The 54,738-nt window shown below is 69.9% G+C and carries 58 protein-coding genes (2 of these 58 running past the window's edge); 38 read left to right on the top strand and 20 right to left on the bottom strand.

The window, feature by feature from the left end; translation table 11 throughout:
• Positions 1 to 217, top strand: partial view of a helix-turn-helix domain-containing protein gene (locus IE160_RS09155; protein ID WP_179872305.1) — the 3' portion only. 380 nt of this gene lie to the left of the window's left edge; the window shows 217 of its 597 coding nt (coding positions 381–597); its start codon lies off the left edge, out of view; its stop codon occupies positions 215 to 217.
• On the opposite strand, the gene IE160_RS09150 is transcribed toward IE160_RS09155, so the two are convergent.
• Complete coding sequence (locus tag IE160_RS09150; RefSeq protein ID WP_191150887.1) at positions 214 to 876, bottom strand: DUF1028 domain-containing protein; 663 nt, start codon at positions 874 to 876, stop codon at positions 214 to 216. The two genes, IE160_RS09155 and IE160_RS09150, sit on opposite strands and share 4 nt — an antisense overlap.
• 159 nt (positions 877 to 1,035) lie before the next feature.
• Between IE160_RS09150 and IE160_RS09145 the strand changes: the two genes are divergently transcribed.
• Genes IE160_RS09145 through IE160_RS09125 form a run of 5 tightly spaced genes read left to right on the top strand, consistent with a single transcriptional unit; the run spans position 1,036 to position 6,501 of the window.
• Positions 1,036 to 2,577, top strand: a complete 1,542-nt coding sequence (locus IE160_RS09145) for an ABC transporter substrate-binding protein (RefSeq protein WP_191150886.1) — start codon at positions 1,036 to 1,038, stop codon at positions 2,575 to 2,577.
• A gap of 42 nt (positions 2,578 to 2,619) precedes the next feature.
• Complete coding sequence (locus IE160_RS09140) at positions 2,620 to 3,561, top strand: ABC transporter permease (protein ID WP_179872302.1); 942 nt, start codon at positions 2,620 to 2,622, stop codon at positions 3,559 to 3,561.
• Positions 3,558 to 4,469 carry an ABC transporter permease gene (locus tag IE160_RS09135; RefSeq protein WP_179872301.1) on the top strand — a complete coding sequence of 304 codons (912 nt, stop codon included), beginning with the start codon at positions 3,558 to 3,560 and terminating at the stop codon, positions 4,467 to 4,469. The genes IE160_RS09140 and IE160_RS09135 overlap by 4 nt, the downstream gene beginning before the upstream one ends.
• Positions 4,466 to 5,470 carry an ABC transporter ATP-binding protein gene (locus tag IE160_RS09130; protein WP_179872300.1) on the top strand — a complete coding sequence of 335 codons (1,005 nt, stop codon included), beginning with the start codon at positions 4,466 to 4,468 and terminating at the stop codon, positions 5,468 to 5,470. The genes IE160_RS09135 and IE160_RS09130 overlap by 4 nt, the downstream gene beginning before the upstream one ends.
• Positions 5,467 to 6,501, top strand: coding sequence for an ABC transporter ATP-binding protein (locus IE160_RS09125; RefSeq protein WP_179871837.1), 1,035 nt, complete (start codon positions 5,467 to 5,469; stop codon positions 6,499 to 6,501). Before IE160_RS09130 ends, IE160_RS09125 begins: the two co-directional genes overlap by 4 nt.
• Before the next feature lie 9 nt (positions 6,502 to 6,510).
• On the opposite strand, the gene ybaK is transcribed toward IE160_RS09125, so the two are convergent.
• The gene (ybaK, locus tag IE160_RS09120) at positions 6,511 to 7,014 is read right to left on the bottom strand and encodes a Cys-tRNA(Pro) deacylase (protein WP_179872299.1); all 504 of its coding nucleotides are present in this window, start codon (positions 7,012 to 7,014) and stop codon (positions 6,511 to 6,513) included.
• Positions 7,015 to 7,040: 26 nt separating this feature from the next.
• Positions 7,041 to 9,098 carry a glycogen debranching protein GlgX gene (gene glgX, locus IE160_RS09115; protein WP_179872298.1) on the bottom strand — a complete coding sequence of 686 codons (2,058 nt, stop codon included), beginning with the start codon at positions 9,096 to 9,098 and terminating at the stop codon, positions 7,041 to 7,043.
• 19 nt (positions 9,099 to 9,117) lie between these two features.
• On the opposite strand from glgX, the gene IE160_RS09110 reads away from it, so the two are divergent.
• The 7 genes from IE160_RS09110 (at position 9,118) to gatA (ending at position 18,319) form a co-directional block, all read left to right on the top strand.
• Complete coding sequence (locus IE160_RS09110) at positions 9,118 to 10,311, top strand: cysteine desulfurase family protein (protein ID WP_179872297.1); 1,194 nt, start codon at positions 9,118 to 9,120, stop codon at positions 10,309 to 10,311.
• Between the two features lie 141 nt (positions 10,312 to 10,452).
• Complete coding sequence (gene mnmA, locus IE160_RS09105; RefSeq protein ID WP_224744432.1) at positions 10,453 to 11,613, top strand: tRNA 2-thiouridine(34) synthase MnmA; 1,161 nt, start codon at positions 10,453 to 10,455, stop codon at positions 11,611 to 11,613.
• A gap of 183 nt (positions 11,614 to 11,796) precedes the next feature.
• Entirely contained in the window at positions 11,797 to 14,139 is a 2,343-nt protein-coding gene (ligA, locus tag IE160_RS09100; protein ID WP_191150885.1) for an NAD-dependent DNA ligase LigA, read from the top strand.
• A 161-nt stretch (positions 14,140 to 14,300) separates the two neighbouring features.
• Entirely contained in the window at positions 14,301 to 15,821 is a 1,521-nt protein-coding gene (locus IE160_RS09095; protein WP_191150884.1) for an alpha/beta hydrolase, read from the top strand.
• A gap of 99 nt (positions 15,822 to 15,920) precedes the next feature.
• Positions 15,921 to 16,373, top strand: coding sequence for a hypothetical protein (locus IE160_RS09090; RefSeq protein ID WP_152583204.1), 453 nt, complete (start codon positions 15,921 to 15,923; stop codon positions 16,371 to 16,373).
• Positions 16,374 to 16,505: 132 nt separating this feature from the next.
• Positions 16,506 to 16,805, top strand: coding sequence for an Asp-tRNA(Asn)/Glu-tRNA(Gln) amidotransferase subunit GatC (gene gatC / locus IE160_RS09085; RefSeq protein WP_152583205.1), 300 nt, complete (start codon positions 16,506 to 16,508; stop codon positions 16,803 to 16,805).
• A gap of 11 nt (positions 16,806 to 16,816) precedes the next feature.
• Positions 16,817 to 18,319, top strand: a complete 1,503-nt coding sequence (gatA, locus tag IE160_RS09080; protein ID WP_191150883.1) for an Asp-tRNA(Asn)/Glu-tRNA(Gln) amidotransferase subunit GatA — start codon at positions 16,817 to 16,819, stop codon at positions 18,317 to 18,319.
• 111 nt (positions 18,320 to 18,430) lie between these two features.
• Here gatA and IE160_RS09075 read toward each other — a convergent pair whose 3' ends face one another.
• On the bottom strand, positions 18,431 to 19,954 hold the full coding sequence (locus tag IE160_RS09075) for an HNH endonuclease signature motif containing protein (protein WP_191150882.1): 1,524 nt from the start codon (positions 19,952 to 19,954) through the stop codon (positions 18,431 to 18,433).
• 174 nt (positions 19,955 to 20,128) lie between these two features.
• On the opposite strand from IE160_RS09075, the gene IE160_RS09070 reads away from it, so the two are divergent.
• The 4 genes from IE160_RS09070 to IE160_RS09055 all read left to right on the top strand — a co-directional run bounded on the left by IE160_RS09070 (position 20,129) and on the right by IE160_RS09055 (position 24,225).
• Positions 20,129 to 20,848: a DUF6498-containing protein gene (locus tag IE160_RS09070; protein WP_191150881.1), complete on the top strand. Its 720-nt coding sequence runs from the start codon at positions 20,129 to 20,131 to the stop codon at positions 20,846 to 20,848.
• A gap of 98 nt (positions 20,849 to 20,946) precedes the next feature.
• Positions 20,947 to 22,467, top strand: coding sequence for an Asp-tRNA(Asn)/Glu-tRNA(Gln) amidotransferase subunit GatB (gatB, locus tag IE160_RS09065; RefSeq protein ID WP_191150880.1), 1,521 nt, complete (start codon positions 20,947 to 20,949; stop codon positions 22,465 to 22,467).
• A gap of 288 nt (positions 22,468 to 22,755) precedes the next feature.
• Positions 22,756 to 23,493: a BglII/BstYI family type II restriction endonuclease gene (locus IE160_RS09060; RefSeq protein WP_191150879.1), complete on the top strand. Its 738-nt coding sequence runs from the start codon at positions 22,756 to 22,758 to the stop codon at positions 23,491 to 23,493.
• Between the two features lie 69 nt (positions 23,494 to 23,562).
• Complete coding sequence (locus IE160_RS09055) at positions 23,563 to 24,225, top strand: MT-A70 family methyltransferase (protein ID WP_191150878.1); 663 nt, start codon at positions 23,563 to 23,565, stop codon at positions 24,223 to 24,225.
• 434 nt (positions 24,226 to 24,659) lie between these two features.
• Here IE160_RS09055 and IE160_RS09050 read toward each other — a convergent pair whose 3' ends face one another.
• The 3 genes from IE160_RS09050 to IE160_RS09040 form a co-directional block, all read right to left on the bottom strand.
• A complete protein-coding gene (locus IE160_RS09050) occupies positions 24,660 to 25,688 on the bottom strand; it encodes a hypothetical protein (RefSeq protein WP_191150877.1) in 1,029 nt (342 codons plus the stop codon).
• 255 nt (positions 25,689 to 25,943) lie between these two features.
• Positions 25,944 to 28,028, bottom strand: a complete 2,085-nt coding sequence (locus IE160_RS09045) for a nuclease-related domain-containing DEAD/DEAH box helicase (RefSeq protein WP_191150876.1) — start codon at positions 28,026 to 28,028, stop codon at positions 25,944 to 25,946.
• Positions 28,029 to 28,130: 102 nt separating this feature from the next.
• Positions 28,131 to 28,778: a hypothetical protein gene (locus IE160_RS09040; RefSeq protein WP_191150875.1), complete on the bottom strand. Its 648-nt coding sequence runs from the start codon at positions 28,776 to 28,778 to the stop codon at positions 28,131 to 28,133.
• Between the two features lie 63 nt (positions 28,779 to 28,841).
• Here IE160_RS09040 and IE160_RS09035 point away from each other — a divergent pair, with 63 nt between their 5' ends.
• The 5 genes from IE160_RS09035 to IE160_RS09015 all read left to right on the top strand — a co-directional run bounded on the left by IE160_RS09035 (position 28,842) and on the right by IE160_RS09015 (position 31,496).
• A complete protein-coding gene (locus IE160_RS09035) occupies positions 28,842 to 29,144 on the top strand; it encodes a hypothetical protein (RefSeq protein ID WP_179872286.1) in 303 nt (100 codons plus the stop codon).
• A 110-nt stretch (positions 29,145 to 29,254) separates the two neighbouring features.
• The gene (locus IE160_RS09030) at positions 29,255 to 30,010 is read left to right on the top strand and encodes a YidC/Oxa1 family membrane protein insertase (protein ID WP_191150874.1); all 756 of its coding nucleotides are present in this window, start codon (positions 29,255 to 29,257) and stop codon (positions 30,008 to 30,010) included.
• Between the two features lie 25 nt (positions 30,011 to 30,035).
• Positions 30,036 to 30,344, top strand: a complete 309-nt coding sequence (locus tag IE160_RS09025; RefSeq protein WP_191150873.1) for a DUF1905 domain-containing protein — start codon at positions 30,036 to 30,038, stop codon at positions 30,342 to 30,344.
• A gap of 50 nt (positions 30,345 to 30,394) precedes the next feature.
• A complete protein-coding gene (locus tag IE160_RS09020) occupies positions 30,395 to 30,901 on the top strand; it encodes a hypothetical protein (RefSeq protein ID WP_191150872.1) in 507 nt (168 codons plus the stop codon).
• Positions 30,902 to 30,962: 61 nt separating this feature from the next.
• Complete coding sequence (locus IE160_RS09015; protein ID WP_224744431.1) at positions 30,963 to 31,496, top strand: DUF1697 domain-containing protein; 534 nt, start codon at positions 30,963 to 30,965, stop codon at positions 31,494 to 31,496.
• A 10-nt stretch (positions 31,497 to 31,506) separates the two neighbouring features.
• Here the strand turns inward: IE160_RS09015 and IE160_RS09010 are convergent, their stop codons facing one another.
• A complete protein-coding gene (locus IE160_RS09010) occupies positions 31,507 to 32,646 on the bottom strand; it encodes an AI-2E family transporter (RefSeq protein ID WP_191150871.1) in 1,140 nt (379 codons plus the stop codon).
• A 145-nt stretch (positions 32,647 to 32,791) separates the two neighbouring features.
• On the bottom strand, positions 32,792 to 33,358 hold the full coding sequence (locus tag IE160_RS09005) for a type 1 glutamine amidotransferase domain-containing protein (protein WP_191150870.1): 567 nt from the start codon (positions 33,356 to 33,358) through the stop codon (positions 32,792 to 32,794).
• A gap of 153 nt (positions 33,359 to 33,511) precedes the next feature.
• Here IE160_RS09005 and IE160_RS09000 point away from each other — a divergent pair, with 153 nt between their 5' ends.
• Genes IE160_RS09000 through IE160_RS08990 form a run of 3 tightly spaced genes read left to right on the top strand, consistent with a single transcriptional unit; the run spans position 33,512 to position 35,444 of the window.
• Positions 33,512 to 34,090, top strand: a complete 579-nt coding sequence (locus tag IE160_RS09000; RefSeq protein WP_191150869.1) for a cysteine hydrolase family protein — start codon at positions 33,512 to 33,514, stop codon at positions 34,088 to 34,090.
• A gap of 36 nt (positions 34,091 to 34,126) precedes the next feature.
• The gene (locus tag IE160_RS08995; RefSeq protein ID WP_191150868.1) at positions 34,127 to 34,714 is read left to right on the top strand and encodes an RNA polymerase sigma factor; all 588 of its coding nucleotides are present in this window, start codon (positions 34,127 to 34,129) and stop codon (positions 34,712 to 34,714) included.
• 1 nt (position 34,715) lies between these two features.
• Positions 34,716 to 35,444 (top strand): hypothetical protein, encoded by a 729-nt coding sequence (locus tag IE160_RS08990; protein ID WP_191150867.1) that lies wholly within the window; start codon positions 34,716 to 34,718, stop codon positions 35,442 to 35,444.
• Between the two features lie 101 nt (positions 35,445 to 35,545).
• Here IE160_RS08990 and IE160_RS08985 read toward each other — a convergent pair whose 3' ends face one another.
• Positions 35,546 to 35,692 carry an OST-HTH/LOTUS domain-containing protein gene (locus IE160_RS08985; RefSeq protein ID WP_246299200.1) on the bottom strand — a complete coding sequence of 49 codons (147 nt, stop codon included), beginning with the start codon at positions 35,690 to 35,692 and terminating at the stop codon, positions 35,546 to 35,548.
• A gap of 44 nt (positions 35,693 to 35,736) precedes the next feature.
• Here IE160_RS08985 and IE160_RS08980 point away from each other — a divergent pair, with 44 nt between their 5' ends.
• The 9 genes from IE160_RS08980 to IE160_RS08940 all read left to right on the top strand — a co-directional run bounded on the left by IE160_RS08980 (position 35,737) and on the right by IE160_RS08940 (position 43,742).
• Positions 35,737 to 36,906, top strand: a complete 1,170-nt coding sequence (locus IE160_RS08980; RefSeq protein WP_179872277.1) for an ROK family transcriptional regulator — start codon at positions 35,737 to 35,739, stop codon at positions 36,904 to 36,906.
• Between the two features lie 74 nt (positions 36,907 to 36,980).
• Complete coding sequence (locus tag IE160_RS08975) at positions 36,981 to 37,808, top strand: ABC transporter permease (protein WP_179872276.1); 828 nt, start codon at positions 36,981 to 36,983, stop codon at positions 37,806 to 37,808.
• Positions 37,805 to 38,566 (top strand): ABC transporter ATP-binding protein, encoded by a 762-nt coding sequence (locus IE160_RS08970; RefSeq protein ID WP_218925598.1) that lies wholly within the window; start codon positions 37,805 to 37,807, stop codon positions 38,564 to 38,566. Before IE160_RS08975 ends, IE160_RS08970 begins: the two co-directional genes overlap by 4 nt.
• 31 nt (positions 38,567 to 38,597) lie before the next feature.
• Positions 38,598 to 39,632, top strand: coding sequence for an aliphatic sulfonate ABC transporter substrate-binding protein (locus IE160_RS08965; protein WP_179872275.1), 1,035 nt, complete (start codon positions 38,598 to 38,600; stop codon positions 39,630 to 39,632).
• Positions 39,629 to 40,708: a Gfo/Idh/MocA family protein gene (locus IE160_RS08960; protein ID WP_179872274.1), complete on the top strand. Its 1,080-nt coding sequence runs from the start codon at positions 39,629 to 39,631 to the stop codon at positions 40,706 to 40,708. Before IE160_RS08965 ends, IE160_RS08960 begins: the two co-directional genes overlap by 4 nt.
• Positions 40,709 to 40,734: 26 nt before the next feature.
• Entirely contained in the window at positions 40,735 to 42,165 is a 1,431-nt protein-coding gene (locus tag IE160_RS08955; protein WP_179872273.1) for a sulfatase family protein, read from the top strand.
• 97 nt (positions 42,166 to 42,262) lie between these two features.
• Complete coding sequence (locus IE160_RS08950; protein WP_349815714.1) at positions 42,263 to 42,529, top strand: DUF202 domain-containing protein; 267 nt, start codon at positions 42,263 to 42,265, stop codon at positions 42,527 to 42,529.
• Positions 42,526 to 42,867, top strand: a complete 342-nt coding sequence (locus IE160_RS08945; protein WP_179872271.1) for a DUF202 domain-containing protein — start codon at positions 42,526 to 42,528, stop codon at positions 42,865 to 42,867. The genes IE160_RS08950 and IE160_RS08945 overlap by 4 nt, the downstream gene beginning before the upstream one ends.
• A 38-nt stretch (positions 42,868 to 42,905) precedes the next feature.
• Positions 42,906 to 43,742: a formylglycine-generating enzyme family protein gene (locus IE160_RS08940; protein WP_255508222.1), complete on the top strand. Its 837-nt coding sequence runs from the start codon at positions 42,906 to 42,908 to the stop codon at positions 43,740 to 43,742.
• Positions 43,743 to 43,745: 3 nt separating this feature from the next.
• Here IE160_RS08940 and IE160_RS08935 read toward each other — a convergent pair whose 3' ends face one another.
• The 3 genes from IE160_RS08935 to IE160_RS08925 form a co-directional block, all read right to left on the bottom strand.
• Positions 43,746 to 44,705 carry an NYN domain-containing protein gene (locus IE160_RS08935; RefSeq protein ID WP_191150864.1) on the bottom strand — a complete coding sequence of 320 codons (960 nt, stop codon included), beginning with the start codon at positions 44,703 to 44,705 and terminating at the stop codon, positions 43,746 to 43,748.
• Between the two features lie 33 nt (positions 44,706 to 44,738).
• The gene (locus IE160_RS08930) at positions 44,739 to 45,680 is read right to left on the bottom strand and encodes an SDR family oxidoreductase (protein WP_191150863.1); all 942 of its coding nucleotides are present in this window, start codon (positions 45,678 to 45,680) and stop codon (positions 44,739 to 44,741) included.
• A gap of 132 nt (positions 45,681 to 45,812) precedes the next feature.
• A complete protein-coding gene (locus IE160_RS08925; RefSeq protein ID WP_179872268.1) occupies positions 45,813 to 46,841 on the bottom strand; it encodes an NAD-dependent epimerase/dehydratase family protein in 1,029 nt (342 codons plus the stop codon).
• Positions 46,842 to 46,905: 64 nt separating this feature from the next.
• Between IE160_RS08925 and IE160_RS08920 the strand changes: the two genes are divergently transcribed.
• Complete coding sequence (locus IE160_RS08920; protein ID WP_191150862.1) at positions 46,906 to 47,544, top strand: hypothetical protein; 639 nt, start codon at positions 46,906 to 46,908, stop codon at positions 47,542 to 47,544.
• A gap of 38 nt (positions 47,545 to 47,582) precedes the next feature.
• Positions 47,583 to 47,756, top strand: a complete 174-nt coding sequence (locus IE160_RS08915; RefSeq protein WP_191150861.1) for a hypothetical protein — start codon at positions 47,583 to 47,585, stop codon at positions 47,754 to 47,756.
• A 6-nt stretch (positions 47,757 to 47,762) separates the two neighbouring features.
• Here IE160_RS08915 and IE160_RS08910 read toward each other — a convergent pair whose 3' ends face one another.
• Complete coding sequence (locus IE160_RS08910) at positions 47,763 to 48,545, bottom strand: alpha/beta hydrolase (protein ID WP_191150860.1); 783 nt, start codon at positions 48,543 to 48,545, stop codon at positions 47,763 to 47,765.
• A gap of 34 nt (positions 48,546 to 48,579) precedes the next feature.
• Positions 48,580 to 49,074 (bottom strand): FBP domain-containing protein, encoded by a 495-nt coding sequence (locus tag IE160_RS08905; protein ID WP_191150859.1) that lies wholly within the window; start codon positions 49,072 to 49,074, stop codon positions 48,580 to 48,582.
• 223 nt (positions 49,075 to 49,297) lie between these two features.
• Between IE160_RS08905 and IE160_RS08900 the strand changes: the two genes are divergently transcribed.
• Complete coding sequence (locus IE160_RS08900; RefSeq protein WP_191150858.1) at positions 49,298 to 49,696, top strand: fasciclin domain-containing protein; 399 nt, start codon at positions 49,298 to 49,300, stop codon at positions 49,694 to 49,696.
• Positions 49,697 to 49,807: 111 nt separating this feature from the next.
• On the opposite strand, the gene IE160_RS08895 is transcribed toward IE160_RS08900, so the two are convergent.
• On the bottom strand, positions 49,808 to 50,368 hold the full coding sequence (locus tag IE160_RS08895) for a YceI family protein (protein WP_191150857.1): 561 nt from the start codon (positions 50,366 to 50,368) through the stop codon (positions 49,808 to 49,810).
• A gap of 169 nt (positions 50,369 to 50,537) precedes the next feature.
• On the opposite strand from IE160_RS08895, the gene IE160_RS08890 reads away from it, so the two are divergent.
• Positions 50,538 to 52,043, top strand: coding sequence for a DUF7059 domain-containing protein (locus IE160_RS08890; protein ID WP_224744429.1), 1,506 nt, complete (start codon positions 50,538 to 50,540; stop codon positions 52,041 to 52,043).
• 10 nt (positions 52,044 to 52,053) lie between these two features.
• On the opposite strand, the gene IE160_RS08885 is transcribed toward IE160_RS08890, so the two are convergent.
• From IE160_RS08885 to IE160_RS08870, 4 genes are all read right to left on the bottom strand, one after another.
• Positions 52,054 to 52,806 (bottom strand): ABC transporter permease, encoded by a 753-nt coding sequence (locus IE160_RS08885; protein ID WP_191150855.1) that lies wholly within the window; start codon positions 52,804 to 52,806, stop codon positions 52,054 to 52,056.
• A complete protein-coding gene (locus tag IE160_RS08880) occupies positions 52,803 to 53,729 on the bottom strand; it encodes an ABC transporter ATP-binding protein (protein WP_191150854.1) in 927 nt (308 codons plus the stop codon). Before IE160_RS08880 ends, IE160_RS08885 begins: the two co-directional genes overlap by 4 nt.
• On the bottom strand, positions 53,726 to 54,082 hold the full coding sequence (locus tag IE160_RS08875) for a GntR family transcriptional regulator (protein WP_191150853.1): 357 nt from the start codon (positions 54,080 to 54,082) through the stop codon (positions 53,726 to 53,728). The genes IE160_RS08880 and IE160_RS08875 overlap by 4 nt, the downstream gene beginning before the upstream one ends.
• Before the next feature lie 206 nt (positions 54,083 to 54,288).
• On the bottom strand, positions 54,289 to 54,738 hold the 3' portion of the coding sequence (locus tag IE160_RS08870; protein ID WP_191150852.1) for a hypothetical protein. The gene runs 324 nt beyond the window's last position; 450 of the gene's 774 nt are visible here — the last part of the coding sequence; the start codon falls outside the window, past its right edge; its stop codon occupies positions 54,289 to 54,291.

Genomic DNA, 54,738 nt, shown 5'->3' with positions numbered 1-54,738 from the left:
GCCTGGCTTCAGCAATGAGTCGCGGCCGTTCCGGCACCTCGGGATGGAGTGCGTCGTCGTGCTCGAGGGGCGGCTGCTCGTCCACTACGGCGGCGAGGAAGTCATCCTCGAGCCCGGAGACGCGATGACCTACCACTGCGCCACGGCGCACTGGTGGGCGAACGCCGGCGACGTCGACGTCGTCGTGCTCGGGGCGGTCACGCCCCAGGCCCCTTAGGCGGTCGGCAGATCGCCGATCGAGCGGTGCAGCTGGACCGTGAGCGCGCCGAGCGGCCGCTCGTCGTCGTCGACACGCAGGTCGAGCAGGGTGCCGTCCTCCTCCTCCACCCTGCTCGGGCCGGTCAGAGCGGTGAGCAGGAGGCTCGCGCTCTGCTGACCGCGCCGGTCGCCGCCGACGTCCTGGGCGGCGTGCATGGCGCTCAGCGCGATCGTCGCGAGGCCCCCCGGTCCGCTCTCCGCATCGTGCAGGGCGTCGATCGCCACCGAGTCGAGCAGCGCGTCGATGACCTCGGGTCCGGTCAGGTAGTTGCCGATGGCGAGGACGCCCGCCCTGCTGCGCGCACCGCACCAGGGCGTGACCTCGGTGCCGGTGTGGCTCGCAGCTCGGCCTCGAGCGTCGAGCAGGCCCACTTGGCGCAGTTCCGCTCGTGCGTCGGTCGCGATGGTCCGCTCGAGGGCGGTCGCGGGGTCGAGCCCTTCCGCGAGGAGTGCGAGCGCGGAAGCCCGCAGCGCCGAGTTGGTGTGGGCCTGCGACACGACGCCGCCCGCACCGATGCGCGCGGCGGGGACGGCGGCCCCGACGGCGGGCGTGCAGGTGGCGCTCGCGACGACGATCCAGCGATGCGCGGGATCGGTGAGCAGCAGCGAGAACGTCATGGGCTCCGTAGATCTCTCGGGGTCCGGGACGACGATGCATGTTGCGGTCGTGTAAACATCCCGATGCTGACTAGCGGTTCTCTAGAATCTACAGCAGAATGATGAAATCTTCACCATACTGATGAAGTCCTGATTGGCACGCTGAAGGAGATACAACCGATGCGACCCACCACAGCAGCACCCTCACGAACCCGTCTCGGGCTGGCCGTGGCCGCCGCCTCGGTACTCGTGCTCGCCGGATGTTCCGCGGGCGAGAGTGTCGACGTCGATGGCGGCACCGGCTCCACCGAGTTCATCGCCGCGATCGGCGGCGAGCCCGACCAGTTCGATCCACAGTCGACCTCCTCGTACTTCTCGTTCCAGGTGCTCGAGAACATCTTCGACACGCTTGTCGAGCCTGACGAGAACCTCTCGATGCAGCCAGCGCTCGCCGAATCGTGGACGGTCAGCGACGACCAGCTCACCTGGACGTTCACGCTCCGCGAAGGCGTGACGTTCCACGACGGATCCGAGTTCACGTCCGAGGACGTCCTCTACTCGTACAACCGCATTATCGACGACGAGCTCGCGAACGCCTGGCGCTTCGCGGCGATCACCGACATCACGGCACCGGACGATCTGACGGTCGTCATCGAGGTCGCCTCGCCCACGCCCAACCTGCTCGCCAACCTCGGCGGCTTCAAGGGCATGGCGATCGTCAACGAGGAGAACGTCGAGTCGGGCGACATCCAGTCGGCCCCCGTGGGCACCGGACCCTTCGTCTTCGAGAGCTACGCCGCAGGAGACTCGATCGAGCTCAGTAGCAACCCTGACTACTGGGACGGCGCGCCGGCCATCGACGGCGTGACGTTCCGCTTCCTCTCCGAGGGGACGACCGCTCTCACGGCGCTCGAGGTCGGTGAGATCCAGTGGACCGACTCGATCCCCGCGCAGAACATCGCATCGCTCGGCGACACCGAGGGGATCACGCTCGGCCAGACCGGCTCGAACGACTATTGGTACCTCGCCCTCAACCAGGCCCGCGCGCCCTTCGACGACGTCCGCGTTCGCCAGGCCATCGCCTACGCGATCGATCGCGACGCGATCGCCCAGGCCGCGTGGCAGGGCGCCGCGACGGTCAACCAGCTCGCGATCCCCGAATCGAGCAGCTGGTACGTGGAGTACGACGGCTACTCGACTGACCCCGAGCGGGCACAGGAGCTGCTCGCCGAGGCAGGCGTGAGCGACTTGAGCCTCGAGATCATGGTCGCGAGCGACTACCCGGAGACCGTGACCGCCGCGCAGGTCATGGAATCCCAGCTCGCCGAGGCCGGAATCGGCCTGGAGATCCGCACGCTCGACTTCGGCACGTGGCTCGACGAGCAGAACTCGGGCAACTTCGACATGCTCCTCATGGGCTGGCTCGGCAACCTCGATCCTGACGACTTCTACTACGCGCAGCACTACAGCTCGGGCGGCTTCAACGTGCAGGGCTACAGCAACGCCGAGGTCGACAGCCTGCTCGACGCCGGCCGCGTCGAGACCGACGAGGCGACCCGGTACGACATCTACGCCGAGGCGGCGACGATCATCGCCGACGAAGCGAGCTACATCTACCTCTACAACCCCGACGTCGTGCAGGCCTGGTCCGACACGGTGAGCGGGTACGAGGTGCGTGGCGACGCGGCCATCCGGTTCCGGGATGTCACGCTGAACGAGTAGCTCGCCAGCGCGAGACGACGATCGAGACGAAGGGCAGACGCGGTGCTGTACATCCTCCGCCGACTCGGCCACACGGCCGTGGTGCTGCTCGGCGTCTCGATCGTCGTCTTCGCGCTCATTCAACTCGTGCCCGGCGACCCCGTGCGGCTCGCCCTCGGCACGCGCTTCAGTCAGGAGTCCTACGACGCGCTCCGGGCCGCCTCGGGGCTCGACCAGCCACTCATCGTCCAATTCTTCAGCTATCTCGGCGGCGCCGTGACGGGAGACCTCGGCGTGAGCTTCCGCTCGGGGCGGCCGGTCACGCTCATCCTGCTCGAGCGGCTGCCCGCGACGCTCTCCCTAGCGGGTGCGGGCATGGTCGTGGCCATCCTCATCTCGTTCCCGCTCGGCATCTACGCCGCGCTGCGCTCGGGCAAGGCGAGCGACGCGATCGTGCGCATGATCAGCCAGGCGGGCGTCTCCGTTCCCGACTTCTGGATGGCCCTCCTGCTCATTCTCGGGTTCTCCGCGAGCCTGCGGCTTCTCCCGTCCTCCGGCTACGTCGCCTTCGGAGAAGACCCGATCGAGTGGCTGCGGCACGTCACGATCCCCGCCGTCACCGTGGGGCTCATCGCGGGCTCGATCATGACCCGCTACGTGAGGTCCTCGGTGCTCGAGGTCCTCGGCTCCGACCACGTCCGCACGGCCCGCTCGAAGGGTCTGCGCGAGCGCATCGTCATCGGGCGGCACGTCGTGCGCAACGCCCTCGTGCCCATCATCACCGTCGGTGGCGTCCAGCTCGCGACGATGCTCGGCGGCGTCATCGTCGTGGAGGTCGTCGTCGCCTGGCCCGGCCTCGGTCGACTCGTGTACGACGCGGTCGCGGCGCGCGACTACCCCGTCATCCAGGGGGCCGTCCTGCTCGTCGCCGTCATGTTCCTGCTCATCAACCTCGCGGTCGATCTCCTCTACGCCCGCATCGACCCGCGCATCCGGCTGTCATGACGAACGCCGCCCCGCTCCGGCCCGCCGTCCCCGAGGGAGGCGCCCCTCCACCTGCGCCCGCGAGCGGCTGGCGGCAGAGCCTCGGCGACATCGCGCGACGCCCCGTCGCCCTCGCGAGCGCCGTCGTGCTGCTGCTCGTCGTCCTCGCCGCCGCGGCCGGGCCGTGGATCGTGCCCTACGCAGCGAACGACATCGACCTCGGCCGCGCGCTGCAGGCGCCCTCCTGGGCCCACGTCTTCGGCACCGACGATCTCGGGCGCGACATCTACAGCCGCGTCGTTCTCGCGGCGGGCGTCTCGGTGCAGGTGAGCGTCGTCTCCGTGTCGATCGCCTTCGCGGCGGGCGTGCTCCTCGGTCTCATCGCAGGATACTTCGGCGGCTGGATCGACACGATCGTCATGCGCATCGTCGACGTCATGTTCGCTTTTCCCGTCCTGCTCCTCGCCCTCGCGATCGTCGCGATCCTCGGGCCGGGCCTCACGACGGCCATGATCGCGATCGGAGTCGTCTACGTGCCGATCTTCGCCCGTGTCGCTCGGGCCTCGACGCTTTCGGTGCGCGAGGAGCCGTTCGTGCGCGCGGCCCAGGGCATGGGCGCGGGCTCCCGGTGGATCATCCTCCGCCACATCCTGCCGAACGTCGCCGCACCGCTCATCGTGCAGACGTCTCTCTCGCTCGCGTTCGCGATCCTCTCCGAAGCGGCGCTCTCCTTCCTCGGTCTCGGCGTCCAGCCGCCGAACCCCTCGTGGGGCCGCATGCTGTTCGACGCGCGCGGCTACCTCGACCAGGCGTGGTGGATGGCAGTCTTCCCCGGCCTCGCCGTCTTCGTGACCGTCCTCGCCTTCAACCTGCTCGGGGACACCCTGCGCGATGTGCTCGACCCCTCACGACGGGAGGTGCGCCCGTGACCGGAGTGTTCGGCGTCGACTCGCTCGGCCTGCGGTTCGGGGCGGCCCAGATCCTCGATGATGTGACGTGGTCCGTCGAGCGCGGCGAGACGCTCGGCGTGGTCGGGGAGTCCGGCTCGGGCAAGAGCATGACGGTGCTCGCCGCCACGGGGCTGCTCCCCGCCTCCGCCGCGATGCGGCTCAGCGGACGCTCCTGGCTCGGCGGCGATGCGCCGTTCGACAACCTGCTGGCGCTGTCGGCCGAGCGCCTGCGCCGCCTCCGCGGGCCGCGCATCGGCTACGTCTTCCAGGATCCGGCGACGTCGCTCAACCCCCTGCTGACCGTCGAGCGGCAGATCACGGAGGGCCTCGAAGAGCACCTCGGGATGACCCGCCGCGCGGCGGCGCGGCGCGCCGTCGAACTGCTCGAGCTCGTCGGCGTTCCCGACCCTGGGCGTCGCGTGCGCTCCTACCCCCACCAGCTCTCCGGCGGCATGCGCCAGCGGGTCATGATCGCCATCGCCCTCTCGTGCGAGCCCGAGGTGCTCATCGCCGACGAGCCGACGACGGCCCTCGACGTGACCATCCAGGCCCAGATCATCGACGTCGTCGCCGACATGCAGGAGCGCTCGGGCACGGCCGTCGTCTGGATCAGCCACGACCTCGGCGTCGTCGGCGGCATCGCCGACCGCATCGTCGTGCTCTACGGCGGGCAGGTGGTTGAGACCGGCACGGTGCGCGACATCTTCGCCGATCATCGTCACCCGTACACGGCGGGACTCCTCGCCTCGCGCCCGCGCATTGGCGACCGCGGGGAAGAGCTCGCGATGATTCCCGGGTCGCCGCCCGACCCGCGGCACCTTCCGCCCGGATGCGTGTTCTACGACCGCTGCACGGTACGGGCGGACGTGCGCTGCGCCACCGAGCGGCCGCCGCTCGCCGCTGTCTCCGGCGCAGCCGAGGGGCATCTGGCGCGATCGTTCTGCGCGCAGGCTCCCGCGGGGGCGGTGAGGGCATCATGACGCGCCCGCTCCTCGACGTGGATTCGCTCTCCGTCGTCTTTCGCGTCCCCGTGCCGGCCGTCGCGGGTGAGCGGCGCACCCTGCGAACCCGGCACGCCGAGGTGCGCGCCGTCGATTCGGTGAGCTTCACGATCGCCCCGGGCGAGACGCTCGGGCTCGTCGGCGAATCCGGCAGCGGCAAGTCGACCATCGCGGGCGCCGTCATGCGCCTCGTCGAGTCGTCGAGCGGTAGCATCACGCTCGACGGCGAGAGCCTCTCCGCGGCGCGCGGCGCGGCGCTCACGGCGCTGCGCCGCCGCATCGCCATGGTCCACCAGGACCCGATGGCCTCCCTCAACCCGCGGCGGACCATCGCGGAGAGCGTGCGCGAGCCCCTCGACGTGCACGGTCTGCACCGCGGTCGCCGCCGCGAGCGCGTGCTCGAGCTTCTCGAACTCGTCGGCCTCGATGCACGCTTCGCCGACCGGTACCCGCGGCACCTCTCGGGTGGGCAGCGGCAGCGCGTGTGCATCGCGCGCGCTCTTGCGAGCGATCCCGAGCTCATCATCCTCGACGAGGCGACGGCCTCGCTCGACGTCTCCGTGCAGGCGCAGATCCTCAACCTCCTGCAGCGGCTCCAGCGCGAGCACAACCTCGCCTACCTGTTCATCGCCCACGATCTCGCCGTCGTCGAGCACATGAGTTCGCGCGTCATGGTGCTGTACCTCGGCCGCGTCATGGAGCTCGCCGATCGCGACGCGCTCTTCCCGAAGGACGGCGAGGGCGTCGACGGCGCGGGTGCAGGCCATCCGTACACCCAGGCGCTGCTCTCCGCCATCCCTCCCGCCGATCCTCTCGCGGAGTCGGGGCGCGAGCGGGTGATCCTCTCGGGGGACGTACCCTCGCCGCTCAACCCGCCGAGCGGCTGCGTGTTCCGCACGCGGTGCCCTCTCGCGATCGACCAGTGTGGCGAGGTGGTGCCGCCGCCCCTCCCCGTGGCCCCCGGCCACGAGGTGCACTGCATCCGCGTCGGCGCGGCGACGACCCTCTGAGTCGCGCGCTCAGCGGGCGAGCGGGGCGAGCCGCCCGCCGGTGAGGCGCAGCAGGTCGTCGGGCGCGAGTTCGAGGTCGACGCCTCGACGCCCGCCGGAGACGAAGACCGTCGGCCAACCCGTCGCGGACTCGTCGAGGAAGGTCGGGCTCGCGGTGCGCTGCCCGAGCGGTGAGATTCCGCCGACGACGTATCCGGTTTTGCGCTCGGCGAGAGCCGGCTCGGCCATCAGGGCGCGTTTGGCGCCCGCGGCGGCGGCGAGGGACCCGAGGTGGAGCATCCGCGATACCGGCACGATGCCGACGACGAGGCGACCGTCGGCGACGGCGAGGAGCGTCTTGAACACGCGATCAGGGTCGACCCCGAGCGCCGCTGCCGCCTCGAGCCCGTAGTTCGCTGTCGACGGGTCGTGCGCGTAGCTGTGCGCGGTGTACGGGATGCCCGCCGCCGTGAGCGCGACCGTCGCGGGAGTACCGGGGCCGGCCTGCGATCCCGCCCGCGTCTTCTTCGCCATGCTCGGTGCTCCGGTCGCTCGCGCGGTCAGTCGTGCGCCCGGAACAGCAGCATCGACGTCGGGCCCACCTCGAGCGCGGTGCCTGGGGTGTGCTCGCTGTCGAGCTCGCTGATGTCGTCGTGAGCGCTGTCCCACAGCAGGGAGTAACCGGCGACGCCCTCGTGCTCGGGCAGGGTCACGTGCACGGGGTCTTCGAGGCCGTGCACGACGAGCAGGATGCGGTTGAACTCCTCGCGTTCTGGCGTCGACGCGGCCAGGTACTGCAGGGTGCGCTCAGCGGGGGAGTCCCAGTCCTCCATCGTCATGGAGGCGCCCTCCTTGTTGTACCAGTCCATCTGGGTGGCGCTCGGCACGGTCTCGCCCCAGCGGCCGTAGCGGCTGGGCCGCAGCGCGGGGTTCTCGCGGCGCAGCTGCGTGAGCCGCGCGACGACGCGGCGCAGGTCCTGCTGCCAGCCCTCGTGCGCCCAGTCGAGCCACGTGAGCTCGCTGTCGTGGCAGTAGGCGTTATTGTTGCCGCGCTGGCTGCGGCCGACCTCGTCGCCCGCGGTGATCATGGGCGTGCCGGCGCTGAGCAGCAGGGTGCCGAGCAGGTTGCGCATGGCCTTGCGCCGCGCGGTCGTGATGCCGGTCTCGTCGGTGGGGCCTTCCACTCCGAAGTTGTAGGAGCGGTTGTGGTCGTTCCCGTCGCGGTTCTCCTCCGCGTTGGCGAGGTTGTGCTTGTGGTTGTGGCTCACGAGGTCGGCGAGCGTGAAGCCGTCGTGGGCGGTCACGAAGTTGACGCTCGCGAGCGGCCCGCGCTCGGCGGCGAAGACGTGCGCACTGCCGGTGATGCGGCGGGCGAGCGAGCCGATGCCGTCGGGAGCGTGCCCGTGCTCCCGCGCCGACGCGATGTCGGTCAGCCAGAAGTGCCGCGCGCGGTCGCGGTAGCCGTCGTTCCACTCGCCGTACCCGTCGGGGAAGTTGCCGACCTGCCAGCCGCCCATGCCGACGTCCCAGGGCTCGGCGACCATCGTCGTGTCCTGCAGCGAGGCATCGTCGAGGATCGCCCGCAAGAGAGGATGCTCGGGGTCGAAGCTCGCCCCCGCGTCGCGCCCGAGCGTGGCCATGAGGTCGAAGCGGAACCCGTCGATCTGCACCTCGCGCGCCCAGTAGCGCAGCGAGTCGAGGATGAGCCGCTGCACGACGGGCCGCGAGGCGTCGAGCGTGTTTCCGCAGCCGGTGACGTCGAGGTACTCGCCGCCGCCGTCCCCGCCGACGTGCCGGTAGTAGCTCGCGTTGTCGATGCCGCGGAAGCTCGACGTGGGCCCGTCGAGGCCCTCCTCCGCCGTGTGGTTGTAGACGACGTCGAGCATGACCTCGAGGCCCGCCTCGTGCAGCAGGCGCACCATGCCCTTGACCTCGCGCAGCACCGCCTCGGGCCCGCCCTGCTGGGCGCGGCGGGTCGCGTAGGCGGCGTGCGGTGCGAAGAAGTTCAGCGTGTTGTAGCCCCAGTAGTTGGTGAGCCCGAGAGCCTGCAGCCGCTGCTCGCTCACGAACTGGTGGATCGGCAGCAGCTCGATCGTCGTGACGCCGAGGTCTTTGAGGTACGCGATCGTGCTCGGGTGGGCGAGCCCCGCATAGGTGCCGCGCAGCTCGTCGGGCAGATCGGGTGCGAGCTTCGTGAGGCCCTTGACGTGCGCTTCGTAGATGACCCGCCGGTCGCCCGGGATGCGCGGCTTGCGCACGCCGCCCCAGTCGAACGCGTCCCCGAGCACCCGGGCTCGCCACTCGCCGCGCGGGCTGCGCTCGAGGCCGCGCGCGTACGGGTCGAGCAGGCGGCGCTCGCCGTCGAAGGCGTGCCCGGCCCCCGCCGGCCCGTCGATGCGCAGCGCGTAGAGCGCGCCGGGGGAGAGGTCGCGCGTCGTCACGTGCCAGGTTCCCGTGCGCATGCGGTGCAGGTCGTGCTCGGCGATCACCCGATCGGCGTCGTCGTGGTCGAACACCTCCACGGTCAGGCGCGAGGCGTGCGCGCTCCACACGCGCAGCTCGCCGCCCTGCGGCGTCTGCAGCACGCCGAGGCGCGACAAGGAGGCGGTAGAGGGCATGGGTCTTAGGGTAAAGCCGATGACCATCTACCTGGACCACGCGGCGACCTCGCCCATGCCGCTCGCCGTGCGGGAGCGGTATGTGGAGGCGCTCGCCGTCGTCGGCAACCCGTCGTCGATCCACTCGGCCGGCCAGTCGGCGCGCGCCCTACTCGATTCCTCGCGCGCCCGCATCGCCGCGACGATCGGCGTCGACCCGATCGAGGTCACCCTCACGGGCGGGGGCACCGAGGCGGTCAACCTCGCCATCAAGGGGCTGTACTGGTCGCGGCGAGCCGCGGGTCTCGGCACGCGCATCCTCGCCCCCGCGGCGGAGCACCACGCGACCCTCGATGCGGTGCAGTGGCTCGTCGATCACGAGGGTGCGAGCGTCGAGTGGCTGCCCGTCGACGCGAACGGCCGGCTGCGGCTCGACGCGCTCGAGGAGGCCCTCACCCCTCGCTCCGTCTCCTCTGACGGCGCAGCCCTGCTCACGATGCTGTGGGCCAACAACGAGGTCGGCACGCTGCAGCCCGTCGCCGAGGCGGCGGCGCTCGCGGCGGCCGCCGGCGTGCCCGTGCACGTCGACGCGATCGCCGCCTACGGCCAGGTACCGCTCGACCCCCTGCCCGCGGGTGTGAGCGCCGTCTCGATCTCTGCCCACAAGGTCGGCGGGCCCGTCGGCGTCGGCGCGCTCGTCCTGCGGCGCGGCACAGAGGTCGAGCCGCTCCTCCACGGCGGGGCGCAGCAGCGCGGGCGCTCCGGCACGATGGATGCCGCGGGGGCGGCCGGGTTCGCCGCCGCCGCCGAAGACGCCTGCGCCGCGCTTGCAGACCGCGCCGACCGCAAGCGGGGGCTGCGTGATCGGCTTGCGGCGGGCATCCGTGATCGCGTGCCGGAGGTGCGCCTGTCGACCGATCTCGCCGACTCCCTGCCCGGCACGCTGCACGTGCGCGTGCCCGGCGCCGAGGGCGACTCGCTGCTGTTCCTGCTCGACCAGGCCGGCTTCGCCGTCTCGACCGGGTCGGCGTGCCAGGCCGGAGTGCCCGAGCCCTCGCATGTGCTCCTCGCGATGGGGGTGTCGCCGACCGAGGCGCGCGGCTCGCTGCGCGTGTCGCTCGGGCCTGCGACGACGGCCGACGAGATCGACGCGTTCCTGGATGCTCTCGCTCACGCCGCCCGTCAGGCCGTCGGCGCGGGGCTCGCGGCGCGGCAGCCCCGCCTCGGTCGCTAGCCGCCCGCCCCGCAACCCCCTGCCCTCGCCCCGATTATGTCGGCACTTTGCGGGCGACACGCCGACGGTGAACGCCCGACCGCCTTCATTCGGTGCCACCAATGCGGGCGGGTGGGCCGCAACCCCGCGTACCCTGGTGGGGTGAAGGTTCTCGCGGCGATGAGCGGCGGCGTCGACAGCGCCGTGGCCGCCGCGCGCGCGGTCGACGCAGGCCACGACGTCGTCGGCGTGCACCTCGCGCTGAGCCGCATGCCGGGCACGCTGCGCTCGGGCGCGCGCGGCTGCTGCACGATCGAGGACTCGCTGGATGCGCGTCGCGCGGCCGAGAGGCTGGGCATCCCGTTCTATGTGTGGGATTTCAGCGAGCGGTTCCGCGACGACGTCATCGACGACTTCATTGCCGAGTACGCGGCCGGCCGCACGCCCAACCCGTGCATGCGCTGCAACGAGCGCATCAAGTTCGCGGCCGTGCTCGAGAAGGCGCTCGCGCTCGGCTTCGACGCCGTCGCGACCGGGCACTACGCGCACATCGTGACGGACGACTCCGGCCACCGGGAGCTGCACCGGGCCTCGGACGAGGCGAAGGACCAGTCGTACGTGCTCGGCGTGCTCACGAGCGAGCAGCTCGCGCACGCGATGTTCCCGCTCGGGCGCACGCCGAACAAGGCCGCCGTGCGCGCGGAGGCGGAGGAGCGCGGGCTCACGGTCGCGCAGAAGCCCGACAGTCACGACATCTGCTTCATCCCCGATGGCGACACGCGCGGCTGGCTGGCCGACCGCATCGCGCCGGCCGAGGGCGCGATCGTCGACCGTGACGGTGCGCAGGTCGGCTCGCACGAGGGTGCGACGAGCTTCACCGTCGGCCAGCGCCGCGGCCTCAACCTGGGTGTGCCGGCCCCCGACGGCCGCCCGCGCTTCGTGCTCGAGGTGCGACCGAGCTCGAACGAGGTCGTCGTCGGGCCGCGCGAGGCGCTCGCGGTGCGCGAGCTCGCTGGGGCGCGGTTCACGTGGGCGGGCCTCGACCCGGTCGCATCCGGCATCGCGGTCGCCGATTCCACCGCACCGGATGCCGTGGCCGAGTTCGCGTGCGAGGTGCAGGTGCGCGCGCATGCCGACCCGGTGCCCGCGCGCGCTCGCGTGGTGCCGAGCGCGGAGGGCGTGCTCGAGCTCGCGGTCACCGTCGAGGAGCCGTTGCACGGCGTCGCCCCCGGCCAGACCGCGGTGCTCTACGTCGGCACGCGCGTGCTCGGCCAGTGCACGATCGACCGTACCGTGAGCGCGGTCCCGGCCACCGCATCCTGACGCCAGACTCGCTCTTCGACCAAACGACGGAGAATGCGCCGGGAACACACTCGGTGCTTGAGTGACAGGCGTGGAACGGGCACCATCTCCGTCGTTCGGTCGAGCCGGGGGCGGGGCCGGGGCCGCGGTCGGGGCCGTGCAGGGGCTGAGTGCGGGGTCGGCGGCCGCTCCTAGACTGAGCGCGTGGCTGACAGCGCTTCTGACGACCCCGGCACGACGACCGCCGCGACACCCGTCGGCGAGCTGAGCCGCGACGCGGCCCGCGCCGAGGTCGAGGCGCTCACGAGCCGCATCCTCGAGCTGCGCGACGCCTACTACGGCCGCGACACGGTGCTCGAGGACGACGCCTCGTACGACGAGAAGTTGCAGCGGCTGGCGGAGATCGAGCGCGAGTTCCCCGAGTTGCAGAGTCAGGACAGCCCGACGCAGACGGTCGGCGGCCGTGCCGAGTCCACGCTCTTCGACCCGGTGACGCACGCCGAGCGCATGCTGAGCCTCGACAACGTGTTCACGCCGGAGGAGTTCGCGGCGTGGGCGGCGAAGGTCGAGCGCGACGCGAACCGCGCGGTGCACTGGCTGTGCGAGCTGAAGATCGACGGGCTCGCCCTCAACCTGCGCTACGAGCGCGGGGTGCTCGTCAGCGCGGCGACGCGTGGCGACGGGGTCGTCGGCGAGGACGTGACCGAGAACGTGCGGCTCGTGCCGGGCATCCCGAACCACATCGACGACGACAGCGTGCCCGACCTCGTGGAGGTGCGCGGCGAGGTGTTCATTCCGAAAGCGGCATTCGATGCCCTCAACGGCCTGCAGCGCGAGGCGGGCGAGCGCGAGTTCGCCAACCCGCGCAACGCGGCGAGCGGCTCGCTGCGGCAGAAGGCGGAGGGCAAGAATGCGGCGCAGCTGGCGCGCATGCACGATCGGCTGAGCCGATTGCGGATGCTCGTCCATGGCATCGGCGCGTGGCAGAACCCGCCCGTGGCGGCACAGAGCGAGATCTACGAGCTGCTGTCGCGCTGGGGGCTGCCGACGAGCGACCACGCGAGCGTGCGCGACTCGGCGGAGGGTGCCGCCGAGTTCATCACCCACTTCGGCGAGCACCGCGACAGCGTCGAGCACGAGATCGACGGCGTCGTCGTCAAGGTCGACGAGCTGGCCCTGCACGACGAGCTCGGGGCGACGAGCCGAGCCCCGCGCTGGGCGATCGCCTACAAGTACCCGCCCGAGCAGGTCAACACGAAGCTGCTCGACATCGTCGTGAGCGTCGGCCGCACGGGCCGCGCGACGCCCTTCGCGGTCATGCAGAAGGTGCGCGTCGCCGGCAGCGAGGTGCGGCAGGCGACCTTGCACAATCAGGACGTCGTCAAGCTCAAGGGCGTGCTCATCGGCGACACCGTGGTGCTGCGCAAGGCCGGCGATGTGATTCCCGAAGTGCTCGGGCCGGTCGTCGAGCTGCGCGACGGCACCGAGCGCGAGTTCGTCATGCCCACCCACTGCCCGGAGTGCGGCACCGAGCTGAGGCCCGCGAAGGAGGGCGACGTCGACCTGCGCTGCCCGAACGCGCGCAGCTGCCCGGCGCAGGTGCGCGGCCGTGTCGAGCACATCGGCAGCCGTGGTGCACTCGACATCGAGGGCCTGGGCGAGATCGGCGCCGCGGCGCTCACCCAGCCGGAGGTGCCCGAGACGCCGCCTCTCGTGACCGAGGCCGGGTTGTTCGCGCTGACGCTCGAGCAGCTGCTGCCGATCGAGGTCATCGTCACCGACAGCGAGACGGGGCTGCCGAAGCTCGAGGAGGACGGCGAGGCGAAACGGCGCAGTCCGTTCCGACGGCTGAGGAGAGCCCCGCTGCCCGGCCAGGAGCCGACGAAGTCGAAGCCCGACCCGCCCTACGACCCGGCGGGGCCGTTCGACGGCGACGAGCAGTTCATCGTCTCCTCCGCCGCGACGAATCTGCTCGACGAGCTCGAGAAGGCCAAGAAGAAGCCTCTGTGGCGAAAGCTCGTGTCGCTGTCGATCCGGCACGTGGGCCCCGTCGCCGCGCGGGCGCTCGCCGACCACTTCGGGTCGCTTCAGCACATCAGGGAGGCGACGAAGGAGGAGCTCGCCGCTGTCGACGGCGTGGGCCCGATCATCGCAGAGGCGCTCGTCGACTGGTTCGCCGTCGACTGGCACGTCGAGATCGTCGAGTCGTGGCAGAGGGCGGGTCTCGAGTGGCACACAGAGGGCCACCCCGGCCCCGGAGCGGCGGCCGCCGCCGGGGGAGTGCTCGCGGGCGTCACCGTCGTGGCGACCGGCAGCCTCGAGGGCTTCACGCGCGAGGGTGCTCAGGAGGCGATCATCGCCGCGGGGGGCAAAGCGGCGAGCAGTGTGAGCAAGAAGACCGACTTCGTGGCCGCTGGCCCGGGCGCCGGCTCGAAGCTCGCCAAAGCGGAGCAGCTGGGCCTGCGCATCATCGATGCGGCGCAGTTCGCCGAGCTCGTCACGCAGGGGCCCGAGGCGCTCGACGAACCAGCGGCCGCGGGGGAGTAGCGCGCGGCAGACTCTTGATGTCGTCCGTGTAACGACTCCGTGAATGATGAAGGTCTTTGCGGCGATACCCCCCGTTGGGGTCACTTTTCCCCTACCATGAAACCGCGCTGTCTACCCGTGTCTCGGGGACAAGGGGTCTGGCAGCGCGCGAGGGGATCGCAGTGCTCTTCGATGCGACGGCTGTACTTATTGCCTCGCTGACTGTCGCGACGGTCGGCGGGCCCGTCGTGCTGCCCGAGAACTTGGGCGTCTCCTCGAGCTTCTCCTCCGCTCACGCCGGCTACGCGTTCACGACCCCCGACGCTCACGCCGTCACCTCCCCGGCACCGCACACTCTCGCAAGCCTCACCTCCCCGGCACCGCACACCCTCGCGAGCCTCACCTCCGCACCGCTCGCCCCGATGACCCCCGCCCCTGGGCGGGCCATCGACCTGCCCACCAGTCTGGATCAGCGGTCGGCCCCGACCGTCGTCGCTCCCGCGCTCCCCCTCGCGGCCGAGCAGTTGGCGACGTTCTCGGGCTCTTCGCTTCTGCATGGCCTCTCGGCGCTGCCCCCGGCTGCCGCGGCCGACTTCGTGACCACGCATCCCCATGCGGTTCACGAACTCCTGAGTTCGCCGCCTGCGGCGCACCAGGTGACCAGCTGGTGGGCAGGCCTCGATGCCACCGCGCAGCGTTCGCTCATCGCCGCGACCCCCGAGGTCGTCGGCAATCTGGACGGCGTGCCGTTCGCGGTGCGCAACCAGGCGAACCGGGCGCTGCTGCGCTCCACGATCCGCGAGCTGGAGCTGGAGGCCGATGCCGCGGTGGGGCGCGCGGTCGCCACGCAGAACCTGCACCGACTCGAGATGCTCTACGAGGTCGTGGATGCTCTGGGCCCGGCCATCGCGAACCCGCCGCGCTCGCTGCTGAACCTCGACACGCACGGGCAGGGCAAGGCCGCGGTCGTGCTCGGCGATCTCGAGACGGCCGACTACGTGAGCTACATGATCCCGGGCATGCTCGTCACGGTCGCGGGCGACATCGTGGGCTGGACGGGCTTCGGCGCGCGCTTGTACGACGACCAGACGTCGTGGCTCGCCCTGCTGGCAGAGGCGGGTGCGGCGACGCAGGAGCAGACGGTCGCGACGGTCGCGTGGATCGGCTACCAGACGCCGAGTCTCATGAACGTCGGCAGCATGGAACTGGCCTATGAGGGTCGGGATGCGATCGCTGCCGCGATCGAGGGCCTGCAGACTCTCCGGGCGGATGACCCGCCCTTCGTCTCCCTCCTGACCCACTCGTACGGCTCCACGGCGGCACTGCTGGCGCTCGAGGACGACACGACGGTCGACGCGCTCGCGATGGTCGGCTCGCCCGGCTCGCCCGCGCAGAGCGTCGACGAGCTCAACGTGCGCGGTGACGTGTTCGTGGGCGAGGCGGCGTGGGATCCGATTCCGAACAGCGCCTTCTTCGGCTCCGACCCGGGCGCCCCGTCGTACGGCGCGCGTGTCATGAGCGTGCTCGGGTCGGTCGACGTCATCACGAACGAGGTGCTCGCCGGGTCGGCCGGGCACAACGAGTACTGGGTGCCGGGCACCGAGTCGATGCGCAACCTGGCGCTCATCGCGATCGACCGGGGCGAGCTCGTGACCGACGGTTCGGCGCTCGACGCGGGTCGCACGCTCGCGATGCTGCACTGAGCAGCCTCGCGCTGGCTTCCACCCGACCGCCACCCACGCAGACCTGACAGTCTGCTGTTCCTGCGGCGCATGCCGGTGTTAGGTTGACCGCGGAGGGCCATGATCAGGCGCAGCAGGTTCGGCATCGTCGCCGTGGCGGCGGTCATCGGTGTCGCCGCTCTCAGCGGATGCACGCTGCAGGCTCCGTCGGCGGTGGAGGACGAGGAGGCGCGTGAGCGCTTCGTCGCGCTGCTCGACGACACCCAGGCGGCGGCGGGCGGCTCCTGGTCGGTGCAGGACGATCCGACGCCGCGCGAGTGCACGATTCCGCTGTGGGTGACGGGGGAGCGCTTCCCGGCGCTGCGCCTGGCCGAGGCGCCGGCGTCGCCGTCTCGCGCTGCCGATCGGGTGGAGGAGGCGTGGCGAGCCCATGATCTCGAGGTGACGCTCACCGAGGTGTCTGACGTCATCGAGCTGAAGGGCGAGAGCGCGCAGGGCGAGCTGCTGCTGTTCCGCGCGAGCGACAGCGCGATGACGCTTACGGGCGAGAGCGAGTGCCGCCCCGTCGCGTGAGCGCTGAGCCGTGAGCGCTGTCCCGTGAGCGCTGTCGCGTGGGACCCCTCGCGTGAGCCCGTCGGGGCCGAGCATCCGTCTCAGTAGGATGGGAGCATCCCGCTTGCCTGCAATTTTTCGTTTCGGAGTCCCATGTCTGAGATCACGCCCGAGCGCGTCGCGCACCTGGCGTCGCTTGCCCGCATCGCTTTGACCGACGACGAGATCGAGCAGCTCACGGGCGAGCTCGGCGCGATCGTCGACGCGGTGGCGACCGTGCAGCGCGTCGCGACGCCGGATGTGCCGGCGACGAGCCACCCGATTCCGCTGACGGGCGGCATGCGCCCCGACGAGGTGGGGCAGACGCTCACGACGGAGCAGGCTCTCGCGGGCGCGCCCGACCACGACGGCAGCCGCTTCCGCGTGACCGCCATCCTGGGCGAAGAGCAGTAGGGGCCACGATCATGACCGATCTCACTCGCCTTTCTGCTGCCGACCTGTCGTCTCGTCTGACGTCGGGCGACGTCTCGAGCGTCGAGGTGACGCAGGCGCACCTGGACCGCATCGCGGCCGTCGACGGGGATGTTCACGCGTTCTTGCACGTGAGCGCCGACGCCCTCGACTCGGCCGCGAAGGTCGACGCCGACCGTGCTGCGGGCAAGCCTCTGGGCGAGCTGGCCGGTGTGCCGATCGCCATCAAGGACGTGCTGTGCACGCTGGATATGCCGAGCACCTCGGGTTCGCGCATCCTCGAGGGGTGGGTGCCGCCGTACGACGCGACGGTGGTCGCCCGCCTGCGTGAGGCGCGCCTGATTCCGCTCGGCAAGACGAACATGGACGAGTTCGCGATGGGCTCGTCGACGGAGCACTCGGCGTACGGGCCGACGAAGAACCCGTGGGCACTGGACCGGATTCCCGGCGGTTCGGGCGGCGGTTCGGCGGCGGCGGTGTCGGCGTTCGAGGCGCCGATCGCACTCGGTAGCGACACGGGCGGCTCGATCCGCCAGCCGGCCGCGGTCACCGGGTCGGTGGGCGTGAAGCCGACGTACGGCGGGGTGAGCCGCTACGGCGCGATCGCGCTCGCGAGCAGCCTCGACCAGGTGGGCCCGGTGTCGCGCTCGGTTCTGGATGCGGCTCTCGTGCACGACGTGATCGGCGGGCACGATCCGCGCGATGCGACGTCGATTCCGGATGCGTGGCCCTCGATGGCCGCGGCCGCTCGCGCTGGCCAGTCGGGTGACGCTCTCAAGGGCGTGCGCGTCGGCGTGGTGGAGGAGCTCGAGGGCGAGGGCTTCCAGGCGGGCGTGAAGCAGCGCTACCACGAGACGCTCGACCTGATGGCGGCGGCGGGTGCCGAGATCGTCGAGGTCAGCGCTCCGAACTTCGAGTACGCGATCGCGGCGTACTACCTGATTCTGCCGGCGGAGGCGTCGAGCAACCTGGCGAAGTTCGACTCGGTGCGGTTCGGTCTGCGCCGCGAGGTCGCGGGCGGAACGGTCGAGGATGTCATGGCGGCGACGCGCGAGGCCGGTTTCGGCCCCGAGGTGAAGCGCCGCATCATCCTGGGCACGTACGCGCTGTCGGCCGGATACTACGACGCCTACTACGGGAGTGCGCAGAAGGTGCGCACGCTCATCCAGCGGGACTTCGCGGCGGCGTTCGAGCAGGCGGATGTTCTCGTGTCGCCGTCCGCGCCGACGACGGCGTTCAAGTTCGGCGAGAAGATGTCTGACCCGCTCGCCATGTACTTGAACGACGCGACGACGATTCCGGCGAACCTGGCGGGAGTGCCCGGCATGGGCCTGCCGATGGGTCTCGCGCCGGAGGACGGCCTGCCGGTGGGTCTGCAGATCATGGCGCCCGCACGCGAGGATGCTCGCCTGTACACGGTGGGCGCGGCGGTCGAGCAGCTGCTCGAGGCGCAGTGGGGCGGCCCGCTGTGGACCCAGGCGCCCGAGCTGGCCTAGTCGCGCCAACCCCGCGCTACCCTGCGCGTTCCCGCACAGCCAGCCCCGCCCTAGACAGTCCGGTCCTGCCGTGCCAGCAGGCTCGGCATGTCTGCGTTCCACGCGGCGCCGCTACCCGGCCTGGGCGCCGAGGGCGCGCTCGAGCACGCGACTCTTGCGGGGTGCGGGGACGGGACGTTGTTCGGGGTCGAGAGACCGGGGTGGCACGACCGCGAGCTCGCCGTCGACCCGGGTGATGCCCCAGTCGTTGTTGTGCAACAGCAGGTGGTGATGTCGGCAGAGCAGCACCCCGTTGTCGACGTCGGTCGGCCCGCCCTGCTGCCAGGGGATGATGTGGTGCGCTTCTGACCAGGAGGGCGGCCGGTCACAGCCGGGGAAGCGGCAGCCGCCGTCGCGCGCGGCGAGGACCAGGCGCTGGCGGCCTGTGAACAAGCGGGTGCGACGCCCGAGCGACAGCACTTCGCCGGCATCGGTGACGACGATGGGCGTGACGCCCGCCTCGCACACATGCCTCTCGGCGGTGGTCATGCTGATCGGCTCGGTCTGACCTTCGATGCGGGCGATGCCGCGGCCCTCGCGGAGGTCCCGCTCGGCGACGATGAGCTGAACGGCGGGCGGGCGGGCTCCGAGCAGGTCGGTGGGCGCGACGCCTCCGCCCAGTCGAAGCAACTCAACGAGCGTGTCGGCGGCGATCTGCTCAGTCGTGCGGGTGTCATCGACGAGCCGCTCAGCTCGTTCCACGTCGGCGGTGCTCGCGAAGCGCGGCCCGCCCCGCCGCGGTGAGGTCGCGGCGTCGATCGCGGAGGTGACGAGTGCCGCGGACTCCGGGTCGAGCAGCCCGGAGAGTCGGGTCATGCCGTCGGGCTGCAGTGAGAGGTAGAGGTACCGCCGGTCGCGCAAGGCCTGTTCGCGCTCGGCGACGCGACTCGCGTCTGCCTCGGCATCGAGCTCGGCGCGGGCGTATCGTGCTCGGGCGGCGAGCTGCTCGACCGTGCAGGTCGGAGCTTCGGCCACGAGCCGCTCAGCGGCCTCCGCGAGCTGTTCCGCGGTCACGCCGCCGCTGTCGCCCTTGTCAGGGCTCTCGTCGGCGCGCGACTGCACCGAGCCGTCGCCCGGGGCGTCGCGCGGGGCGTCGGGCGCGCTCGGCTCGCCGAGCCCGGCGCGGATCGCGTCGGCAGCCCCGAGCGACAACCGCGCTGCGGCGACGGCTGCTGAGACCGACGCGAGCCAGGGCCTGCCCAGACGTGCATCACCTGGGTCGGCATTGCTGGTGTCGTCGGGGGAGGGGAGCGGGGAATCCGGATCGGAGGCGGGCGGCGGCGTCGCCATGAGGGTACCGACGCGCACCATGGCGGACGCGTCGCGGGAGGTCGCGCCAGTGAGGCGCTGGACGAGGCGTTCGGGGGTGCGGACTCCGAGGCGTTGGGCGAGGCCCTCGCCGCCCAGGTCGCGGCGGGAGCGGTGGGCGATCTCGGCGGCGACCGTGGCGGCGGCGGTATCGACGCGGCGCCCGATCTCGGCGAGTGTGCGCTGCTGCGCGATGAGGTCGTCATCGGTCAGATCTGACACCTTCGGGGGCGCAAACGCGCGCGACACATCGACGAGCGATGTGTGCAGTGCGTTCGAATCTGACATGGCCCCATTCTCCCGCAGACTCGAACACCAGTCCAGAGGGCGAGCAATACTCGTGGATAAGCTCTCGCAAGCGGCGCCTGTGGAGGAGCGGCGGAGCGGTACGAATCGGAACGGGGCCGAGGCCGAGGAGAGGACACCCGTCTCGCCTCCGCCCACCCCTGCGAGAATCACCCCATGGCCCCGACCTCCGCGCCGACACACACCCGCGCGCGCCTCCTCGCGATCGCCGCGTACACGCTCCTGCCCCTCGCCGGCGTGCTCGCGCTCGGCTGGGACTGGCGCGAGGTGATCATCCTCTACTGGCTGGAGAACCTGACGCTCGGCGCCGCGATGGTGATCCGCCTGCTGCGCACGCGCAGCGACCCCGGACCCGAGCCGATGATCATCAACGACCGCCGCGTCGCCCAGACCCCGAAGACGATCGGCTGGCTCGCGCGCTTCTTCGTCCTCCACTACGGCCTGTTCACCCTCGTCCACGGCGTCTTCGTGTTCCTCATCGCCGCGGGCGTCTTCAGCGGCTTTTCGACGACGACCAGCACCACCAACACGGCAGCCGCCGTGGCCGCCGAGACCGGCCTCGCCGGGGTCGATGGGCCGGGCATCCTCATCATCTGGATCATCGCCGGCATCGCCCAGCTCCTGATCGCCGCCCGCGGCCCCCTGCCCGCCCAGCGCGGCACCGCCCTCATGATGAGCGCCTACCCGCGCATCATCGTGCTGCATCTGGGAGTCATCGGCGGCGCGATTCTCATCGCCGAATCCGGCTGGCCGCCCATCGCGGCCGTCCTCCTGATCGCGCTGCACGGCATGGTCGACGCATTCGGGTGGATGCTCAGCGCACGCCGCGCGAACCGCCCCGGCTCGAGGCCCACCATGTCGGTGCGCCTCGGCTGAGGTTCGCGCGCACCGTCGCGCACCCCGCACCGCACTCCGCACCGCAGCGAACCCTGTCCCGCACCCGACGCCCACCGACCCCGAATAGGATTGACCGCATGGCGCGCGCAGAACTCATGGACTTCGACAAGGCACTCGAGATGTTCGAGCCGGTGCTCGGCTTCGAGGTGCACGTCGAGCTTTCCACCCGCACGAAGATGTTCTCCGACGCCCCCAACCCGGCCCTGAGCGACAACAACATCACCGACCCCAACACGGCGATCACCCCCGTGTGCCTGGGCCTCCCCGGCAGCCTCCCGGTCGTCAATGAGCAGGCCGTGCAGTTCGCGATCTCGCTCGGCCTCGCGCTCGGCTGCCAGATCGCCCCGAGCAGCACGTTCAGCCGCAAGAACTACTTCTACCCGGATCTGGCGAAGAACTACCAGATCAGCCAGTACGACGAGCCGATCGCCTTCGAGGGCGAGGTCGAGGTGGAGCTGGAGGACGGCACGCTGGTCGCCATCCCGATCGAGCGCGCCCACATGGAGGAGGATGCCGGCAAGCTCACGCACGTGGGCGGCTCGACCGGCCGCATCCAGGGTGCAGAGTCTTCGCTCGTCGACTACAACCGCGCCGGCGTGCCGCTCGTGGAGATCGTGACGAAGCCGATCTACGGCGCCGAGCACCGCGCTCCGGAGATCGCGAAGGCGTACGTCAGCACGATCCGCGACATGGTGCGCGCGCTGGGCATCAGCGAGGCGCGCATGGAGCGGGGCAACCTGCGCTGCGATGCGAACGTGTCGCTGCGGCCGCGCGGGCAGGCCGAGCTGGGCATCCGCACGGAGACCAAGAATGTGAACTCGTTCCGCTCTGTGGAGCGGGCGGTGCGCTACGAGATTCAGCGCCAGGCGGCGATTCTGGCGAAGGGCGGCTCGATTCAGCAGGAGACCCGCCACTGGCACGAGGATACGGGCGTGACGTCGGCGGGCCGCGTGAAGAGCGACGCCGACGACTACCGCTACTTCCCTGAGCCGGACCTGCTGCCGGTCGTGCCGACGCAGGCCCTGATCGATTCTTTGCGGGATGCCCTGCCGGAGCCCCCCGCGGCCCGACGCCGCCGCCTGAAGGAGGAGTGGGGTTTCACCGATCTGGAGTTCCGCGACGTCGTGAACAGCGGCCTGCTCGTGGAGGTCACCGACACGGTCGCGGCGGGCGCGTCACCGCAGCAGGCCCGCAAGTGGTGGACGGGCGAGATCGCCCGCATCGCGAACGCTCGGGATGCTGAACCGGCGTCGCTCATCACCGCAGCCCACGTGGCCGAGATCGTGCAGCTCGTCGAGTCGGGTGCGCTCACCGACCGACTGGCGCGGCAGGCGCTGGAGGGTGTCATCGAGGGGGAGGGCACTCCCGCCGAGGTGGTGGAGTCGCGCGGTCTGGAGGTCGTCTCGGACGACGGTGCTCTCATCGCCGCGGTCGATGCGGCGCTCGCGCAGCAGCCCGACGTGCTGGAGAAGATCCGCGACAGCAAGGTGCAGGCCGCCGGAGCCGTCATCGGCGCCGTCATGAAGTCGATGGGCGGCAAGGCTGATGCGGCTCGCGTGCGCGAGTTGGTGCTGGAGCGGGCGCATGCTTCGAGCTAACTCAGCCCATGTTCTTGCAATGGCCGCAGCGAGGGTAGCCACCAGTCCCGGAGAGCCTGTTGCTGGCTGGGATCTGCTGGCCGCTTGGACAGTTGCTGTGGTCGTGGTAAACGTCCGGGTCGGACGGGTGGCTTGAGTGATAGGCCGTGGTCTTCATGGATTCTCCTTCTGTTGGTGATCGAGCGCTCTGCCCGACATTAGGAGCGTGCCTCGGAGCACCGACATTGAGAGAGTGACAAGTCAGGTACTTGCACTGCTCCCTGAGCAGAACTCGATACGGTTACCCACATGGATCTGACTCACTCCTACATGAACGCGTTTTCTGAGCAGCTTCTCGGGAAGTACACCTGGCTCGAAACACGCAATGCGGCGGCGATTATGGGTGCGAGCAACCCAGCCCTGCTTACGGACCTCTCGGATGTGTTGTCAGAGTTCTTCCTCTACGACACGGACATCCTGGTTGCAGGGGGCAATCGTGGGCCGATCGCGATTCGACTCGACACTGCTTTCTTCGAACGAGGCTGGAGTGCAGTTCGCGTCAACACCGAGTTCAGGCTTGTGGGGCAGAAGAAGAAGGCCTTGACCAGCCGGGCCTACGAGGAGAATTTTCTCGCGACCACCGTGAGTAACGACGGCTTCGAGGTAGACAACATGAAGGGCCGGGTGGCCATTGATGTTGAGTGGAACGCTAAAGACGGGAATCTTGACCGTGACCTCGCTGCTTATCGGGCACTCTACGACTTGGGCCTGATTGATCTGGGCGTGATCATCACGAGGGATCACCAAGGAATACGCGATCTGGCTGGTCAGGAGCTCGGCAGTGAGGACGCCTTTAGGCGGCTAGGCACCACAACCACCACCAACATGATCAAGCTTGAGCCGCGAATCACTCGTGGAGACGCTGGTGGGTGCCCAATCTTGGCAATCGGGATCACGAAATCAACCTGGGCGGGACTTGGAGTTGTTGCACCGCCGGTCGATGCCGCGGTCGAACTGGCCGACATGGGCCACGACGTACCCGACTGAGCAGAAGGTTCAACGTGGATCGGCGATGCGGCGATACGCAGTCGGGGGCCTGAACTAGAGTCAAGCATCATGGCCACGCCGCTCCGAGCAGACACACTTTCTGCGCTCCCTGACCCACTGCCCGTCGTCGAAGGCGGCTTTCAGACCGTACTGGCTGACCCGCCTTGGAGGTTCGCCAACCGCACTGGGAAGGTCGCCCCTGAGCACCGGCGGCTAGACCGTTACGACACGATGGACTTGGAAGGGATCAAGCAGATCCCCGTCGATTCCCACGCGGCGACGAATTCACACCTCTACCTTTGGGTTCCCAATGCTCTACTTCCTGAAGGTCTTGCAGTGATGGAATCGTGGGGTTATCGATACGTCTCGAACATCGTCTGGGCAAAGCGGCGCGCTGACGGCGGCCCGGACGGCAGGGGCGTCGGTTTCTACTTCCGTAATGTGACCGAACTGATTCTGTTCGGAGTCAAGGGGCGCATGCGAACACTTCCTCCGGGCCGTTCTCAGGTGAACATGTTGGAGACGCGGAAACGAGAACATTCGCGAAAACCAGACGAACAGTATGACCTCATCGAGGCATGTTCTCCCGGACCGTACTTGGAGTTGTTCGCCCGACACCCTAGGCCCGGGTGGCATGCGTGGGGAGACGAAGCGTCAACCGATGAAGTTCGCGGTCAAGCTCACAAGGGCTACCAGGGTGGACCAATCGCACGAAAAGTGGTCACAGCGTAGGACGATCCTGCGGCCTCATTGGCTGGCGTCGCCGCCTCACGATTGATTGAAGTTTCGCCGAAGTCAGGTTCTGCGTTCCCGAATCTGCGGCGTGACGAGTGCGCGTCGCTCATCAGACTCGCCGCCGTGGCTGCGCTCGCGGGACTCATCGGGTCGGGATCAATCAACGACGGACTCTCCAATTAGAAGTTTGCGGGCGTCAATGCGCGGGAGGGCAGGCCAGCCGAGACGCGAACCTCATCGCTGCTGTCGATGTGGCAGTCGTGCAGAGATCCAACGTGCTGGAGAAGATCTGCCGCGGAAAGGTGCACATCGCCGGCGTCGTGATCCGCCCCGCCATGATGTCAATGGGTGGCGAGGCTGATGCGGCGCGTGCGGGACCTGGTGCTGGAGCGGACGCAGGGTGGGTCGACTCGCGTGCCTGCCTCAGCGGTCTACGTGCCCTCGATGTCGGGCAACGGTTCGAGGTGGTTCGCTAGATGTGTCAGTCTGAGTTTATCGACTGCGTATCGCTGGAGGCTCAGCGGGTAGAACGAATTCGCTGGGTCAAGCAACTCAGTCGGTTTCCCGAGCCTCTCGACTGGCGTCAACGACATGATGGCGTTCAACAAAGACACGCTGTCCCGTAGGCCGCATGCAAACAAGTTCGAAGGGCGCATGAAGAGGAAGTCTTCGGTACGGATCACACCACCGATTTCCACTCGTCGCGCTTCACGAAGCGACTCGGGGTGTCGACTCGGTTCGAAGACAAACTTCGACCAACCCGCGGCGTCGAGAGCGTCGAGCAGCTCGTCGTGAGCGCCTCGCTCGAAGATAAGCAAAACATCATCATTCCCGCCATCATCCCTGGTCGTACCAGCTTGAGCTGGATCGGGCATCTGCTTGTGGATTGTGTTTCGCACTCGACTGATGGCGTCAAGAGATCGATCGCTGATCGTTCCGTCAGCGAACAATTCGGCGAGTTCAGGGGCGAGGCCTGCAATAGAGTTCAAGAAAGGCGGCTTGTTCCAGCCAATGGCCTGTCCCCTGAGCTTCACGCCGGTGACGGCGGCTGTCACTTGAGCGAGAGCGTCGAACGCCCCCATCAAGTGAACGAAGGCGAGCGTAACCAGCTCAAGCAATTCATCGCCCACCTCGGTTTCAGGCGGTCCCAGAGTGGTTTTTCTAGCACGCTCACTGAGCAGGAGCGCGCGAGAAAGTCGACGAAGTGCCGACGACGCGAGGCTCGCCGGGCTACCCGGCTTTTGCCCGTGCGGAACAACATGTGACCAGTAGCGATTCCACTCGGGCAGTAGCCCGAGAGAGGCGGCGTGCACGATTTCGTTCTCCGGTACAAACATCACGCGAGTGCCGTATAGCGGGTTGTGGCGATTTACATCAGCGAACGGGGGCTTGCCAAAGGTTGGATAAACCCCGCCGAGCATGGGCACCGACGCGTCGACGACTCCATAGCGGCGCTTCATGCAACTTCCGATCTGTAAAACGCGGACCGCGTCGATTCACCTGTCACAGACATTGACAAACCAACGCCCTGATTCTAGTTTCCGGCTAGGCGTCGCAACGACTCGGCCTTCAGCCACCCGGCTCGACATCGCGGGACGGGGTTCGGCTGGCGACCTCGATGCGGGGGTCGAGGGAAACGGCACGAGCAGCACCTACTCCACGGAGCACGCGTCCAGTTACTCGCGGGTGTGCCGATCTACGCATACTCATGTGCCCTAGGGTTCTCGTACACCGCACCACAACCCATCGCGGGCCCGGGTCATGCCGACGTACAACTCCCGACGCTCGATCTCGCGGCGTTCGCGGGCCCCGTCGTCGAGCCCCTCGGCCGCGGGCGCGAGCAACTCCCCGGCCACGCGCCCGAGCAGCACGTGCTTGAACTCGAGACCCTTCGCCCGCTTGATCGTGCCGACCTTCACCAGCGACGCAGTCGACCCCGAGTAGGTCTTCAGCTCGACCACGCCGAACCCGGCTGCGCGCAGCGCGATGGCGAGAGCCTGGGCATCCCGATTCGTTGCCGTCAGCACGCCGATGTCGCCAGCATCCACCCCGTCAATCACGAGCGACCGCACCCGCGCGACGAGGGCGCGATCGTGCTCGGCCACCGAGGTGAACGACTCGAGCACGGGGGAGGGGCCGGTGCGGGGGACGGCGAGCGCGGCATCCGCTCGGCCCGGCCCGCCCTCGATGTCGACGAACTCGTCGCCCTCGACGATCGAAGAAGCGAACGACGCGATCTCGCGGGTGTTGCGGTAGTTGGTCGACATGACGACTCCGCGACCGGCGACCGAGATGCCCGCTTCAGAGAGCGAATAGCCGCCCGTGTAGATGGTCTGCTGGCCGTCGCCGATGAGCGTCAGGCCGTCGGGACGGTCGCCGACGAGGGCGTGCAGCATACGCAGCATGACGCACGACAGGTCTTGCGCCTCGTCGATCACGACGGCGCTGATGCCCTCGAGTGGGCGCTCGCGCAGGGACGCCTCGGTGTGCAGGATCACATCCTCGAAGTCGACGACTCCCGCCGCGCGCAGGTTCTGCTCGTACTGCAGGTACAACCGCCACACTTCGCGACGCTGGTCGACGCCCAGCCGTCGGCGCCGGCCGCTGCGCGCCAGGTCGGCGTACTGCTCGAAGCTGGTGAGCCCCCGACCCTTGATGACTTTGAGCAGCTCGTCCTGCCAGTACTTGCTGTTGGCGTCGACCGACCCGAGCGGACCGGTGCGGCCGACGACAGCCCACGCCCGGTTGAACGCCTGCGTCGCCTCGGGCAGCTTGAGCTCGACCCGGTGCCCGCGCTCGCGCAGCACCCGCAGGGCGAACTGGTGGATGCCCGTGAACTCGACCCGGTCGGCGACCTCCGGCGCGAGCCGCTGCAGCAGCGTCGAGAGCACGTCGGGCAGCGTGCGCACATACGTCGTCACGATGACGCGCCCCGTCGTACCGCGCGCCAGGTACGCCGCCCGGTGCAGCCCGACGACGGTCTTGCCCGTGCCGGCGGCCCCGCGAATCCTCGCCGGGCCCGAGAAGCTGCGTCGCACGAGCTTCGCCTGATCGGGGTGCAGAAAGGCCATCCACTCCTCGATCGGGGCGGCGAGCATCCCCGCCAGGAATGTGTCGGCCACCTCGTCGACCGTCAGCAGCGCCGGCTCGTCGATCACCGGGTCGGGCACGCTCAGGTCGAGTGGCGCTGGCTCCTCGCCGAGCGGCGGGAAGTGCGCCATGACCGAGCCCAGCACGGCATGCTGCTGGCGCTCCGTCAGGCGGCGCCCGAACCCGTTGATGAACGCGGATGCTCGCCTCTCGCCGACCACCACCAGGCCGCCCAGGCTCGAGAGCGCTACCGCATCCATCGCGGAACCGGCGAGCACCACGACCACGCGCACCTCACCCGGAGCGAGCCCCAGCTCGGCCAGCACCGCCTCGGTGCCCACCCCCACGTCGGCGAGCCCTGCCAAGTCGTCAGTGACGTCGGCCTGGCCGCGGAAGAGCCGCCCGCCCGCGACGGTCGCGCCCCTCCAGCCCTTCGTGTCGACGACGAAGACGCCGCCCGGCCCGACGAGCACGTGGTCGATCTGGCTGCGGCTGCCGCGCCGGGCGCCGGGCCAGCCGCGGTCGTGCAAGAACGTGAAGCCGCACGCGCTCAACGGCGCGAGCGTGCCCGCCACCTGCCGCTCGGTGCGGTGGGCGATCATCCAGCGTTGGGCGGCCTCGCGGGCCGCAGCCGCGCGCTCGTCATGGGCGTCGGCGAGCGCGACCAGTCGGTGGGCCTCGACGCCCGCCGACCTGCCTGCCTCGCTCATGCTGCCCCCAGTTGCCGGTCGGGACGCCACCGCGCTGAACCCGAGCCTCGCTCTAGTCTGTCGCCTCAAGCTCGGCAGCGGCACCCCCTGAGGTGGGGGCGCCTAGTACTCTCGCGGCACTCCGAGCAATTCCCGCGCCCGCGCGAGCGCGCCCTCGCGCTCCTCACCGCTCATGACGGCGAGCGGGTGCCGCAGGAGGCCGAGCGGTACGCCGACGGGCCCCGACGCGGAGTCGACCGCGAGGTTCAGGGTGGGCACGCGCAGCATGCCGTCGGTGATGGCGCCGAGCGCGGCATCCTCGATCTCGGAGGCGGCGAAGAAGCGCGCCTCGTCCTGGTGCTGCGGGTGGCTGTGCACGTGCACGCCGTGCGGCGTGACCTCGACGAGCTTCCAGCCCCAGAGTCCGCGCGGCGAGGCCTGCGCGCCGTCGACCGCCATGAGCCGTATGCCGGTCGTGCCGAAGCCGAACGTGGGGAAGAGCATCCGGTCAGGGCCCTCCGGCGGCACGGTCGACTCGAGGGCACGCAGGGTGCGCACCGCGTGCGCCGTGAAGGCGAGTACCACGAGCAGAATGACGACCGCCCCGATGCCCGCCATGTACACGAAGGCCGTGACGCCGTCGTTCGACAGCGTGCGGCCCAGCCGGTTCAGCACCGAGAGGACCGCGTAGACGATGCCCGCGGCAGCCAGAAGGCGCAGCCACGGCCACTGCGGCGCGTTGATCTTCGGGTCGGAGAGCGCGGGGTGCACGCTTCAGGATGGCACGCCTCGCGCGCACGGCGAGGCCATAGGGGTGCGCAGTAGCATGACCGCATGATCGAGCAGCTGCAGCGTCTCGCCCTCGCGGGCGGTGGCGCGCTGCTCGTCGCCCTCGCGCTCGGGCACGCCTCGCCGCTCGACACGGCCTCGGCGCTCGCCACGGGCGTGCTGCTCGCCGCGAGCCTCACCCTCCTCGCCCGCGCGGCTGTGCGGCCCGCCGCACACGTCGAGCTCGCCGTGGGCAGCCGCGCGCGGGCCCACCGCGAGTCGCTCGGCGAGCAGGCGCAGCCTGCGCATCCTCTGACGGCGGGGCGGCCCCTCGCGCGCGCTCCCGGCGCGGCCCTCCCGGCCGCCTGAGCGCAGACCCGCACCTGCCCTCACCACGCACCCCCGCTCGAGCTCTCTGAGCGCGAGGGATGCGGCGGCCCCACGCCCCCGCACACCCTCGACCGTTTCGGAGACCCCTCATGGACATCACCACCTGGCCCCTCATCGGGCCCCTCGTGCAGCTCGGCGCCGCCGGCCTGCACGAGCTCGTCGACCTGCTCGAGCCCCTCGCCGGGGCGGGCGCCGCGGCCCTCGCCGTCGTGCTCATCACCCTCGTCGTGCGTGCGCTGCTCATCCCGTTGGATGTGCGCATGGTGCGCGCCGAGGGTGCCCGTCGCCGGCTCGCCCCCGCCCTCGCCGCCCTGCGCACCCGATGGAAGAAGAAGCCGGAGGAGCTGCAGCGCCGCACCATGGAGCTGTACCGCGACGCGGGCGTCTCGCCCGTCGCCGGATTCGGGTCGATGCTCGCGCAAGCGCCGATCGTCTCGCTGCTCTACCTCGTGCTCGCCAGCCCGGCGATCGCGGGGGAGCCCAACCCGCTGCGCGTCGAAGAGCTGCTCGGTGTCGGCTTCGGTGAGGCTCTCGGTCTCGCCGTCGTCACGGGCGGGGCGGGCGCGATCGTTCTCACGGCATCGGCCATCGTGCTGCTGACCCTGTCGGGGCTGCTGCAACGGCGTGCCATGCGGATGCTCCAGCAGGGTCTGCCCACCCCCGAGATTCCCGCCGCCGTCGCGCCGATGCTCGGCATCCTGCCGTTCATCGCCATCATCCCGGCCCTCATCGTGCCGTTCGGCGCCGCGATCTACCTCGCGATCAGCAGCCTGTGGAGCGCGCTCGAGCGGCCCGTGCTGCGCCGCGTGCTGTGGGGCGAGGGGGAGTGGACGCCCGACGCGTGACGGTGCCGGAGGGCAGACTGGTCGCATGGCCATCGCGTACGACTTCACCGCCGAGCTCTGGGAGTGGGAGGGCAAGGCCGCCTGGCACTTCGTGACCGTGCCGGTCGACGTGAGCGACGAGATCGCCGCCCGCATGGAGGGCTTCACGCGCGGCTTCGGCAGCGTGCGCGTGCGCGTGCGGGTCGGCGGCAGTCAGTGGGCGACGAGCGTCTTTCCCGACTCGAGCCTTGAGGCCTACATCCTGCCGATGAAGAAGGCCGTGCGCGAGGCCGAGAACCTCAGCGTGGGATCCGTGGCCCGCGTGCACCTCGAGCTCGTCGACGTGCGCCCATGAAGCCGCCGAGAACCGCCGCCGCGCGCCGCTGACCTCAGCAGAATGGCCTCATGAGCGAACCCGACACCGCTTCACCTGTCCGCCCGCGCGTGCTCCCGACCCGCTGGGTGCCCGACCTCTCCCGCCTCCTGCCCGCCGACCCCGCTACCTTCCACGGCCCGCGCCTCGCCACGTGGCTGCTCGCCGCCTACCTGCTGCTCGTCGCCGTGCGCTCGGTCATCCACCTCTTCGCGCCCGACGGCGGGGCGGGCTCGATCGCCTCCGTCGACCTGAGCGTGGAAGGCGCCGACAACATCGTCGCCATGTTCGGCCAGTGGGGCGCCATCCAGCTGCTGCTCGCCATCGTCATGATCGTGCTCGTCGCGCGCTACCGGGGGCTCGTGCCCTTCATGGCTCTCACGCTCGCCGTCGAGCCGGTGCTGCGCTTCGTCTCCGCGACCCTCAAGCCCCTCGAAACCCTCGGCACCGCGCCGGGCGCCGTGCTCAACGAGTACGCGGGGCTCATCATGCTCGCGGTGCTGTACCTCGCGCTGTGCCCCGCGCGGCGCGCGCACTGATCCGGTCGCGCTGATCTGGTCGCGCTGATCTGGTCGCACTGACGCTGGCAGACTGGGCGGCGTGACCGACGTCTACCTCTTTCGAGCCGTCAACGTCGGCGGTACTGCGAAGCTGCCGATGGCTGATCTGCGCGCTCTCGCGAGCGAGCTGGGTGCCACCGACGTGCGCACCTACATCGCCTCCGGCAACCTGCTGAGCACGCCGCCGGGCGACCCTGGCGCCTTCGCCGACGAGCTGCGCGCCGCCGTGCGGCTCAGGTACGGCTTCGACCGGGAGGTTCTGCACCGTACGCCCGCCCAGCTGCGGGATGCTCTGCTCGAGCATCCCCTCGACGTCGACGACCCCGCCCGCTCGTACGTGACGTTCCTCGACGCGGTGCCCGCCGCCGCGGCCGTCGACGCGGCGCAGGCCGTCGAGTCCGGTGACGACGAGTGGGCGGTCGTCGGCGACCACCTGCACGTGCGGTTCGCGCAGGGTGCAGGCAAGGCCACGCTCAGCACCGACCGGCTGCTGCGCGCCCTCGACGTCGTGGGCACGGCGCGCAACCTGCGCACCGTCGCGCAGCTGGAGACCCGGGCGGGCGAGGCGCCCTAGCTCGGCGCCGCTAGCCCTTCGCGGCCTTGCGGCGGGGCGCGGGCTGCTCGAGCTGCCAGTCGGGCTTGTCCCACGTCTTGACGATCGCCCACGCGGTCGCCGCGATCGGCACCGAGAGGACGGCGCCGACGATGCCGCCGAGAATCGTCCCAGCGCTCAACGCGAGCAGGATCACGAGCGGGTGCAGCTTGAGCGACTGCGCCATGACGACCGGCTGCAGCAGGTTGCCCTCGAGCTGATTGATGGCGATGACGACGATGACGACGACGAGCGCGACGAACGGGCTCACCGCGACGAGGGCGACGAGAGCCGCGAGAGCTCCCGCGACGGTCGCGCCGACGATGGGGATGAACGCGGCGATGAAGACGATGACCGCGAGGGGGAGCGCGAGCGGCACGCCCAGGATCCAGAGGGCCACGCCGATGCCGACCGCGTCGACGAGGGCGACGATCGAGGTGCCGCGGACGTAGCCGCCGAGCGTCGTGACCGCGGTGCGGCCGACGCGCTGACCGCGAGCCTGCTGCTTCGCCTTGAGCGGCTGCAGGAAGAACGCCCAGATCTTGTCGCCGTCCTTGAGGAAGAAGAACAGGATGACGAGGAAGAGCAGGAAGCCGGTGACGAACTCGCCGACCGCGACGGCGCCGGAGAGGGCGCCGGAGCCGAACTGGGCGCTCGTGACGAAGTCGATCGCCTGGTCGCTCAGCTCGTCGAAGTCGATCGTGTCGAGCGGCAGCGGCAGGCCCTGCACGAACTCGATGAGCTGATCGAAGCCCGTCTGCGCCTGCTCCCACAGCTCGGCCCACTGGCTGCGCACGGCGAAGACGATCGCGGTGACGATGCCGCCGAGGCTGAGCAGGGAGCCCAGCAGCGTGATCCACGCTGCGGCGAGGGCGGGCAGCCCGCGGGCGCGCATCCAGCGGATGACGGGGCTGAACGCCGCCGCGATGATGATCGCCAGCAGGAGCGGGATGACGGCGATGCGCAACTGCACCATCGCGTACACGATGAGCGCCGTGAGCGTGATGACGAGGAGGATCTGAAGGCTGCGCGTACTGAGAGCGCCCAGACGGTCGGTCCACATCTCGCGCAGCGACGTGCGGGGAGTCTCCTCTTCGGCGGTGGCGGTCTCGAGCTTGCGGCGGAAGATCATGCGGTGCGGTCCTTCCCTTGGGCGTCTCGCAGAGGCTTCACGCCCCCGGCGAGCGGAGCTGCTCGCCCAGCCTAGGGGGCGGTCGCCGAGGGCGCCTCAGACAGTCGTCAGGCTCGCAGGCGCCTGCATCGCTGTCGTCAGGGCGTCACGCCGTCTGGCCGGCGTGCTCGCCCTCGTCGATCTCCTCGACGAGCTTGGCGCAGAACGCGGGCAGGTCGTCGGGGGTGCGGCTCGAGACGAGCCCAGCGTCGACGACGACCTCCTCGTCGAGCCACTCGGCGCCGGCGTTGAGGAGGTCGGTGCGCAGGCTCGGGTAGCTGGTCAGCTCGCGGCCCTTGACGACGTCGGCCTCGATGAGAATCCACGCGCCGTGGCAGATGACGCCCACGGGCTTGTGCTGCTCGAAGAAGGCGCGCGTGAACGCGACCGCGTCGGCGTCCATGCGCAGGTGGTCGGCGTTGACGACGCCGCCGGGCAGCATGAGCGCGTCGAAGCTGTCGGCGTCGGCCTGGGCGACGGGCCGGTCGACCGACTGGCTGTGGCCCTTCTTGCCCTCGACGGAGGCGCCGGCGGGCGAGACGAGCACGGCGGTGCCTCCGGCCTCGGTGACGGCCTTCCACGGCTCGGTCAGCTCGCTGTCCTCATAGCCGTCGGTGAGCAGGAAGGCGACGGTCTTGCCGGTGATGTCATGAGCGCTGATGTCATGAGCCATGGTGGTTCCCCCTTGTAATCGGTGTCGTCGTGGTGGTGCGGTCGGACGCCTCCACGTTAGGCAGGGCAGCGCGCGCGTGGGGCGTGCGCTCAGCCCGCGTCCAGCCCCACGGTCGGCGGATGCTCAGGAACCGGGCCGCACTAGGCTCACCCCATGCCCTCCGCCCCCGCCCCTGCGCCCGCGACCGCCCGGCCCGCCCTCATCGTCGTCGACGTGCAGGCCGGCTTCGACGACCCGCGCTGGGGCGCGCGCGACAACCCCGACTGCGAGGCGAACATCCTGGCCCTGCTGCGGTCGTGGCGGGACGCGGGCGACCCGGTCGTGCTCGTACGCCACGACTCGGTGAGCGAGGGCTCGCCGCTGCGCCCGGGGCAGCCGGGCAACGTCCTCAAGCCCGGTGTGGACGGCGCGCACGACCTGCTCGTGAGCAAGAACGTCAACTCGGCCTTCTACGGCGACCCCGACCTGCACGCCTGGCTGCAGGCGCAGGGCATCGGCAGTGTCGTGGTGTGCGGCATCCAGACCAACAAGTGCTGCGAGACGACGGCGCGCATGGCGGGCAACCTCGGCTACGACACGACGTTCGTGCTCGACGCCACCCACACCTTCGACGCGCCCGACCTTGACGGTACGACGATCACCGCCGCCGAGCTCGCGCGCGTCACGGCGGCGAACCTGCACGGCGAGTTCGCGACCGTGCGGATGACCGACGAGGTGCTCGGCGCGCGCTGATCGGCGGATGCCCACCCGCTCGCTAGGGTGACGCGCGTGCCCCAGACTCCGGCCGACTCGAGTTTCGACGCCGTGCTCGCCGCGGCGCGGGCCGGAGCGCCCTGGGCCTGCCGCGAGCTGTGGGAGGGGCACGCGCCCGCCGTCGCCGCGTTCCTCACGGCTCGCGGCTCGCGCGAGCCCGACGACCTCACGAGCGACGTCTTCCTGACCGTATTCGACCGGCTAGGCGCCTTCCGTGGAGACGCGGCCGCGTTCCGCTCCTTCGTCTTCTCCGTCGCCTACCGTCGCCTCGTCGACGAGCTGAGGATGCGGTCTCGCCGAGGCGAGACCGAGCAGTTGAGCGTGTCGAGCGACCCGCGCCGGGCATCCAGTGCGGAGGACGAGGCGACCGCCCGCCTGGGCGACGCCGCCGCGCTGCGCCTCCTCGACGGGCTGCCCGCCGATCAGCGCGACGTCATGGTGCTGCGCATCGTCGCCGACCTCACCGTCGAGCAGGTGGCGGGAGTGCTCGGCAAGCGAACGGGCGCCGTGAAGGCGCTGCAGCGCCGCGCGCTCGCGAGGCTGGCGAAGAATCTCGGCGAGACCCGTACCCCTGCGGCGGGCCCAGACGATAGCGAGCAGTGAGATGACACGACGACGGATCACCCACGACGAGGCGCAGCGAGTGCTGGCCGGGCAGAGCCTTCCGGGCCGGCCCGACCTCGACGCGCTCGCGCGCGCCGTCGATGAGATGCGCGTCGTGGCCCACTCCCGCGCCCCGCAGCCGACCGCTGCGCTGCGGGAGCGACTCGCAGCACCGCAGGCCGTGGGGGTTTCTGCGGAGGACACATCACCAGGGGGAATCAAGAGGATGCTGACAGCACTCGCAGGATGGGGGATCGCGGCGAAGCTCGCGACAGGAACAGGGGCTCTCGCCCTCGGAGTGGTCGGAGTGAGCGCTGCTGGCGCCGCCGGCGCACTGCCCGGGCCGCTTCAGGAGTCGTTCGACTCGGTCGTGTCGACCGTCGAGACCGTGGAGGAGTTCGTCGACGAGGCGCCGCTCGAGGAGGAGGCGCCGCTCGAGGACGAGGCGCCGGAGGACGGCACGACGGAGGAGCCCGCCGAGGATCTGCCGGTCGGCAGCGACGAGTTCGGCTCCTGGGTGTCGGAGAACGCGCAGGACCCCGACAAGGTCGGCGCCGAGTTCGGTCAGAAGGTCTCCGAGCAGGCGCGCGAGCTGCGCGACGAGAACCGCAGCGCTCGTGAGGGCGCTGGTGACGCCGAGGACGGCGATGACGAGTCGTCGGGGGACGACGACGTCCAGCAGTCCTCGGGCCCCGGGGGGCCGGGCAACGGGAAGGGCGGCCGCCCGTAGCGGCGTCGCTCTCCACGAGCGTCCCGTGACCTGGTCCGGGACGTGCGCAACGGGTCCCTCGCTTTCGGGTAGCGAGGGGCCCGTTGTCGTCTCGGTCGCCCCTAGTCGCGCAGGCGCACTCGGCGGTTCTGCGAGCTCTCGTCGAGCTCGGCGACCTCCTCGCGCGACTTGACGAACGCGCTGAACGACGAGAAGCCGAGCACCTTCTCGTTGAAGGCGGGGTCGAGGCGCACCATCTGCTTCTTCACCTCCGTACTTGACAACGCGCCCTCTCGTCATTTATTTTCTCCATGTGAGCAATGAAGCCCCGGCACGAACCGACGAGACGCGCACCCAGCGCGGCGATGTCCTCGCCCTCCTGCGCGACGCCGGGCCGCTCCCTCGCATCGAGATCGCGCGCCGCACCGGTGTGTCGCCGACGACGATCACGCGCACGGTCAACCAGCTCATCGACGAGAACGTGCTCGTCGAGGGCAACCCCGTCTCGCCGAGCAAGCTCGGCCGGCCCGCCACCGAGGTCTCGATCAACGCCGAGTCGTACTACGTCGTCGGCGTCCAGATCGGCATCGGCTCGGTGCAGCTCGGCCTCGTCGATGTGCTCGGCAGCACCCACGACCAGCACGCGTTCGCCTACGACATCGCCACGCCCGTCCACGAGGTCATCACCACCACGGCGGAGGCGGTGAGCACGCTCATCGAGGCCTCGCAGATCGATTCGAGGCTCGTCATCGGCGTGGGCATCGCCGTACCGGGGCCTGTCGACGCCGCCGGCCGGCGCATCCTCCTACCCATCAACCTCGACTGGCGCGACGTGCCCGTCGCCGACATCATGGAGCCGCTCATCGGGCTGCCCGTGCGCGTCGACCACAACGTGCGCTCGATGGCGCTCGCCGAGCACCGTTTCGGGGTGGCTCAGGACTGCGAGAGCGTCGCCTTCGTCTACCTGCGCACCGGCCTCGGAGCCGGCCTCGTCGTGCACGGCCAGCCCTTCTCCGGCGGCGTCCACGGCGCCATCGAGCTCGGCCACCTGCAAGGTGTCGCCGACGGCGCATCGTGCATCTGCGGCAGCACCGGCTGTCTCGAGACGGTGCTCTCGGAGCGCGCGCTCCGCGAGCAGGCGACGGCCCTAGGCCTCGACGAGTCCGACGGCAACCCGCTCACCGCGATGTGGCACGCCGCGGAGACCGACAAGAGTGCCCGCGAGGCCATCGACCGGATCGTCGCGATGCTCTCCCACGGCCTGGCCGCCTTCGTCAACCTGCTCAACCCGGAGCTCATCCTGCTCGGAGGTGCACTCGCTGCCGTGCCCGACGCGTTCTTCGAGCGCGTGACCGCCACGACCAATCGCGCGGTGTTCCCCCTCCTGCGCCCCTCGGTGCGCATCGAGCCCTCAAGCCTCGGCATGGACGCCGGCGTCCTCGGGGGAGCGACCTCGGCACTCGAGCGGTACTTCTATGTCTGACCACCCCCGTCGAAAAGGACACAAACGATGACGACCACAGCACCTCCTGCCGAGTACAAGAAGGAACCGAGCTGATGACCGTGCAGTCGCAAGAGCTCATCGGCTCGGATGACGCGAAGACCGCCAAGTCACGGCCGAGCCGCGAAGGACGCGAGCGCTCCCTGCTCGGGCTCTACCTGCTCACGCTGGTACTCGGCATCGCGCTCTGGTACGCCGGGGCAGCCTGGGGCGGCAACCCGTTGATCCCGACACCGCTCGATGTCGTCATCGAAGGGTGGAGCGCGATCCTCGACGGCTCGCTGTGGGCCAACACCTCGGCGAGTCTCGCGCGCGTGCTGCTCGGCTTCAGCCTGGGCGTCGCCGTCGCGATCCCCGCCGGCTTCCTCATGGGTTGGTACTGGCTCGCCCGGGGACTCGTCGAGCCGTGGGTGCAGTTCTTCCGGACCGTACCGCCGCTCGCCCTCATCCCGCTCGTCATCGTCATCCTCGGAATCGGCGAGGATGCGAAGATCTTCGTCATCTTCCTCGCGGCGTTCCTCGCGTGCGTACTGGCGACATTCCAGGGAGTCCGGAACGTCGACATCACGATGATCAATGCGGCTCGCGTGCTCGGCGCGAAGGATCTCACGATCTTTGCCCGCGTCGTGGTCCCCGCCTCGACGCCCTTCATCTTCGTCGGCATGCGCGTCGCCCTCGGCTCGGCCTGGGCCACCCTCGTCGCCTCCGAGCTCATTGCGGCCCCGACCGGGCTCGGGCGCATGATGCAGAGCGCGGCGCAGTTCCTGCAGACCGACCGCATCGTCGTCGGCATCGTCATGATCGGGCTCCTCGGCTTCGTCATGGACCGAGCGCTCCTGCTCCTCGAACGCCGACTCACCGCCTGGCAGGAGGTCCGCGCATGAGCGCCATGATCGAAGTCGACTCCGTCACGAAGGTCTTCTCGAGCTCGCGAGGGAGGGTCGTCAGCCTCGACAACATCAGCCTCCACGTCGCCGAGGGCGAGTTCATCACCCTCGTCGGGCCGAGCGGCTGCGGCAAGAGCACCATGCTCAACCTCATCGGCGGGCTCCTCGAGCCCACGAGCGGCGATGTCGTCGTGCACGGGGCGCCCGTCAAGGGGCCGAGCCCCGACCGCGGCGTGATCTTCCAGCAGTACGCCCTGTTCCCCTGGCTCACCGCGATCCAGAACGTCGAGTTCGGCCTGCGCCTGCAGGGGCTCGGTCGCAAGGAGCGCCGAGAGAAGGCGCTGCACTACCTCGACCTCGTCGGCATCGCCGACTTCGCCAATGCCCTACCCAAGGAGCTCTCGGGAGGGATGAAGCAACGCTGCGCGATCGCGCGCGCGTACGCCGTGAACCCCTCTGTACTCCTCATGGACGAGCCGTTCGGCGCGCTCGACGCCCTCACGCGCGTGCAGATGCAGGACGAGCTGCTAGCGACGTGGCAGAAGGACCGCCGCACGATCGTCTTCATCACCCACGACGTCGACGAGGCCGTGTACCTCGCCGGTCGTGTCGTCGTGATGAGCCCCAGACCCGGTCGGATCAGCGAGATCGTCGACGTCCCGCTGCCCTACCCCCGAACGGAGGAGCTCCGACTGTCGCCGGAGTTCGCCGACATTCGCGCCCGAGTGTGGCGCGGAGTGCACCACCGCGACTGAACCCATCACCAGATCGAAAGGCAAGGAAGCCATGAGAATCACCACACGACAGACGGCGGCCAGCGCGCTCGCCGTTGCCGCGGCGATCACGCTCGCCGCGTGCTCGGCGCCCGCCGAGGAAGCCCCTAGCACCGACGGTGACGACCGTGAGCGCGTCTCGCTCACGGTCGGCTACATCGACACGAGCATCAACGGCGTAGGCGTCATCGTCACGGCGAACGAGCTCGGACTGTGGGAGGAGGCCGGCATCGACGTCGAGCTCATCCCGTTCACCAACGGCCCCACCCAGATCCAGGCCATGGCGGCCGGGTCCCTCGACATCGGCTACATCGGCGGCGGCGCCATGTGGCTGCCGATGTCCGGCCAGGCGACGGTCATCGTCCCCAACGAGAGCACGTACGGCGACTCGCTCATCGCGTCGCCCGCATCGGGCGCGACGAGTCCCGAGGACCTCGCGGGCCTGCGCGTCGGTGTACCCGACGGCGGCTCCGGAGAGATGATCCTGACGCTCGCGCTCGAGTCGGCGGGCCTCACGATGGACGACATCGAGCGCGTTCCGCTCGACCCGCCGAACGTCGTGTCCGCCTTCGTGGCCGGGCAGATCGACGTCGCTGCGATCTTCTCGCCCCTGAGCGACCAGATCTTCGAGAACGTCCCAGACGCCGAGGTCATCGCCAACAACCGCGACTTCCCCGAGACCGCCTTCGTCGGTGGCTGGGTGGCGTCGAACCAGGCCGTCGACGACAACCCCGAGGCGGTCTCCCGCTTCCTCGAGGTGTGGGCGCAGGTCAACGACTACCGCATCGAGAACACCGAGCAGGTCGTCGAGTGGGCGTCCGCCGAGTCGGGCACTCCCGTCGAGGGTTTGCAGGGTCAGGCGGACAACCTCGAGTGGTGGAGCTCGGAGCAGATCCTCGCCGACAACGAGTCGGGCCTGACGGTGGAGCGCTTCGTCGCTCTGCAGGACCTCTTCCTCGAGCTCGGCCGCCTCGACGCGCCCGGCGACCCCGACCGGTTCGTCAACACGCAGCTCTTCGGCGATGCCATGGAGGCTCTGAACCGATGAGCGCGGCACGGATCCCCTCGCCGGTGCGGATCGGTGTGCTCGGCGCGGGATTCGTGGCCGACTTCTACCTGAGAGCGCTGCGCCACGTGCGCGGTCATGAGGTCAGCGCTCTCGCGGCACGGAACGCGGAGAAGGGGCGGGTCGTCGCGGAGCGCTACGGCATCCCGACGGTCGTCCCTTCTCTGCGGGACCTCCTCGAGGGCGACCTCGTCGACCTCGTCGTCGTGGCGCTCCCGCACGATCTCCATGTGGCGGCCGTGCGGGAGATCGCCGCGGCGGGCAAGGCCCTGGTGGTCACCAAACCGCTCGGGCGAAACTCTCGCGAGGCGGTCGCGTGCCTGGACGCCGTGCGGTCTGCCGGGGTGTGGCACGGATACGCGGAGACCGAGGTCTTCGCCCCGGGGCTCGTGAAGGCCAAGGAACTCGTCGACGCCGGGGCCATCGGCCGCGTGACGAGCGTGCGAGCGCGCGAGGCGCACGGGCACCCGCACGAGCACGCGCGGAATGCCGAGCGCATGGGCGGCGGGCCGCTGCGCGGCCTCGGCTGCCACTGCGTCGCGATCGGGCGCTGGTTCATCGGCTACGACACCCTCCCCGTTGAAGTGATGGCGTGGGCCGATCGACTCACCCGCGACGACGTCACGACAGAGGACCACGGCATCGCGATCGTGCGATTCGCCGACGGTCGCATCGCCCAGGTCGAGGCGGGCTGGAACCACCAGGCCGGCCTCGACGTGCGCAACGAGATCCAGGGCACGCACGGCTGGATCAGCACCGACGAGACCGGCTCGACGGGCGTCCGAGCGTTCGCAGGCAATTCGGCCGGTTACGTTCTCGAGAAGGCCGGTCAGGACACCGGGTGGATGACACCAGTCGCCGAAGAGCCCTTCACCTACGGCTACCACGCCGAGATGGCGCACTTCGTCGAATGCTTCACGGCCGGCGTCGAACCGCGCCAGACTCTCGTTGACGGATACATCGACAACGCGGTCATCGATGCCGCCTACGCATCCGTGGAGTCCCGGCAGTGGGAGCCCATCGATCTCTCCGCACTGCGACCGGATGACGGCCGTTGACCACCGAACAGGAAAGCACCCCGGGAATGCCCAGCAGCGCACCACGACCCAACATCGTCATGATCCTCACCGACGATCACGCCTCGCACGCGATCAGCTCCTACGGCTCGGTCATCAACCGCACGCCCCGCATCGACGAGATCGCCGAGGCGGGCACGCGCTTCGAGCACTGCTTCGCGACCAATGCGCTGTGCACGCCGAGCCGAGCATCCATCCTCACCGGTACGTACTCGCACGTGAACGGCGTCAAGACGCTGCTCACCCACATCGACGCGAGCCAGCCCACCTTCATCTCGCAGCTGCGCGATTCCGGCTACCGCACGGCGATCGTCGGCAAGTGGCACATGGGTGACGGTGACGGCCACAACCCCGAGAACTTCGACTACTGGGATGTGCTCATCGACCAGGGTGAGTACCACGACCCCCAGTTCCTGTCGAAGGACGGCGTGCGCATCGTCGAAGGCTACGCGACCGACATCATCACCGACCTCGCCACCGCGTGGGTCGAGGGACTCGAAGGCGACGACCCCTGGTGCGTGCTCGTCTACCACAAGGCGCCCCACCGGCCGTGGGAACCCGACGAAGCGCACGCGGGCATGTACACCGACCCGGTCCCCGTGCCGACCACGTTCTGGGACGACCTCGAAGGGCGCTCCTCGGCGACGCGTCGCGCGACCATGCGCATCGCCGAGTACCTGTCGACCGAGGACCTCAAGGTGCCCGTACCGGAGGGCCTCAGCTACGAGGAGGAGTGCCTCTGGAAGTACCAGCGCTATCTCGAGGACTACCTCGCGTGCGTCGCATCGATCGACGACAACGTCGGCCGCCTCACCGACTGGCTGCGTGAGCGCGGCGAGTTCGAGGACACGCTCATGATGTACACAAGCGATCAGGGCTTCTTCCTCGGCGAGCACGGCTGGTTCGACAAGCGCTTCATGTACGAGGAGGCGCTGCGCATGCCTCTCGTCCTCAGCTACCCCCGTGTGGTGCCCCCCGGGGGAGTGCACTCCGGCATCGTGACGAACGTCGACTTCGCGCAGACAATCCTCGACGCGGCGGGCGTTGAGCACCACCCGCGCATGCAGGGCAGAAGCTTCTGGGGCGACCTGACGGGCGTCGACGCCCTGCCGCCGGCCGAGGGCATGTACTACCGGTACTGGGAGAACGACGACATCAATCACCGCGCGCCCGCCCACTACGGCTACCGCGACGACCGGTACAAGCTCATCTACTTCTACAACGACGGCCTCGACATCCCCGGCACCGGCAGGTTCAGCTACCCGCCCGAGTGGGAGATGTACGACCTGGAGACGGACCCCGACGAGGTGCGCAACGTCGCCCACGACCCGGCCTACCGCGAGATCCGCGAGCGCCTCGAAGTAGCCATGTGGAACGCCCAGCGTCAACTGGGCGACGAGCCGCACCCGAGCCAGCCCGTACCCGCCCGCCTTGCCTGAGCCGACGCCGAGGCGGTTTCCCCGCCGAGTGTTCTCGGTTGGCGGTGAACCCGATCCGCGTTTTTCGCTCGCGAACGAGCGCACGTTCCTCTCCTGGGTGCGCACCGCGCTGGCACTCATGCTCGCGGGCGTCGCACTCGAAGTACTTGACGCGCCGATCCAAGGCGGGTGGCGACTGGCGGCGGCGCTCATTTTCGTTGCCCTTGGGCTCGTGGGCAGCGTGCACGCCTGGGTATCGTGGGCCTCTACAGAGAAGGCCATACGCGTGTCGCGCCCGTTGCCCGGTATGTCGATCGGGGGAGTCATCGCGATCGGGTCCTCCCTCGCCATCATCGCGATCATCATCGGGAGCGTTCTCACGTGACTGCCGTCGTCGACACGGGCCTTCAGGCGGAGCGCACGTTGCTCGCGTGGCGGCGAACATGTCTCACGCTCGCCGTTGGGCTGGCGCTCGCAATCAGGTACAGCGAGATTCTCGACCCCGCCGTTGCGCTGTGGATCGGGCTGCCCGCACTCGCGCTCACCGTCGCGGCGTATGCCGCCACGTCCGTCCGGTACCGAACGGCCGCGCGTGCGCTCGTTTCCGGCGCTCCTGCCGTGTACGCAAGCGGCCGCGCGGTGGCGGCGGTAAGCCTTGTCACGCTCCTTCTCGGTGTCGCCGCCCTCGGATTCGTCCTCGTCGGCCAGGGAGCCCCGTGGTGAGTGCCGACCTGGTCGCGATAGAGGGGGGATGGTTCCGCATGGGATCGGCATCGTTCTATCCCGAAGAGAGCCCAGTCGTGGAGCGCGAGGTCGCGGGCTTCCGCATCGGTCGAACCCCGGTCACGAATGCCCAGTTCGCAGAGTTCGTCGATGCGAGCGGGTACGTGACGACGGCGGAGAGGACGCTTGATCCCGCAGATTTCCCTGACGCTCCCGGTCTGGACACCTCGCCTGGCTCCCTCGTGTTCACGCCGCCGGCGGGCCCCGTCGACCTCAGGGACTGGCGCCTATGGTGGCGATGGGTTCCTGGAGCGTGCTGGCGGAGTCCCTTCGGGCCGGGCTCTGACGTCGAGGGCAAAGGCAGCCATCCGGTTGTCCAGGTTTCCGCGGACGATGCCGATGCGTACTGCGCATGGTCCAACACTCGACTGCCGACCGAGGAGGAGTGGGAATTTGCTGCTCGCGGGGGTCTCGACGGTGCGACGTTTGCGTGGGGAGAGGAGCCGCAACACGTCGGGTCTCTGAAGGCGAACACGTGGCAGGGAAACTTCCCGTGGCGCAACACCGGCGCGCTCGGGTGGCGGGGAACGTCTCCCGTGGGCACGTTTCCCGCCAACGGGTTCGGGCTCGTCGACATGACCGGCAACGTGTGGGAGTGGACGTCGACCGCGTGGACGGATGCCCACCACGCCTCCACGTGCGAGTGCTCGCCGCAGGTGTCGGTCGACGCTACCGCCCGCTCGCGCGTCGCCAAGGGAGGCTCGCACCTGTGCGCACCGGAGTACTGCCTGCGATACCGCCCCGCCGCCCGCACGCGGCAGAGCCGTGATTCCTCGACAACCCACATGGGCTTTCGAGTCGCGTGCGATGCCTGAGCCCTAGTCGCGCAGGCGCACTCGGCGGTTCTGCGAGCTCTCGTCGAGCTCGGCGACCTCCTCGCGCGACTTGACGAACGCGCTGAACGACGAGAAGCCGAGCACCTTCTCGTTGAAGGCGGGGTCGAGGCGCACCATCTGCTTCTTCACCTCAGAGTTGTGCAGCCAGTCGCTGTCGTCCTTCTCATGGGCGAGGCGCAGCGCGCGCACGAGCAGACCGGTCGCCTCGTCCTGCGTCGTGCGCGCTGAGGTGGTGGCGGGCTTCGTCGCGCGGCGACGGCGGGGCTTGGTGTCGGCAGAATCGTCGGTGCCGGCGGCTTCGGCCGCATCCTTCGCGCCGTCCTCCGCCTCGACCGCGCTGCTGAGGTCGGCGGCGATGCGCGACGCAGGGCGGATGCCCGGCAGACCGTCGTAGTCGGCGAACTCGTTGCACGCCGCCTTGAGGCTCTTGCTCGTGCCGCCCGCCACGCCGATACCGACCACGTAGCGGCCGAGGCGCTTGGAGCGCTGCGCGAGCGCGATGTAGTCGCTGTCGCCCGCGGCGATGACGACGTGCGTGATGTCGGGCAGGCGAAAGAGGTCTTCGACGACGTCGACCGAGAGGCGGATGTCGGCGCCGTTCTTCATCTGCTGCGTCGCGGGGAAGAGCTGCGTGAGGTCGACGGCGCGCTCCATGAGCTGGCCCTGGTAGGCGGCGTTGACGCCGATCGACCAGTCCGCATAGGCGCGCGAGAGCACGATCGTGCCGAAGCTCGACGCGAAGTCGAGAATGGCGCTGATGTCGACCTCGGCGTGCCGCAGCTTGTCCTTGATCTCGTCGGTCGCGCCCGTGAGGCCCGCCGGGAGCCGGTAGACGTTGTCTTTGCGCCATGCGCCGCGACCGTGCACCTGGTCGTAGCGGGAGATCACGATGTTGTCGAAGTCGATGTAGACCGCGACACGACCTTCGAACGGTTCAGCCATGGGGCCAGTCTGTCAGGCCCGCGGCGCGCACGGTCAGACTGCGGGCACCTGCTCCACGAAGCGCACACCGGTGAGGCTCTCCGAGATCGCCCAGAGGCGGGCCTCGGCCGCGCGATCGCGGGCGGCGCGGGGGATGCGCGCTCGTGCCGGCTCGCCGCGCACCTCGAGGAAGCCCTTCGGGCCGTAGTAGCCGCCCGGCTCGGCGTCGGGGCTCGTCGCCGCGTACAGGGACGGCAGCATGCCGACATCGACCGTCTGCATGATGCGGGCGGCCAGGCGCTGGCGGCGCTTGCTCGGCGCGACCCCGCGCCGCGGGCCCGTCGTCTGCAGGTTCGTGAGGGTGCCGCCCGGGTGCGCGGCGGTGCTCACGAGCCCCCACCCGTGGGCGTCGCTGCGGCGCTGCAGCTCCCGGGCGAAGGAGAGGTTCGCGAGCTTCGACAGGCCGTAGGCGCCCCAGGCGCTGTAGCCCTGCTCCGCGTTCAGGTTCTCCCACTGCCAGCGGCCGGCGTTCGCGGCAAGGCTGCTCGTCGAGACCACACGCGGTGCCTCGGCGCGCACGAGGGCGGGCAGCAGATGGCCGGTGAGGGCGAACGGACCCAGGTGGTTGCTGCCGAACTGCAGCTCGAAGCCGTCCTCGGTGCGCTCGAGCTCCGGCACGGCCATGACGCCGGCGTTGTTGATCAGCAGGTCGATCGGGCAGTCCTCCTCCAGGAGGGAGTGCGCCGCGGCGCGCACGCTGTCGAGCGAGGCCAGATCGAGGTCAAGCAGGCGCAGCGTCGCGGCGGGATGCTGCTCGAGCAGCCGCGTACGAGCGTCCTCGCCCTTCTCCCGATTGCGCACCGCCATGACGACCTCGGCGCCCGCCTCGGCGAGCCGGCCGGTGAGGCCGAAGCCGAGGCCGCTGTTGGCCCCCGTGACGACGGCGAGGCGTCCGGTGAGGTCGGGCACGGTCGTGTCGAGGGCGCGGCGCGGCATGGGGCTCCTAGGTGTCAGAACGGTCGAGTGCTGTCATCACACCATTCGGAGCGCGCGGCACGCTGGACGGGAACCCGGTGTCGGCTGGGAACCCGGTGTTGGCTGGGAGCGCAGTATCGGCGGGGAGCGCAGTCAGACGCCGAGCGCGCGATCCTCGGCGGCGTAGTCGAACCAGTGTTCGGCGCCGTACCGCGCGAGCCCGGGGAAGAGCTCGCGCCAGTCGCCCTCCGCGACGCGCGCGAGCATCCAGTCGAGCGCAGAGCCGATCGTCGACCGGTGCGTGCCGAGGGGCTCGTAGCCGAGCTGCTCGCGCGCTGCCTGCATCGACAGCACCATGGGGTTCGGCGCCGCCCACGGGTGCGCGCCGACGCCGTCGACGGGGGGCCCCGCGAGCAGATCGAATTCGGCGGTGTGGCCGACGTGGGCGAAGACGTCCTGCCCGATCTCGAGCGCCGTGGGCACCGGGTCGTCGACGGCGTTGAGAACCCGCTGGCCCGGATGCTCGGCCGCGAGCCGCACGAGCTCGGCGATGTTCACCGTCGCCGATGTCGAGAACCTGCTCTCCCCGCGGTAGGCGAGCGGCACGCGGTCGCGACCATCGAGCGCGCGACCGAGGAAGTACCACTCGCGCAGCGCCGGCGACTCGGGGCCGTGGATGGCGCCGGGGCGCAGGATCGTCACGGGCAGTGCGTCGATCGCGAGCAGGGCGCGCTCGAGCGCGGCCTTGCCGGCCGAGTAGCCGGTGCGCGCGCCGGGGCCCGCCTCGCCGACGGTGGGGTGGTCCTCGGTGATCGGCACGGGGTAAGTGGGAAAGTCGTCGACCCCGGTCGCGTCGTCGGGTGAGGAGCCGTCGATCCCCGCGTAGACGGACGCCGTGGAGATGACAACGAGCGACCCCACATCGCCCGCGAGGGGCGCGTACGTCTCCGCGTGCTCGGCGGTGTAGGCGACGCAGTCGAGAACGAGGTCGGCGCCGGAGGCGGCGGAGCGCGCAGCCGCCGCATCCTCGCGGTCCAGGGTGAGGGTGCGCACGCCCTCGACGGTGCTCGGGCGCTCGCCGCGGTGCGCGACCGTGACGTCCCAGCCGTGCGTGAGGAGGGTGCGGGCGGCGGCTGTGCCGATCTGACCGGATCCGCCGAGAAGAATCGCCCGCTTCTGCATAGGCTGAACTCTAGAGCGCACGGGTTGCGCTTCGACACCCCTCTCCCCACCCTCAGGAGCACTCATGGCGAACTCGCCGATGACCCGCACCCAGTTCTCCAGCAGCCTCATCGCCGGCGCTGTGGCGCACACGATGTTCCAGACCGGCTGGTTCGGCTTCGGCATGTCGCTCGCGGGTCTCGCGGCAGCGGCACTGTTCGGCAACCTCGTCGACGTCATCGGCGACGCGATCGGCAGCGAGGCCGTACCGAGCTTGTTCAACTCGCTCGGCGTGGGCGCCGACATCCTCTTCTGGGTGCTCATCGCGATGCTCATCGGCAGCCTCGTGCTCGTGCTGCTCGCCGTCATCGTGAGCGTCTGGCTGCTGCGCCTGACCGGTCAGCGCAAACCGTGGGCGGTCACGTGGGCCTCGCTCGGCATCACGGCCGTGCTCGACATCGGCCTGTTCTGGCTGTACGTGTGGCTCGCCACGGCCGTGACCGACTCGCCCGTCGCCGGCCCCGTGCTGCTGACACCGGTGTTCGCGCTCGTGGGGGGCATCCTGCTCGGAGCCCTTGTGTGGTGGGCGATCGCGCACGCCTTCCGCGACAAGACCGCCGAGCAGCAGGGCGCAGACGGCGACGGTGGCAGCGGTGAGGGGGAGCGGGGTGACGGGGATGCGGCCACCGCCGCACCCGCGCCGGTCACGCCCGCCGAAGCCTGAAGCCTGAACCGCCTGCGACCTGGCAGAATGGAGCCACCATGAAAATCACCGTCGTGATCGCGTCCCTTGCGCTCTTCTTCGCCTCGTTCCTGCTGTTCGCCTACGCCTTCGCGGTGCCGGACGAGTTCAAGGCGATCATGTTCTTCACGGGCATCATGTCGATCGCGCTCTCGCTCGCGATCCCGTTCCACATTCTCGGCAGCCGCGAATAGCGCGCGCTAGCGCAGAAGCTCGACGAGCAGTGCGGTGAGCTGCTCGCGCATCTGCGCGCTCGTGATCGTGCGCTCGCCGTCGCCCGACTGAGGGCCGTAGTCGCCGAACGCGGCGTGGTTGGCGCCCTCGATGACCTCGAACCGAGCGTCGCCGGGCAGCAGCGTGGCTGACTCGGTGATGGTGTCGAGATCGGTGAGGCCGTCGTTCTCGGCGGCGATGCTCAGCACCGGCAGCCCGCTCGCGCTCAGGTCGTTGGCGCAGTAGCTGCCGAGCAGCACGAGGCCCTCGGTCTCGGACCCCTCCGCCATCAGGCAGGCCCGCACTCCGCCGAGGGAGTGCCCGCCGACGAACCATCGGTCCACGTGCGGCGCCGCTGACGTGAGGTCGTCGAGCTCGCGCGTGTCGACGAAGGCGAGGTTGAGAGTCGGCTCGGTGATGAGCACGGTGACGCCCTGCTCCTCCACGATGCCGCTGAGCTGGTAGAGGTAGGCATAGGCGTCGACGCGGGCGCCGGGGATGAAGACGAGCCCGTCGGGGTTCTCGGGCAGGTCGATCGAGTCGGCGAGTGGAGTCATGAGGATGCCCTCGTCGACGGCGGCGACCTGGATGCCGCCGTTGCGGAACACCTCGAGCGTCGCCTCGCGCTCGGCCTGGTACGGGCTGTTCGCCCAGACGGCGAAGCCGAGCACGACGAGCAGGAGCGCGGCGAGCGACCCGACGCCGATCGCCCGCACGCGGCGTGCGCGGGGGCTGATGACTCGACGTCGGCGGAGAGGCTCTGAGGTCATGCACCCATGGTGGCGCACCGCGCCGAGAGAACCGTCAGGCGGTCTTCAGAAGGTTCGCCGTGAACCGCTGCAGGCGCTCGGTGAGCCCGGCGCTGCGGCGCGCGACGACCTCGCCGCGACTGAGGGTGAGCTCGCTCGTGGCGGGCAGCATCCTGATCATCATCGAGCACGCGAGATCCGCGCACAGGTAGGTGCCGATGGTGTTGCCGTCGCGGCCCGCTGCTCCGCCCTTGGGCGCGCTGAACATGAGCACCTGGGTGGACGGCTGCGGCGTGTGGCAGAACGAGCACATGGCCCCGATGCCGGGGCGCAGGGTCGAGGACGCGGCGCGCACCATGAAGCCGACAGGGCGGTCGTCGACCCAGTGCACGATGTAGCCGCGCGGCGAGCCGTCGGGGTCGCGCCAGCCGAGGTACTGCCGCTCGTCCCACAGCGTCTCGTAGAGACCCGGCAGCGGCATCCTCTCGATCTCGGCCTCGGTCGCGTTCACGATCGAGCCGCGAATCTGCTCGGCAGTCAGTTCTCTCATCATTCGACAGCGTACGACACGCGTCTCAACCCCGGCTCGTCACCGATCGGATGCACCCCGTTCACGATGCACAGCCGATGCGCGGCAGACCTGCGGGCGATGCACGGCGCACGCACGGCTCGGCACGGGGTCTCGGGGCCCAGAGTGAGACCACCGCTCGCACCGCAGCGGCCGGGCGCGCATCGCGAGCCCTCAGAGCATCCCCCAGTAGAGAAGAGCCCCCATGGCCACCATCGTCGAAACCGCCGTCAACGCCGGATCGTTCAGCACTCTCGTCGCCGCCGTCGGTGCTGCCGACCTCGTCGACACGCTCAACGGAGAGGGCCCGTTCACGGTCTTCGCCCCGACCGACGAGGCGTTCGCCGCGCTGCCCGAGGGCACCGTCGAGGGCCTGCTCGCGGACGTTCCCGCGCTCACGTCCATCCTCACGTTCCACGTCGTGCCGGGTGCCGTGCACGCCGCCGACCTCAGCGACGGCATGACCGCTGCGACCGTCAACGGCGCCGAGCTCACGTTCGACACCAAGGACGGCGTGAAGGTCAACGGCGCGACCGTCGTGACGGCTGACATCGTGTGCGACAACGGCGTGATCCACGTCATCGACGCGGTGCTGCTGCCGTAGTCAGCGCTCGTCGAGCACGAGCAGAACGGCAGAACGGGGCGGCCCCACCAGGGGCCGCCCCGTTCTGCGTGGCGAGGGGTCGGGGCGCTCAGCGCCCCGCATCCCGCTCGATCAGGACTGCAGCTGGAACTGCGCGTCGATCGTGATCGTGACCTCGTCGCCGAGGAGGAAGCCGCCCGCCTCGAGAGGCGCGTTCCAGCTCACGCCGAAATCGTGGCGATTGATGACCGCGTGGCCGTTCGCGGCGGCGACGACGTTGCCCCACGGGTCCTTCGCGATGCCGCCGAACTCGCCCGTGAAGGTGATCGGCTTGGTCACGCCGCGCAGGGTGAGCTCGCCGTCGAGCTTCAGCTCGTCGCCCTCGGTGCGGATGCCCGTCGAGCGGAACTCCATGGTCGGGTACTGCTCGGGCGCGAAGAAGTCGTTGCTGCGCAGGTGGGCATCGCGGTCGGCGTTCTTGGTGTTGATCGACGCGATGTCGACGCTCACGACGACGCTCGACTCGAGCGGGTTCTCGGCCGCGGTGACGGTCGCGTCGAACTGCTCGAAGGTGCCGCGCACCTTGCTGATCGCGAGGTGGCGAACGCTGAAGCCGATCTCGGAGTGCGAGGCGTCGATGGTCCAGGTTCCTGCGACGTAGCCGGGGATCGCGTCGGCGGTGAGAGTAGTCATGCGGTGGGGTGCTCCTTCAGTGTCGTGTCGGTGATCGTTCCGGTCGTCCGTCGAGCGTGCGCTGCAGGCCGACCGATCTATGCAATCGCATGGATGCTCGGACTATTCCCGTACGGAGGAGATTCCCGGCGGGTGCCGGGCGGGGCGCTGTTCACGGTTGGATGGTGTCGTGGAATCCGACCTCCTGACCCGCCTGCGCGCCGACCTCCTGACCGCCGTCTACACCGTCGACCGGGTGCAGCAGCTGTGGGGGCCCGACGCCGATGCCGCACTGCACCGCGGTGATCGCGTGCTGGCGCTGCGGAAGGCGCGCGCGGCGGGCCCCGAGCCTGTCGCCCTGCTCGCGCGGTTGTTCCGCCTGCACGACGAGCTCACCGGCCCGGAGCTCGCCGCGGCGTTCCCCGCTCTCGGAGTCGAGGGGGCGAGCGCGCTCGGGCTCGTCGACGAGGCCGGGCGAGCGCGAGTCGACGTCGGCCCGCTCACCGCGCTCGACAGCGCCGGCGCGGCCGAGTGGTGGATCGTCTCCGACCTCGACGAGCACGCGCTCGGCGGTGCCCTGCCGCCCGGCCACGTGCTCGGCGTGGGTGGAGCCTCGCTCACGCTCGCGGGCCTGCAGCCCACGACGCCCGTCCGGTCGGCGCTCGACCTGGGCACGGGCTGCGGCGTGCAGAGCCTCTTCGCGGCGCGCGGAGCCGAGCGGGTCGTCGCCACGGACGTCTCGCCGCGCGCCCTCGAACTGGCGGGCGCGACGTTCGCGCTCTCCGCGGTCGACACGGTCGAGCTGCGGCACGGCGATCTCTACGTGCCGGTGACGGGGGAACGGTTCGACCGCATCGTGAGCAACCCGCCGTTCGTCATCACGCCGCGCCGCGAGGGCGTGCCGCTCTACGAGCACCGCGACGGCGGTCGCGTGGGCGACGGGATCGTCGAGGAGGTCGTGCGCGGCGCGGCCGACCACCTCGTGCCGGGCGGCACAGCGCACATTCTCGGCAACTGGGAGTACCGCGACGACGAGGATGGCCTGTCTCGCGTCGCCCGCTGGCTCGAGCTGGCGGGCCTCGACGGCTGGGTCATCGAGCGCGAGCGCCAGTCGCCCGCCGAGTACGCCGCCACCTGGATCCGCGACGGTGGCACGCGCGCGGGCACGCCCGAGTTCGAGCGCCTGGCGGGGGAGTGGATCGACGACTTCGCGGCGCGCGGCGTCGTGGGCGTCGGTTTCGGGTACCTCGTGCTGCGGCATCCGGCTCCCGGCACGGCGACCCTGCGCCGCACGGAGGTCGTGGCGTCGCCCCGGCCCGACACCTCGGCGGGTCTCGGCGACACCCTGCTCGCGGGCTTCGCGATGCACGATCGTCTCGCGCCTCTCGACGATGCGGCGCTCGCCGAGCTGCGCTGCGCGGTCGCGGGCGATGTGACGGAGGAGCGCCACTACTGGCCGGGCGCCGAGGGCCCGACCGTCATCCGGCTGCGTCAGGGCGGTGGGCTGGCTCGGGAGATCGAGGCGGATGCTGCGCTCGCCGGCTTCGTCGGTGCGAGCGATGGCGGCCTGAGCGTCGGAGAGATCGCGAGCGCCCTCGCCCACCTGCTCGAGGTGGAGGAGGGCGCTCTGCTCGAGCAGCTGCTGCCGCAGGTGCGCGAGCTGCTCGTCACGGGCCTGCTGACGCTCAGCGAGTAGCCGCTCCGAACTAGGTGTTCGTGGGCGTCGCCCTCCTCAGGATGAGGTAGGCGGCGATGGTGCCGAGAGCCGTGATGACGAGGCTCCACGCGAGGGTGCCGAGCACGCCGGCCGTGGCGAAGAAGTCGCCTACCGCACCCCATGACTCGGTCGAGGTGAGGAGGAAGCCCACGGCGACGAGGAGGAGGACGAGTCCTGCCCAGAACACGTACATGCCCGTGGCCTTCCAGCGCACGTAGACCGACGCGGTCGCCGCACCGATGGACGCGAAGAGCAGCAGGATGAGCAGGGTGCCGAGGAAGAGCTCGAACCAGGAGAAGTCGGGCGACGTGTCGAAGAATCGCAGGCCGATGCCCCAGTAGTCGACGGCGCGCTCTGCCATGGCGAGCGTGGCGATGAGCGCGGCGTAGCCGGCGGAGAGCAGGGTGAAGAGCGCACCGGTACCGAGGAGGTAGTCGCGCCGGGTAGCGCCGAAACCGAGGGCCAGCGGGAAGGTCTGGTTGACGCTCTGCACGGCCATGACGAGGGTGTAGACCCAGATGAACCCGACGCCGCCGTTGACGCCGACTGCGGAGGCGCCCTCTGTCGCCGTCGAGATAAGGCTGTAGATGGCGAGGTTGAGCACGTAGATGAAGCCCAGGATCATGAGCGGCCACCCGATGAGGGTCATGGGGTTCGTGAGCTGCAGGAGCATGATCGTCGAGATCCGGCGCCCGAGCGGGCGCGCCGTCGTGGGAAGGCTGTCTGCGGTGAGCGCGGTCATGCCGTCGCCTCCTCGTGCGTGGTGGTGGTGGTAGATGGGGTGGTGAAGCCGCCCGTGCGCCGCACGATGAGCTGCTGCAGCGAGACGGGCCCGACCTCGAGGCCGGCAGTGCGGGCGGCGGCGCGGTCGGCGTCGTCCATGGCCGCGACGGTGGCGCTCAGGAGCCCGCCGAGCTGCTCGCGGTGGGCGACCTCGCGGCCGGCGATGAAGCGCTCGACGGCCTCGGTCGTGCCGCTCACGGTCGCGGCACTCGCGTGCAGCTCCTCGACGGGTGCGTCGATGACGATGCGGCCGGCGTCGATGACGAGGGCGTGCTCGAGAAGCTGGCTGACCTCGTCGATGAGGTGCGTCGACAGGATGACCGTGCGGGGGTTCTCGCTGTAGTCGGCGAGGAGGCGGTCGTAGAAGATCTGCCGAGCCACAGCATCCAGGCCCAGGTACGGCTCGTCGAAGATCGTGAGCGGTGCGCGCGAGGCGAGCCCCACGATGACGCCGATGGCGGAGCGCTGCCCGCGGGAGAGCTTCTTGATGCGCTGCTTCGGCGTAAGGCGGAATTCCTCGACGAGCTCGTCGGCGAAGCCGGCATCCCAGTGGGCGAAGAAGCGCGGGGCGCCCGCGAGCATGTGCTTGATGCGGAACTCGTCTGGGTAGCGCTGGGCCTCCGAGATGAAGCACGTGTGCTGCAGCACGGCCGCGTTCTCCACGGGTGAGGCGCCGAAGAGCCGCACGGTGCCGCTCGTGGGGAACTCCTGGCCGGTGATGAGGCGCATGAGCGTCGTCTTGCCGGCGCCGTTGCGGCCGAGGAGGCCCGTGATGGTGTTCTTGGGCGTAGTGAACGTCGCGTCGTCGACGGCCGCGAGCGAGCCGTAGCGCTTGGTGAGGCCGCGGGCCTGCACTGCGGGGGACTCAGGGGCGGGGGTCATGGGGTGGTGTCCTTTCGAATCATGTCGGCGAGCTCCTCAGCGCTGATGCCGAGTGCTCGGGCCTCCGCGAGGAGGGGGCGCAGGAAGTCGTCGCGAAACGTCGTGCGGCGGTCTGCGATGAGGGTGGAGCGAGCGCCGTCGGCTACGAACATGCCGATGCCGCGGCGCTTGTAGAGCACGCCGGCGTCGACGAGCAGGGTGATGCCCTTGAGAGCGGTGGCGGGATTTATGCGATGGAAGGCGGCGTACTCGTTGATCGACGGCACTTGCGCGCCCTCGACGAGCGAGCCGTCGATGATCTGGTTCTCGATCTGCTCGGCGAGCTGCCGGAAGATCGGGCGACTGTCGTCCATGCGCACCTCTCCTCGGTCGCTGAGCCTCAGCGGCTCGTGTGCTGGTTACTTACTCAAGTAACTAACCAGATAACCGAGCGCGTGTCAAGCCCGGTGCGGCTCGACCACGCCGCGCGCGTCTGAGGTGTCGAAAGACACCGTTTGTGACACCTGTGCGCGAACGTTCGGCGTGTTTCGTCACAAACGGCGTGACCCGAGGGCAGCCGTCAGGGGGTGCGGGTGCGCGGACGCCAGGACGGCACGGTGAGCAGGATCGCGGTGGCGCTCAGCGCGAAGCCGAGCATCCCGAACGCGGTCGAGCCGGGGCTCTGCACCCCGAACGCGGGGAACGGCAGATCGTCGGGCAGACTGATGCCGACGCCGATGTAGGGCACGAAGGCCGCCGTGACGATGACGCTGCCGACGATCGCCGCCAGTGCGAGGAAGCGCCGCGGGGCGAGCACGCGCTCGATCGTGGGCCCGTCGAGGCGGCCGAGTACGGCGAGACCGCCCGCGAGCACGAGCCCCAGCAGTACCCAGATCGTCAGGGCGATGAAGAACCCGGTCTGCGACACGGTGCCCCACGCCGCGTAGGTCTGCTCGAGGGTGAGCTGGCCCTGCGCGATCGCGAGCGGCTGTTCGACCGCGAGCGTCCACGCACCGAAGGCGATGAGACC

This window comes from Chryseoglobus sp. 28M-23, from assembly GCF_014789785.1.
GTDB classification, from domain to species: Bacteria; Actinomycetota; Actinomycetes; order Actinomycetales; family Microbacteriaceae; genus Microcella; species Microcella indica.
Note: the sequence above shows the minus strand (reverse complement) of the source record. Positions and strands in the feature narration are given on the sequence as shown.

What these genes read in the sequence shown, in the direction of transcription:
- IE160_RS09150 (WP_191150887.1), bottom strand. Translation starts at nt 876, where the DNA reads ATGACGTTCTCGCTGCTGCTCACCGATCCCGCGCATCGCTGGATCGTC.
- IE160_RS09145 (WP_191150886.1), top strand. Translation starts at nt 1,036, where the DNA reads ATGCGACCCACCACAGCAGCACCCTCACGAACCCGTCTCGGGCTGGCC.
- IE160_RS09135 (WP_179872301.1), top strand. Translation starts at nt 3,558, where the DNA reads ATGACGAACGCCGCCCCGCTCCGGCCCGCCGTCCCCGAGGGAGGCGCC.
- IE160_RS09125 (WP_179871837.1), top strand. Translation starts at nt 5,467, where the DNA reads ATGACGCGCCCGCTCCTCGACGTGGATTCGCTCTCCGTCGTCTTTCGC.
- ybaK (WP_179872299.1), bottom strand. Translation starts at nt 7,014, where the DNA reads ATGGCGAAGAAGACGCGGGCGGGATCGCAGGCCGGCCCCGGTACTCCC.
- glgX (WP_179872298.1), bottom strand. Translation starts at nt 9,098, where the DNA reads ATGCCCTCTACCGCCTCCTTGTCGCGCCTCGGCGTGCTGCAGACGCCG.
- IE160_RS09110 (WP_179872297.1), top strand. Translation starts at nt 9,118, where the DNA reads ATGACCATCTACCTGGACCACGCGGCGACCTCGCCCATGCCGCTCGCC.
- IE160_RS09090 (WP_152583204.1), top strand. Translation starts at nt 15,921, where the DNA reads ATGATCAGGCGCAGCAGGTTCGGCATCGTCGCCGTGGCGGCGGTCATC.
- gatC (WP_152583205.1), top strand. Translation starts at nt 16,506, where the DNA reads ATGTCTGAGATCACGCCCGAGCGCGTCGCGCACCTGGCGTCGCTTGCC.
- gatA (WP_191150883.1), top strand. Translation starts at nt 16,817, where the DNA reads ATGACCGATCTCACTCGCCTTTCTGCTGCCGACCTGTCGTCTCGTCTG.
- IE160_RS09075 (WP_191150882.1), bottom strand. Translation starts at nt 19,954, where the DNA reads ATGTCAGATTCGAACGCACTGCACACATCGCTCGTCGATGTGTCGCGC.
- IE160_RS09070 (WP_191150881.1), top strand. Translation starts at nt 20,129, where the DNA reads ATGGCCCCGACCTCCGCGCCGACACACACCCGCGCGCGCCTCCTCGCG.
- gatB (WP_191150880.1), top strand. Translation starts at nt 20,947, where the DNA reads ATGGCGCGCGCAGAACTCATGGACTTCGACAAGGCACTCGAGATGTTC.
- IE160_RS09060 (WP_191150879.1), top strand. Translation starts at nt 22,756, where the DNA reads ATGGATCTGACTCACTCCTACATGAACGCGTTTTCTGAGCAGCTTCTC.
- IE160_RS09055 (WP_191150878.1), top strand. Translation starts at nt 23,563, where the DNA reads ATGGCCACGCCGCTCCGAGCAGACACACTTTCTGCGCTCCCTGACCCA.
- IE160_RS09050 (WP_191150877.1), bottom strand. Translation starts at nt 25,688, where the DNA reads ATGAAGCGCCGCTATGGAGTCGTCGACGCGTCGGTGCCCATGCTCGGC.
- IE160_RS09045 (WP_191150876.1), bottom strand. Translation starts at nt 28,028, where the DNA reads ATGAGCGAGGCAGGCAGGTCGGCGGGCGTCGAGGCCCACCGACTGGTC.
- IE160_RS09035 (WP_179872286.1), top strand. Translation starts at nt 28,842, where the DNA reads ATGATCGAGCAGCTGCAGCGTCTCGCCCTCGCGGGCGGTGGCGCGCTG.
- IE160_RS09030 (WP_191150874.1), top strand. Translation starts at nt 29,255, where the DNA reads ATGGACATCACCACCTGGCCCCTCATCGGGCCCCTCGTGCAGCTCGGC.
- IE160_RS09025 (WP_191150873.1), top strand. Translation starts at nt 30,036, where the DNA reads ATGGCCATCGCGTACGACTTCACCGCCGAGCTCTGGGAGTGGGAGGGC.
- IE160_RS09020 (WP_191150872.1), top strand. Translation starts at nt 30,395, where the DNA reads ATGAGCGAACCCGACACCGCTTCACCTGTCCGCCCGCGCGTGCTCCCG.
- IE160_RS09010 (WP_191150871.1), bottom strand. Translation starts at nt 32,646, where the DNA reads ATGATCTTCCGCCGCAAGCTCGAGACCGCCACCGCCGAAGAGGAGACT.
- IE160_RS09005 (WP_191150870.1), bottom strand. Translation starts at nt 33,358, where the DNA reads ATGGCTCATGACATCAGCGCTCATGACATCACCGGCAAGACCGTCGCC.
- IE160_RS09000 (WP_191150869.1), top strand. Translation starts at nt 33,512, where the DNA reads ATGCCCTCCGCCCCCGCCCCTGCGCCCGCGACCGCCCGGCCCGCCCTC.
- IE160_RS08990 (WP_191150867.1), top strand. Translation starts at nt 34,716, where the DNA reads ATGACACGACGACGGATCACCCACGACGAGGCGCAGCGAGTGCTGGCC.
- IE160_RS08975 (WP_179872276.1), top strand. Translation starts at nt 36,981, where the DNA reads ATGACCGTGCAGTCGCAAGAGCTCATCGGCTCGGATGACGCGAAGACC.
- IE160_RS08970 (WP_218925598.1), top strand. Translation starts at nt 37,805, where the DNA reads ATGAGCGCCATGATCGAAGTCGACTCCGTCACGAAGGTCTTCTCGAGC.
- IE160_RS08965 (WP_179872275.1), top strand. Translation starts at nt 38,598, where the DNA reads ATGAGAATCACCACACGACAGACGGCGGCCAGCGCGCTCGCCGTTGCC.
- IE160_RS08960 (WP_179872274.1), top strand. Translation starts at nt 39,629, where the DNA reads ATGAGCGCGGCACGGATCCCCTCGCCGGTGCGGATCGGTGTGCTCGGC.
- IE160_RS08955 (WP_179872273.1), top strand. Translation starts at nt 40,735, where the DNA reads ATGCCCAGCAGCGCACCACGACCCAACATCGTCATGATCCTCACCGAC.
- IE160_RS08940 (WP_255508222.1), top strand. Translation starts at nt 42,906, where the DNA reads ATGGGATCGGCATCGTTCTATCCCGAAGAGAGCCCAGTCGTGGAGCGC.
- IE160_RS08935 (WP_191150864.1), bottom strand. Translation starts at nt 44,705, where the DNA reads ATGGCTGAACCGTTCGAAGGTCGTGTCGCGGTCTACATCGACTTCGAC.
- IE160_RS08930 (WP_191150863.1), bottom strand. Translation starts at nt 45,680, where the DNA reads ATGCCGCGCCGCGCCCTCGACACGACCGTGCCCGACCTCACCGGACGC.
- IE160_RS08925 (WP_179872268.1), bottom strand. Translation starts at nt 46,841, where the DNA reads ATGCAGAAGCGGGCGATTCTTCTCGGCGGATCCGGTCAGATCGGCACA.
- IE160_RS08920 (WP_191150862.1), top strand. Translation starts at nt 46,906, where the DNA reads ATGGCGAACTCGCCGATGACCCGCACCCAGTTCTCCAGCAGCCTCATC.
- IE160_RS08915 (WP_191150861.1), top strand. Translation starts at nt 47,583, where the DNA reads ATGAAAATCACCGTCGTGATCGCGTCCCTTGCGCTCTTCTTCGCCTCG.
- IE160_RS08910 (WP_191150860.1), bottom strand. Translation starts at nt 48,545, where the DNA reads ATGACCTCAGAGCCTCTCCGCCGACGTCGAGTCATCAGCCCCCGCGCA.
- IE160_RS08905 (WP_191150859.1), bottom strand. Translation starts at nt 49,074, where the DNA reads ATGAGAGAACTGACTGCCGAGCAGATTCGCGGCTCGATCGTGAACGCG.
- IE160_RS08900 (WP_191150858.1), top strand. Translation starts at nt 49,298, where the DNA reads ATGGCCACCATCGTCGAAACCGCCGTCAACGCCGGATCGTTCAGCACT.
- IE160_RS08895 (WP_191150857.1), bottom strand. Translation starts at nt 50,368, where the DNA reads ATGACTACTCTCACCGCCGACGCGATCCCCGGCTACGTCGCAGGAACC.
- IE160_RS08885 (WP_191150855.1), bottom strand. Translation starts at nt 52,806, where the DNA reads ATGACCGCGCTCACCGCAGACAGCCTTCCCACGACGGCGCGCCCGCTC.
- IE160_RS08880 (WP_191150854.1), bottom strand. Translation starts at nt 53,729, where the DNA reads ATGACCCCCGCCCCTGAGTCCCCCGCAGTGCAGGCCCGCGGCCTCACC.
- IE160_RS08875 (WP_191150853.1), bottom strand. Translation starts at nt 54,082, where the DNA reads ATGGACGACAGTCGCCCGATCTTCCGGCAGCTCGCCGAGCAGATCGAG.